Genomic DNA, 57671 nt, shown 5'->3' with positions numbered 1-57671 from the left:
AGCGGCACCTCCACCGTGAGCACCCCGTCCTTGAACCGCGCCGCGATGCCCTGATCGTCGGCCTGCTCGGGCAACGCGATGCTCCGATAGAAGCTGCTGCTGCTCTCCCGCAGCACGTACTGACGCTTCTTGTCTTCCTCGCGTTCGTGACGCTCCGCCTGGATGACGAGCGCCCCCTTGTCGACGTCGACGCTGATGTCCTTCTCCGAGAACTCCGGCAGGTGCGCCGCGACGACCAGCTTGTTGTCGTCTTCGGTCCAGACGTCGGTCGCGGGCAGCGCGCGCATGCGCAGCATGCGGGACACCCCCTCGTCGAACTGCTTGCGGATGTCGTCGAACCCGGCGAACGGGTCGAACCGAACCAGATTGCGTGCCATCAGAAACTCCTCTCAGAGGTCGGCACACACTCGTGCGCCGATCTCCACGTTCGTCCCCGCCACGGCACAGGGGAAGGGTCATAGGTCCCGCCCTCGGGGCCCCCGGCATGGCGCGATCAGGCCGCGTCGAGCACCTGCCCCAGGAGGCGATGCACGGCATCCACCCGCTCGGGGCCGAGCGGGCCCGGCGTCGCGAGCAGCGCGGCGACGCCGTCGGGCGAGGTGACTCCGACCCCCGACACGAGGTAGCCGTTGATGACGTCCCAGTCGGCGCCGACGAAACAGAGGATGCCGCGAACGGGAAGCGACGGATCGTTCAGCGCGCCTTCGACGACCCGCACCTGCCGACGCACGGCGTGCACGAGGTGCGTGTGATCGTCACGCCCGACGAACAGGCGGCGCGGGGTCGGATCGGCGCCGCCGAAGGTCTCCACCCGCGGCCGGCCCGAGTAGTTCTTCGCGTCGATCACGTAGACGCCGCTCGCGGCGACCGCGATGTGGTCGATGTTGGCGTCGCTGCCCGGCACCCGACGGTCGTGCACGGTGCGCACACCCGCGTCGGCGAGCATCCGCCCGACGATGCTCTCGCCGACCGCGCCCTGGTGCCAGTCGCGCCGCTCGCGTGAACCTGCGCGGCGCAAGCTCTCGCGGTAGGCGGAGGCGCCGGCGAACCCGCGATCCTGCGTCATGGCCGCAGGCTATCCGGAGCGACCGACGGACCCCTCGATCGCGGCGAGCACGTCGACCTCTTCGCGATGCTCGGGAACCCGCACATCCCAGCCGAGCTCGTGCTTGATGCGGCGCCGCAGCGTGTCGGCCGCCGACGGCTCCCCGTGCGTCACGAATGTCAGCCGCGGGGGCCGTTCCGCGCGGCGCAACCAGGCGAGCACCTCGTCGGCGTCGGCGTGCGCCGAGAGGGTGCCGATGTCGACGACTTCGGCCTCGATCGGAACGTCACGGCCGAAGATCCGCAACACGCGCGCCCCGGCGGCGAGATCGGCGCCGCGGGTTCCGCCCGCCTGGTAGCCGCTCAGAACGATCGCGTTGCGGCTGTCGGGCCCGAAGCGCACGACGTGGTGCAGCACGCGCCCGCCCGAGAGCATGCCGCTCGCCGACACGATGATCATCGGTCCCGAGCGACGGTTGAGCGCGATCGACTCGTCGACGGTTCGCACCGGGATCGCGAGAGTCGCCATCCGCTCCGCCTCCTCGGCCGAGTGCCGGTGCTCCTCGGGGTGGGTCCGCGCGATCGCGGTCGCCTCGAGCGCCATCGGGCTGTTGAGATATACCGGCACCTCGGGGATCTCTCCCCGGTCCCGCAGTCGGCTGAGATGGAACAGGATGCTCTCCGCCCGCCCCACGGCGAAGGCCGGGATGATGACGACTCCCCCGCGGCCGACGACCCGCCGGATCACCGCACCGAGCTCCGCCTCCGGGTCGCTCTGCGGGTGGGCGCGATCGCCATACGTCGACTCGACGACCAGCACGTCGACCGCGGGCGGCGGCTCGGGGGCACGCATCAGCGGATCCGACGGCCTCCCGAGGTCACCACTGAAGTGGAACGACACACCACCCGCCTCCAGCGTGACCTGCGCGGCACCGGTGATGTGACCAGCCGCACTGAATCGCGCCGTCACGCCCCCCGCCGGCTCGAACGGGGTGTCGAACGGTTGCGCGTGGAATGACCGCAGCGCGACGTTGGCGTCGACCTCGGTGTAGAGCGGGGTCGGGCTCTTGTGCCGCGAGAAGCGCTTCTCGCGAGCCCACCCGGCCTCCTCCTCGAGCAGCCGTCCGCTGTCGGGCAGCAAGACCCCGCACAGCGCCACGGTGCCGGGTGTCGCGTAGATGCGTCCATCGAAGCCGTCCCGCACGAGCGCCGGCAGGTACCCCGTGTGGTCCAGATGCGCGTGAGTCAGCACCACCGCATCGATGGATGCCGGGCGCACCGGGAAGGGCTCGCGATTGCGTTCGCGCAGCACCTTGTAGCCCTGAAAGAGCCCGCAATCGACGAGGATCCGCACCTCATCGGTCTCGACCAGGTAGCGCGACCCGGTGACCGTATCGGCGGCGCCGAGGAAGGTGATGCGTGGGGCGTCCATCAGACCACCACACTCGGCCGTGCGACATCACGTCGGAAGAGTCATTGGTCCCGCCCGAATCGCGTCGTCACGCCCGGGGAGAAGAGCACCGAGTCCGGGGCGCGGTCGGTCACGCCCGGGAGCCCTGCAGCCGCGACGAGTTCGTCGTCCAGCTCGAGCAGCTCGGCGGAGTGCACCGGCCACGGCTCATGTTCGTTCGGCAGGAACCGGGTGCGGCCCCGGCGGGCGGTGAACATCCCCCAGCGCGCGGTGAGGAAGTCGGCGAGAGGATCCGCCTCGACCATCTCGCCCGGTCGCGACACGACCGCGCTCGAAGCGCCCCCACCGTGCCGACGCGACCGATACCGGATCGCGTCACCCTCGGCATCCATCGTCGTACGCGACCAGAAGTACGGCAGACCGAACACCGCACGCGCGGCGAGCACCGCCGCGAGACGCGACGCCTCCAGCGACCGGAACACCACCCCGCGCCGTCCCGACGCACCGACGCCGTAGAGCCGCACGTTGATCTCGACGAAGCGGCCGACGTAGGGCACCGGCCGCCCGCCGAAGAGCGTCGCCCGATCGAGCAGGAACGGGATGAGGCCCACCCAGGTGCCGCCGTCGAACTCGTCGGGCGCCACCCCGGGCGGCAGAAGGGGTGCGACGCGGGCCGGATCGACGCGCCAGTGCAGGAAGGTGAGATCGCTCCAGCGCTGACTCGCGATCTCGCGACCGGCGAGCGGTGGAGCGGTGCGCCGGATCGGCTCGGGCGCGATCATCCGGCCTGCCGTCGCCGCAGCAGCACCCACACCGGTGCCGACACGACGGCTGCGCCGAGCGCGACCCCCACGAACGCCAGCAACGGCGTCCAGAGTACGCCGACCTGGGCGCTGAACAGGATGCCGATGGTGTCGCCCGAAATCGGTGGGGCGAGAAAGCCGACTGCCGTCGCCCCGAGCAGCGAGAGCCCCCACCGGGGAGCGACGCCGGCGGCCGCGAGCGGCTTGGCCGCATGGATGACCCCGGCGACGACTCCGGCGAGGGCACCGACGACCGCCGACCAGGGGAACGAGACCGTGACGGCACCGGATGCGGTGGCCACGATTCCGGCGAGGAATCCGAATGCGAGAGAGCGGGTGACGGTGCGGCCCGTCGCCTTGAGCTGATCGACCAGCAGCCAGCCGAGCGCTCCCGCCGCCGGACCGACCACCCCGGCGAGCAGGATGCGCGCCACATAGGGGTCGAGGGCGGCTTCGAGGCTCGCCAGCCAGATCGCGAAGGCGATCCAGAAGCCGAGCACGCCCGCGATCGCCTCACTCCCCCGCACTTGGGCGACGGCGACGGCATCCGGGGGCGACCAGGCCAGCAACACGTACGCCGCCGCCGACACGAACAGCGGCAGCGCTCCCCCGAAGTCGATGATGCCGCAGCCGTCGAAGCGGCACTGCTCGGTCAGCAGTGGCGGAATGAGCGCGGCACCCGGAAAGACGATCAGTCCCCAGGCGAGCATCAGCACCCAGCGGGCGACCCGGTCGGCTCCCGATCCGATTGCTGCCGCCTCCAGCAGCACCAGCACCGGAAGCGTGAAGGCCGAGATGCCCAGCAGGTAGTCGAGCCGGGCGGCCCCGGTGAGCGTCCCCAGCGACGTCGTCACCACCGTCGTGAGTGCGGCGGCGGCGATCGCCGGCCACACCATCCGCCCTCCGATCACCGGGCGGACGAGCTGGAAGATCGAGAGCGTCGCCAGGCCCCCTGCCGCGAAAGAGATCGCGACGAAGAGCACGGCTTCGTCGGGCGCAGTCATGGCGCAAATGTACGGGGCGCCGCCCCCGAAGGAACGGCGCCCCGCGCGGACATGTCCGCTGGACCTATCTGGTCTTACTTGGCGTCGAGGACGTAGCCCTCTTCGCCGTGCACGACCAGGTCGACACCGGCGATCTCGTCGTCGTTCTTCACGCGGAAGCCGATCGTCTTCTCGAGGATGAACCCGATGACGAAGGCGAGCACGAACGAGTAGATCATCACCGCGAGTGCGGCGATCGCCTGAACGGCGAGCTGGTTGAACGAACCGCTGTTGATGAGGCCGGTGCCGTTGGCGAAGAAGCCCAGGAACAGGGTTCCGACGAGGCCGCCGATGAGGTGGATGCCCACCACGTCGAGCGAGTCGTCGAATCCGAGCTTGAACTTCAGCTCCACGGCGAGAGCACAGATCGCACCGGCGAGCACACCGAGCACGATGGCCCAGCCGGGCGTCAGCGCGGCACAGGCCGGAGTGATCGCGACCAGACCGGCAACGGCACCCGAAGCGGCACCGACCGAGGTGGCCTTGCCGTCCTTGATCTTCTCGACGACGATCCAGGCGAGCAGGGCTGCGGCGGGGGCGATGAGGGTGTTGACGAAGGCGATCGCGGCGGTTCCGTCAGCGGCGAGCTCGGATCCGGCGTTGAAGCCGAACCAGCCGAACCACAGGAGGCCGGCGCCAAGGAGCACGAACGGCGGGTTNCGGCGGGGGCGATGAGGGTGTTGACGAAGGCGATCGCGGCGGTTCCGTCAGCGGCGAGCTCGGATCCGGCGTTGAAGCCGAACCAGCCGAACCACAGGAGGCCGGCGCCAAGGAGCACGAACGGCGGGGGGTGCGGCGTGTGCGCACCCTTCGCGAATCCGACGCGCTTGCCGAGAACCAGGGCGAGAGCGAGCGCTGCCGCACCGGCGTTGATGTGAACCGCGGTACCACCGGCGAAGTCGATCAGGCCGGTGCCGAGCGGGGACTCCTGCAGACCGTGGGTCAGCCACCCACCGTAGGAGAAGAGCAGCGTCTCAGGGTCGAGACCGAAGTTGAACACCCAGCTCGCGACCGGGAAGTAGACCACCGTGGCCCACAGGCCCGCGAAGATCATCCAGGTGCCGAACTTGGCGCGGTCGGCGATCGCTCCGGAGATCAGGGCGACGGTGATGATCGCGAAGGTCGCCTGGAAGGCGACGAAGGCGAGCGTCGGGTAGTTGGCGGCGGGAGCGGCCGCGTCGGCGTAGGCGGCGCCCAGCAGCAGGTTCGACGAGTCGAACAGCCACGGGAAGCTCGCGGTGCCTTCGACCGTCGGGAAGGCGATCGCGTAGCCGTAGATCGCCCAGAGCACGGCGATGAGGCCGATGGCTCCGAAGGACATCATCATCATGCTGATGACGCTCTTCGCCTTGACGAGGCCGCCGTAGAAGAAGGCGAGGCCCGGCGTCATGAGCAGGACGAGAGCGGCGGTCAGCAACATGAAGGCGGTATTNCGATGGCTCCGAAGGACATCATCATCATGCTGATGACGCTCTTCGCCTTGACGAGGCCGCCGTAGAAGAAGGCGAGGCCCGGCGTCATGAGCAGGACGAGAGCGGCGGTCAGCAACATGAAGGCGGTAGGGCCTTGATCCATTTCAAACCTCTCTAGGTATTTGCAGAAGGTGCACCGTTGGACCGTCGCGCTCGGCGAGGGGGTTTGCTGCCTCGGGTACGCGGACAGTCTGGCGGCGCGACGTTACCGGGGGGCGTGGTAAATGTTTCGCGAACGTTACACACGGCACGTCGATGTAAACATCGTGTTTCGGCAGCCCTCCGATTCGCCCCGAGTTCGCCCCGATAGGCTTGCCGTGGAGCGCCGGGAAGCCTGGTCGGCCGACGCGAACGCGTCGTGACTGATCGGAGACCTGTGAAGACCCTTGCCCCGTCGCTCGCGCGCAACTTCCTCGGTAACGCCCCGCGCTGGTACAAGATCACGATCCTCGCCTTCCTGGTGGCGAACCCGCTCGTGTTCCTCCTCGTCGACCCGTTCCTAGGCGGCTGGCTGCTCGTCGCGGAGTTCATCTTCACCCTCGCGATGGCGCTGAAGTGCTACCCCCTGCTGCCGGGTGGGCTGCTGGCGATCGAAGCCGTCGCGATCGGGATGGCCTCGCCCGACGACGTCTTCCACGAGACCGAGGCCAACTTCCCCGTCATCCTGCTGCTGATGTTCATGGTCGCCGGCATCTACTTCATGCGCGACCTGCTGCTGATGCTCTTCACCAAGCTGCTCGTCGCCGTGAAGTCGAAGATCCTGCTGTCGCTGACCTTCGCCGCCCTCGCCGCCGTGCTCTCGGCGTTCCTCGACGCGCTCACCGTCGCCGCCGTCGTCATCGCGGTGGCGACCGGGCTGTACACCGTGTATCACCGGTTCATCTCCGGCCGCGGGTTCGACGACGACCACGACCACGAAGACGACGGCTACGTGCAGGAGCGCCACGAGAGCGACATGGCGACCTTCCGGTCGTTCCTGCGCAGCCTCATGATGCACGCGATGGTGGGCACGGCACTCGGCGGGGTCGCGACCCTCGTCGGCGAACCGCAGAACCTGCTCATCGGCGAGACCCTCGGCTGGGGCTTCACGGAGTTCTTCGTGCGGGTCGCGCCGGTGTCGATGCCCGTGCTCGTCGTCGGCCTCGCCCTGTGCGTCCTGCTGGAACGCACCCGGCTCTTCGGCTACGGCGCCGAGCTTCCGGCGTCGGTGCGCGAGGTCATGGAGCACTGGAACGAGCGGGAGTCGGCGGGCCGCACGCCCAAGATGCGGGCCCGTCTTCTGGTGCAGGCGCTCACCGCGGTCGCGCTCGTCGTGGGGCTCGCCCTCCACGTGGCGGAGGTCGGCGTCATCGGCCTGGGCGTCATCGTGCTCGCGACCGCGTTCAACGGGGTCACCAACGAGCACGCGATCGGCAAGGCCTTCCAGGAGGCGATGCCGTTCACCGCGCTGCTCGTCACCTTCTTCGCGATCGTCGCGGTCATCCATGAGCAGGGCCTCTTCGCGCCCGTCATCGACGCGGTGCTCGCGCAGGAGGGAACCGGCCAGCTGTCGCTGATCTTCATCGCGTCGGGGTTGCTGTCGGCGATCAGCGACAACGTCTTCGTCGCGACGATCTACATCACCGAGGTCGAACAGGCGTTCCTGGCCGGCGGCATCTCACGAGAGCAGTTCGAACTGCTCTCCGTGTCGATCAACACGGGCACGAACATCCCGAGCATCGCGACGCCCAACGGACAGGCGGCGTTCCTGTTCCTGCTCACCTCGGCGCTCGCACCGCTGATCCGGCTGGGCTACCTGCGGATGCTGTGGATGGCGCTGCCGTACGCCGTCGTGCTCTCGCTCGTCGCCTACCTGGCGACGGTCCTCCTGCTCGTGTGAGCTGCTACTCCGGCGCACCCGAGGTGAGGGCGATGAGCCGCGAGATCGCCCGCAGGTACTTCTTGCGGTAGCCGCCGGCGAGCATGTCGTCGCCGAATACCTGATCGAGCGGAACGCCGGTGGAGAGCACGCGCACCTGATCGTCGTAGAGCCGGTCGACCGCGGCGACGAACCGCAGCGCGTCGGTCTGATCCTGCAGCACGTGCACCCCGCGCAGCCCGATGGCCGACAGCCCGTCGACGAGTTTCACGTAACGCGACGGGTGCACGGTCGCGAGGTGGCGCAGCACGGCGTCGAAGTCGTCGATCGTGACCGCGCCGGGAATGGCGGCCGCTGCCGCTTCGAGCGCGGCGTCGTCGTCGAACCCGACCGCGTGACCCTCGAGATCGCGGCGCCGGTAGTCGAGCCCGTCGATGCGCAGGATGTCGAAGCGGGCCGCGAGGGCGTGGATCTCGCGCAGGAAGTCGACGGCGGCGAACCGGCCCTCGCCGAGGGCGTTCGGCGGAGTGTTCGAGGTCGCCGCGATGCGCGTTCCCGACTCGGCGAGTTCGCCGAGCAGTCGCGTCATCATCATCGTGTCGCCCGGATCGTCGAGCTCGAACTCGTCGATCGCGACGAAGGTCGCGCCGGTCAGCAGCTTCACGGTGGCCTGGTACCCGAGCGCCCCCACGAGGGCGGTGTATTCGATGAACGTGCCGAAGTATTTGCGCCCCGGCGCGAGCTTCCACAGGGCCGCCAGCAGGTGGGTCTTGCCCACCCCGAAGCCGCCGTCGAGGTAGAGGCCGGGCTTGAGCTCGGGCCCCTTCTTGCGGAACAGCCCGCCCCCGCCGCCCTTCCAGGCCGCCGCGAACGCGCGCACCCGCTCGACGGCTTGCGCCTGCGAGGGGTAGTCGGGGTCGGGACGGTAGTTCTCGAGCGTGGCGTCGTCGAACTGCCGCGGGGGAACGAGCGAGGCGGCGATCTCATCGCCCGACATCGTCGGGGCACGATCGAGGAGCGACGCGAAAGAAGAGGTCATGAATGCAGGCAGGGCCTTTGATCGGGGACTTCGTGTCGAACTCTTACGGCGCCGAGCGCGCGTACTGGATCGACTGCCTACCCTGAGAGGGCACGCATCACACCCTACTTGCAGGAGCAACCGATGACCGTCGAGACCGACGCCTCCCCCGCCTTCGCCGGCTACGCCCACCCCGAGCGCCTCGTCAGCACCGAGTGGCTGGCCGAACACCTCGGAACGCCGGGCCTGGTGGTCGTCGAATCCGACGAAGACGTGCTGCTCTACGAGACCGGCCACATCGAGGGCGCCGTCAAGATCGACTGGCACACCGACCTCAACGACCCGCTCGTGCGCGACTACCTCGACGGCGCCGGCTTCGCGAAGCTGCTGTCGGCGAAGGGCATCTCACGCGACGACACCGTCGTCATCTACGGCGACAAGAACAACTGGTGGGCCGCCTACGCGCTCTGGGTGTTCTCGTTGTTCGGTCACGACGACGTGCGACTTCTCGACGGCGGCCGCGCCAAGTGGGAGGCCGAAGGCCGCCCCTACACGACCGCCGCCACGACGCGCCCCGCGACCGACTACCCGGTCGTCGAGCGCGACGACACCAAGCTCCGCGCCTTCAAGGAAGACGTGCTCGCCCACCTGGGCAACCCGCTCGTCGACGTGCGCTCCCCCGAGGAGTACTCGGGCGAACGCACCACCGCTCCCGCCTACCCGGAAGAGGGCACCCTGCGCGCAGGTCACATCCCGAGCGCGCAGAGCGTGCCGTGGGCGAAGGCGGTGGCCGACGACGGCACCTTCAAGAAGCCCGACGAGCTCAACGCGATCTACCGCGACGGTGCCGGCCTCAAGGATGGCGACAGCATCATCGCCTACTGCCGTATCGGCGAGCGGTCGAGCCACACCTGGTTCGTGCTCACCCACCTGCTGGGGTTCGAGGGCGTGCGCAACTACGACGGTTCGTGGACCGAATGGGGCAGCGCAGTACGCGTTCCGATCGTCAAGGGCACCGAGCCGGGCGCCGTCCCCGCCACCTAGAAAGTAGGCTGGGTACGTGAGCGAAACCGACCTTCCGTCAGCGCTCGCGACCATCCGCGACGACTTCCTCGCGCTCGAGCAGCACGAACGACTCGTTCTGCTGCTCGAGTTCGCGAACGAGCTGCCGGAGCTGCCGCCGGAGTACGCCGATCACCCCGATCTGCTCGAACGCGTCGAGGAGTGCCAGTCGCCGGTGTTCATCTTCGTCGACGTCGACCCCGGCGATGCGGGCGGGGGCATCGTGCACCTGCACGCGACGGCGCCGAAGGAAGCCCCGACGACCCGGGGGTTCGCGTCGATCCTGGTGCAGGGCCTCGCCGGGCTGACGGCGCAGCAGGTGCTCGACGTGCCCGACGACTACCCGCTGACGCTCGGGCTCACCGAGGCCGTGAGCCCGCTGCGCATCCGCGGGATGTCGGCCCTCCTCGGCCGCACGAAGCGCCAGGTGCGCGAGAAGACCGCGGCGTGATCCTCACCGCTCTGTCGCCGTCGGGTGACGTCATCGACACCACCGCGCCCGACGCCCGCGCCCGCATCGCCGCGCTCTACCCGCCTCCCGGCCTGCGGGTGAACCTGGTCGCCACCCTCGACGGCGGCACGATGGATGCCGGGGGGACGAGCGCCGGGATCACCTCCGGTGCCGACCGGGCGGTTCTCGGCGCGATCCGGTCGGTGAGCGACACCGTGCTGGTCGGTGCCGCGACGTTGCGGGCCGAGGGCGAACTCGTGCCTCGCTCGACTCACCTCACCGTGCTGACGACCACGGGCGACTTCACCGGGGCCGCCGTACGCGACGACATCGAACCCGGGCGCATCCTCGTCGTCGGCCCGTCGGGTGCCGAAGAGCAGGCCCGGCGCACCTTCACGGCGCCGTTCGAGTACTTCGCCGTCGACGGTGACCGCGCGGTGCCGCTGCACGTCATGCTCGACGCGCTGCGCGACCGGGGCCTGGCTCACATCGTCTGCGAGGGCGGGCCGCGGCTCGTCGGTCAGCTGCTCGCCGCCGACCTGGTCGACGAGATCTGCCTCACCACCGTTCCGCGCATCCTCGGTCGCCCGCAGCTGCTGTTCGGCGGCGCCTCGCCCGGGCCGCGCGACCTCGAGCTGGTGCAGCTGCTGGCCGACGAGACGGGGGCGCTTTACGCCCGTTGGCGGCCGACCCGCTGAGTCCCGGCGGTCGGCAGTGTCGCCAGCCAGCTGCGGATGGCCCCTTCCCATCGGGCGCGGTCGTAGTTCCACAACTTGGTGTGGCGCGCGACCTCGAACGCTTCGTAGCTGACGATGTCGGGGCGCGCGATCGCCAGCGCCCGGGACGCGGTTGACGGCACGAAGCCGTCGTCGTCGCTGTGCAGGATGAGCATCGGCCTGTCGAGTTCGTTCGCCCGGGTCACGAAGTCGAGCCGGTCGATGTCGAGCGGCTCCGCCAAACCGGTGAAGAAGCGGCCCCAGCGGCTCTTGAACAGCACGATCACGAAGGAGCGCACGAACACCGGCAGCCGGCGCAGCCGCACCTGGAAGTCGAGTGCTGCGATCCAGTCCACAACGGGCGACTCGAGCACGACCCCGGCCACCCGATCGCCGACCGATGAGCGGGTCAGCGCCTGCAGCACGGTCGCGCCGCCCATCGACCAGCCGACGAGCACGATCTGCGTCGCCCCGTTGTCGACCGCGTAGCGCATCGCCGCGTCGACATCGAGCCACTCGCGGTCGCCGAGTGCGTAGCGGAAGTCGTCGCTGCGCGGCGCCTCGTGGTCGTTGCGGTAGGACACGACGAGTGAGGTGAACCCCGCCTCGCGGAAGATCGGCACCGCCCGAAGGGTCTCGGGGCGTCGCACCGCCCTGCCGTGCACGTGAATCGCCCAGCGGTCGCGTGCGGCATCCGCGGGCGGAATCAACCACGCCGGGGCGTCGCCGAGCGGCGTCGCGATGGCGACATCCTCGAAGGGCACCTCGAGATCGGCCGGGGTGAGGTAGAACCAGCCGGTCAGCCGGCCGCGCCGCGCCGTCGCCAGATCGCCGGAGTCCACCCCGAGGATGCGACGGGTCACGGTCGTCGCGGTCGTCGCCACGATCTCGCCGATGCGGGCGTGCCCCGACTCCCGGCTGAACCAGAAGCTGTACTCCCCCGGCAACCGCGAGTCGGCCGTCGAATCGAGCACGATGAGACCCTCGTCGAGATCGACCGAGCGGATGGCGACATCCTCTTCCCGCCGAGAGGGCGGCACGAGCACCTTCCGCGCGATGATGACGCTCACCGTCGCCGTTGCCACTGCTGCGGCTCCGACGAGCGAGAGCGCCCCGATCACTCCCCCGAGCGCGATCTTGGTGCGGGTCGGCATCCGCGTCCTCCTCAGCTGCGCTCCGTCGGCGCCGGACCGGGAGACGGCGTGGCACGTGACGGGCTCCTGGTTCAAACCCTAGTGTTCAGGTGTGGCCACAGTTCGCTCCGATCCGGTCGTTCCGGCCGCGTTCGGGCGCGCGCTGACGGCGGTTCGCCGCGCGACGATCCGCCCGGAACTGCAGCTCACCGAGATCCCCGCGCCGACCGGCCTCGCCCCGCACGCGATCGCCATGGCGGCCGACGTCATCCCGGTGAAGCACGGGCTCGACTCGGTGCTCGGCACCGGGCGATTCGTGCTGCTCTTCGACCCCGAACAACCCGACGCCTGGGGCGGACCGTTCCGCGTCGTCTGCTTCGCTCAGGCGCCACTCGAGACCGACATCGGCCTCGACCCGTTCGTCGCCGAGGTCGCCTGGTCGTGGCTCACCGACTCGCTCGCCGCACGCTCGGCCGGGTACACCGCGGCGTCGGGCACCGCCACCAAGGTGCTCTCCACCGGGTTCGGCGAACTCGCCCACCAGAGCGACGGGGCGCAGCTCGAAGTGCGCGCCTCGTGGACCCCCGACGCCGATGCGATCGGCGCCTCCGTCGAAGCGTGGAGCGATCTGCTCTGCCGCCTCGCGGGACTGCCCCCGACGCCCGACGCTGTCGGGCTGCTGCCGAACCGGCGAGGGGCGCGTGACTGACGCCTCAGATGTCGACGCACCGGCTGCTCAGCCCGCACCGCACGAGCCCGTTGACGTCATCGACACCGTCGACGACTACCGCGCGGCCGTGGCCGCGCTCGCAGAGGGACACGGCCCGTTCGCGGTCGATGCGGAACGCGCCTCCGGCTTCCGGTACTCGCAGCGCGCCTACCTGATCCAGGTCTACCGGCGCGGAGCCGGCGTCTTCCTGTTCGACCCGCCCGCGATCGGCGATCTTTCCGAGCTCGCCGCCGTGATGACGGGCGAAGAGTGGATCCTGCATGCCGCGAGCCAAGACCTCGCCTGTCTGCGCGAAGTCGGGCTCGACCCCGCGGTCATCTTCGACACCGAGCTCGGGGCGCGTCTCGCCGGGCTGCCCCGCGTCGGGCTCGGCACCGTCGTGGAAGACCTGCTCGGCATCCACCTGGCGAAAGAGCACTCGGCCGCCGACTGGTCGACGAGGCCGTTGCCGCAGAGCTGGCTCGTCTACGCCGCCCTCGACGTCGAGCTGCTGCCCGACCTGCGGGACGCGATCGCGCAACTGCTCGACGACGCCGACAAGGGCGAGATCGCCCGGCAGGAGTTCGCCGCCGTGTTGCGGCGCGAGCCCGTCTCCCGGCAGGAGCCGTGGCGGCGGCTGTCCGGCATCCATGCCCTTCGTCAGCCGCGCAATCTGGCGGTCGCGCGCGAACTGTGGCAGACGCGCGACGACTACGCCCGCGAGATCGACTCGGCGCCTGGACGGCTCGTCCCCGACGCCTCTCTGCTGGCCGTGGCGCGCACGCTGCCGGCGACGAAGCGCGACCTCGCCGCGATGAAGGACTTCAACGGTCGGGCCAGCCGATCGCAGCTCGACCGGTGGTGGGGCGCCATCGAACGCGGCCTCGCGACGACCGACCTTCCCGTGAGTCGCCCGCCGGGTGACGGGATGCCGCCGCCCCGGGTGTGGGCCGACAAGAACCCCGAAGCCGACGGCAGGCTGAAGCGCGCCCGCCTCGCGGTCATCGCCCGGGCGGAGGAGCTCGACATCCCGGTCGAGAACGTGCTGACCCCCGACACCCTGCGCCGAGTCGCCTGGACTCCCCCGGCCGAGATCACTCCGGCGAGCATCGGCGAGGCCCTCGCCGCGCTGGGCGCACGCGACTGGCAGGTTGAGGCAACTGCACAGCTGATCGCCCAAGCCTTTGTGGATGTTCCCCAAGAGGCGGAAACGCTCGAAGAGCCCGAGTCGTAGGAAGAATCAAAGGATTCCGGGGCTTTCGACGCCCTGCCTAGGCTTGGTGAGTTCGCAACGCACCAGTCTGTGCCGAATCAAATGCTGGAGGGCATCGTGGCCGAGAGAGCCGACGTCGTTTTCGTGGACGGGGTTCGCACCCCGTTCGGTCGAGCGGGCGAGAAGGGCCAGTACTGGAACACCCGGGCCGACGACCTCATCGTCAAGGCCATGATCGGGCTACTGGAACGCAACCCCAACCTCCCCCCGGAGCGCGTCGACGACGTCGCCATCGCGGCCACCACGCAGACCGGCGACCAGGGCCTCACCCTGGGCCGCACCGCCGCGATCCTCGCCGGGCTGCCGCTCAGCGTTCCCGGCTTCGCCATCGACCGCATGTGCGCGGGCGCGATGACCTCGGTCGCGACGATCGGGTCGATGATCGGATTCGGTCAGTACGACGTCGGCATCGCCGGCGGGGTCGAGCACATGGGCCGCCACCCGATGGGTGCCGGCGCCGACCCGAACCCGCGCTTCCTCGCCGAGAAGCTGGTCGACCCCGAGGCCCTCAACATGGGCAACACCGCGGAACGCCTCCACGACCGGTTCCCGTCGCTGACGAAGGAGCGCGCCGACCGGTTCGGCATGCGCAGCCAGCAGAAGGTCGCCGCGGCCTACGCCGCCGGCAAGATCCAGCCCGACCTCATCCCCGTCGCGATCAAGAGCGCGTCGGGATGGGGCCTCGCCACCGAAGACGAGGGGATGCGGCCCGAGACCACGATGGAAGGCCTCGCCACCCTCAAGACCCCGTTCCGCCCGCACGGCCGGGTGACCGCCGGTAACGCGTCGCCGCTCACCGACGGCGCGACGGTGTCGCTGCTCGCCAGCGCCGACGCCGCGAAAGACCTCGGGCTCACCACGAAGATGCGCATGGTGTCGTTCGCCTTCGCCGGCGTCGAACCCGAAGTCATGGGCATCGGCCCGATCCCGTCGACCGAGAAGGCGCTGCGCAAGGCCGGGCTCACCATCGACGACATCGGCCTCTTCGAACTCAATGAGGCCTTCGCGGTGCAGGTGCTGTCGCTGCTCGACCACTTCGGCATCGACGACGACGACCCGCGGGTGAACCCCTGGGGTGGCGCGACGGCGATCGGTCACCCGCTCGCCGCGTCGGGAGTGCGGCTGATGATCCAGCTCGCCCGGCAGTTCGAGGAGCACCCTGAAGTGCGCTACGGCCTCACCGCGATGTGCGTCGGCCTCGGCCAGGGCGGCAGCATCATCTGGGAGAACCCGCACTTCTCGGCGAAGAAGGGCGGCAAGCGATGACCGACTTCAGCAAGCTGGTCGGTCTCGACCCCGACGAGGTCATCACGCACTCCTACGTGCGCGACGTGCGGATGCCGAGTGGGAAGACGATCGCACTCATCACCCTCGACAACGACCGGGATCACACCCGGCCGTCGACCCTCGGACCCGCGACGCTTCTGGAACTCTCGGGCGTACTCAACGAGTTGAAGGCGCGCGCCGCAAGCGCGGAAATCGACGGCGTCGCCGTCACCGGCAAGCCGTTCATCTTCGCCGCCGGCGCCGACCTGTCGAAGGTGGAAGACATCCCCGACCGGGAGACCGGGGTGCTCATGGCGAAGCTCGGCCACGAGACCCTGGGCAAGCTCTCCGAGCTCGGGGTGCCGTCCTTCGTCTTCTACAACGGGCTCGCCCTGGGCGGCGGCGTGGAGATCGGGCTCAACGCCGACTACCGCACCATCGACTCCTCGGTGCCGGCGTTCGCCCTGCCCGAGGTGTTCCTCGGCATCATCCCGGGCTGGGGCGGGGCGTGGCTGCTCCCCAACCTGATCGGAATCGAGAACGCGCTCGAGGTCATCATCTCGAACCCGCTCAAGAACAACCGGATGCTCAAGGGCCCCGAGGTGTTCGAACTCGGCATCGCGGATGCGATGTTCGGGCCGGCCAACTTCCTCGAGGATTCCCTGAAGTGGGCCGACAGCGTGCTGACCGGCAAGACCAAGGTCAAGCGCAAGAACGAGCCCGGCAAGATCGAGCGCGCGGTCAAGTGGGATGTCGCGATCGGCATCGCCGACAAGATGCTCGCCTCGCGCATCGGCCGGGTGGCGAAGAGCCCGTACCGCGCACTCGAACTGCTCAAGGCGGCGAAGAACACCGACAAGAAGACGGGATTCGCGGCGGAAGACGAGGCACTCGCCGACCTCATCTCGGGCGATCAGTTCCGCGCATCCATCTACGCGTTCAACCTCGTGCAGAAGCGCGCGAAGAAGCCCGCGGGAGCGCCCGACAAGGCGCTCGCCCGCCCGGTCACGAAGGTCGGGGTGATCGGCGCCGGGCTCATGGCGACGCAGTTCGCGCTGCTGTTCGTGCGGCGTCTTCAGGTGCCGGTCGTCATCACCGACCTCGATCAGGAGCGCGTCGACAAGGGCGTTGCGACGATTCACGGCGAGATCGACGAGCTGCTTCAGAAGGGCCGCATCGGATCCGACGAAGCCAACCGCCTGAAGGCGCTCATCACCGGGACGACCGACAAGGCCGACTTCGCCGACTGCGACTGGGTCATCGAGGCCGTCTTCGAAGAGCTCGGGGTCAAGCAGCAGGTCTTCGCCGATGTCGAGAAGCACATCTCGCCCGAGGCGATCCTCGCGACCAACACCTCGTCGCTCTCGGTCGAGCAGATCGGCGCGAAGCTGAAGCACCCGGAGCGGGTCGTCGGCTTCCACTTCTTCAACCCGGTCGCGGTGATGCCGCTCATCGAGGTCGTGAAGACGCCCAAGACCACCGACGAAGCCCTCAGCACGGCGATGGTGACGGCGGCGAAGCTGCGGAAGAACGCGGTCATCACCGCCGACACCCCCGGGTTCGTGGTGAACCGCATCCTGGCCAAGCTGCTCGGTGAGGCGATGCACGCGGTCGAGGTCGGAACGCCGTTCGACACCGTCGTCGAGGCCGTCAAGCCGTTCGGGCTGCCGATGGATCCGTTCGTGCTGCTCGAACTCGTCGGCCTCAAGGTCGGCGCCCACGTGCTCGACACCCACCACGCGGCCTTCCCGGAGCGGTTCTTCGAGAGCCCCGCGCTGCACGAGCTGGCCGAGTTCGGCCACCTCTTCGAGAAGGATGCCAAGGGCAAGCCGAAGGGCATCGACCCGAAGGTGCTGAAGATCGTCGAGAAGCACCGCATCGCGGGCAGCACGCCCTACACCGCCGACGAGCTGCGCACCCGGGTCGAAGACGGCCTCGCCGACGAGATCCACCGGATGCTCGACGACCATGTCGTCGGCGCTCCCGAGGACATCGACCTCTGCCTCATCCTGGGTGCGGGCTGGCCGTTCCAGATGGGGGGCGCGACCCCCTACCTCGACCGGTCCGGCGCGAGCGAGCGCGTCTTCGGAAGCACCTTCCACACCCCGCGGATCGTCGGCGTCGCATAGGCGCCGCCGACGATCCCGGGATCAGTGCGCGGCGGCTTCGGCCTCCGCCACCAGGGAGGCGTCGGAGATCTCCGGCGCGGCCGGCTTGCGCACGAACAGCGCCGTCACGACCATGCCGAGCGACACGAACGCGCCCGCCAGGAAGGCGAGTTTCGCAGCATCCGCGATGGCGGCCGGTTCCGCGAGCGGAACCTCCGTCGTGCCCGAGGCGGCGAGCGAGATGGTGAAGAGCGCGACGAACACCGCGGCCCCCGCGGCGCCGGCGACCTGCTGAATCGTCGCGACGAGCGCGCTGCCGTGCGAGTACAGGTGGCTCGGCAGCGACCCCAGGCTCGCGGCGAACAGCGGCGAGAACAGGAACGCGAAGCCCAGGAACATCACGGTGTAGATCGCCGCGACCAGCCACACCGAGCTATCGGCCGCGAGCAGGAACGCGAACGCCCAGACCGCCGCGGAGACGGCGATCGCCCCCGGGATGACGAGCGGCCGGGCGCCGAACCGGTCGTAGAGTCGGCCGACCGTCGGGCCGAGCAGGCCCATCAGGAGGCCGCCGGGCAGCACGACGAGCCCGATCACCTCGGTCGGCTGCAGCAACCCGTACTGCAGGTAGATCGGCATGATGATGACGATGCCGAACATCATCAGCATCGCGAGTGAGAACATCACGATCGCGAGCGAGAAGGTGCGTGCCCGGAACGTGCGCAGGTCGAGGAACGCCACATCCCGGCGCTGGAGCGCGAACTGTCGGAACACGAAGGCGACCAGGAAGCCGAGACCGACGGTGATCGGAAGCCACGGCGAGACGAGCGCGGCCGACTCCGCGGCGAGGCCGATGCTGCTGAGGCCGTACACGAGGGTGCTGAACCCGAGCGCCGACAGCACGACCGACGGGGCGTCGAGCGGGATGGCGCGGGTCTCGGTGACGTTCGGCACGAGCACGACGCCCAGCACGAGCATCACGATCGCGAGCGGCAGCATCACGAAGAACAGCCCGCGCCAGTAGCCGTCGAAGGCCTGCAACAGGAACCCGGCGACGGTGGGGCCGATCGCCGGCGCGAGCGACATCACCATCGAGATGCGCCCCATGATGCGACCCCGGATGCTCGGCGGAACGATCGTCATGATGGTCGTCATCATGAGCGGCATCATGATCGCGGTGCCCGTGGCCTGCACGACGCGCCCGGCGACGAGCACCTCGAAGACCGGTGCGATCGCCGCGATCAGCGTGCCGGCGGTGAAGATGCCCATCGCCATGATGAAAACCGGTCGCGTGTTCAGCCGCTGCAGCAGCCAGCCCGTGATCGGGATGACGACGGCCATGGTGAGCGCGTACCCGGTGGTCAGCCATTGCCCCTCGGCGGCGGTGATGCCGAGATCGGCGATGATCGTGGGGATCGCCACCGTCATCGTCGTCTCGTTGAGGAACACGACGAACACCGCGGCCAGCAGGAGGATGAGCACCATCCGCGACTTGGCGTCGAGACGCTCGGCCTGATCGGCCGAGGCCGCAGTGCTTTCGGACGTGCTCGAATGACTCACGATTCCTCCATCGGGGGTTCTCGGCGATTGCCGGACTTTCACGCTAGCGCGAGGCACCGACACGACGCTCCGTGCGGGTTTCGCCAAGAGTGAACAAGCCTCAGCGTGCGAGCGCTATTCCCGAATGCGCGACGATTCTTCCTGAGTGGCCTCTTCCGGGAGCGGTCGCGCCACCGGAATGCGGGTGCCGAGCACCTGAGCGACGATGTCGCGGGCGATCTGCTGATCGGACAGGCCGACTTCGGCGAGGATCTCGCCGCGCTCACCGTGATCGAGGAACTCGTCGGGCAGACCCAGCTCGTCGACCGCGGTGTCGACCCCGGCGGCACGCAGCTCCTGGCGGATGCGGGTGCCGATGCCGCCGACCCGGATGCCGTCTTCGATCGTGACGACGAGGCGGTAGTCGCGGGCGAGGTCGATGACGGATGCCGGCACCGGGATCACCCAGCGCGGGTCGACGACGGTGGCGCCGATGCCCTGGGCCGCGAGGCGTTCGGCGACCTGCAGCCCCAGCTTCGCCATCGGCCCGACGGTGACGATCAGCACGTCGCGGTGCGCCGCCTCCCGCAGCACGTCGACGCCGTCGGCGGTGCGCCGCGTGGCATCCAGTTCGCTTCCGACGCTGCCCTTCGAATACCGCAGCACCGTGGGGCCGTCCTCGATCTGCACCGCCTCGCGCAGCTGCTCCCGCAGGCTGGTCGAGTCGCGCGGGGCGGCGATGCGGATGTTCGGCACCGCTTGCAGGATCGCGAGGTCCCACATCCCGTGGTGGCTCGGTCCGTCGGGCCCGGTCACGCCGGCCCGGTCGAGCACGAAGGTGACGCCCGCACGGTGGAGCGCGACATCCATGAGCACCTGGTCGAACGCGCGGTTCACGAAGGTCGCGTAAAGGGCGACCACCGGATGCAGGCCGCCGTAGGCGAGACCGGCGGCGCTGGTGACGGCGTGCTGCTCGGCGATGCCGACGTCGAAGACCCGCTCGGGGTACTTCTCGGCGAAGCGGTGGAGCCCGGTCGGGCGCAGCATCGCGGCGGTGATGCCGACCAGCCGGGGGTTCTCGTCGGCGAGTTCGACGATCTCGTCGGCGAACACGCTCGTCCAGGAAGGCCGCGACGGCGCCTCGACCGGTTCGCCGGTCTCCGGGTCGATCTGGCCGACCGCGTGGAACTGGTCGGCGACGTCGGCGACCGCCGGGCCGTAACCGTGCCCCTTCTCGGTGATGACGTGCACGATGACGGGCGCGTCGTACTCCTTCGCCTGCCGCAGGGTCGACTCGAGCGCCGCGAGATCGTGGCCGTGCACCGGACCGAGGTACTTGATGTCGAGGTTGGAGTAGAGCGCCTGGTTGTTGGTGAACCGGGAGAGGAAGCCGTGCACCGCGCCGCGGGTTCCGCGATAGAACGCACGTCCGACGGTGCCGAACCGATCGAACACCTGCTGGCTGGTGCGGTACAGCCGGCGGTAGGAGCGGCGGGTCCGCACGTCGTTGAGGAATCGCGCCATCCCGCCGATCGTCGGCGCGTAGGAGCGGCCGTTGTCGTTGACGACGATCACGAGACGGCGGGAGTTGTCGTCGGTGATGTTGTTGAGGGCCTCCCAGGTCATCCCCCCGGTGAGCGCCCCGTCGCCGACGACGGCGACGACATACCGGTCGCCCTGCCCGGTCATCGCGAAGGCTCGCGAGATGCCGTCTGCCCAGGACAGCGACGACGACGCGTGCGAGCTCTCGACGATGTCGTGCTCGCTCTCCGAGCGCTGCGGGTAACCGGCGAGGCCGCCCTTCATCCGCAGCCGGCTGAAATCCTGCCGCCCGGTCAGCAGCTTGTGCACGTAGCTCTGGTGCCCGGTGTCGAAGACGACGGCGTCACGCGGCGAGTCGAAGACCCGGTGGATCGCCATCGTCAGTTCGACGACGCCGAGATTCGGCCCGAGGTGCCCGCCGGTCTTGGAGACCTCGGTCACCAGGAAGCGCCGGATCTCTGCTCCGAGCTCGACGAGTTGCCCCGGGCTCAGGCCATCGAGATCTCGCGGACCCTTGATGCCCTCGAGCAGACTCATGCAGCGAGCCTAACGGCCCGTCAGACCAGCGACCTGAGAACGTACTGCAGGATGCCGCCGTTGCGGTAGTAGTCGGCCTCACCGGGGGTGTCGATGCGCACGACCGCGTCGAACTCGATCGTCTGCTTGCCCGGAGCCGAGAACTCGCTCGGCGCCGCCGTCACCTTGACGGTCTTCGGCGTGACGCCTTCGTTGAGCTGCTCGAGCCCTTCGATCGAGACGATCTCGGTGCCGTCGAGCCCGAGCGAGGACCAGCTCTGCCCCGCCGGGAACTGCAGCGGCACGACGCCCATCCCGATCAGGTTGGAGCGGTGGATGCGCTCGAAGCTCTCCGTGATGACGGCCTTGACGCCGAGCAGCGACGTGCCCTTCGCCGCCCAGTCCCGCGACGAGCCCGAGCCGTACTCCTTGCCCCCGAAGATGACGAGCGGGGTGCCCGCGGCCTGGTAGTTCATGCAGGCGTCGTAGATGAATGTCTGCGGGCCGCCGGGCTGCGTGAAGTCGCGGGTGTAGCTGCCCTCCACCACGGCTCCGTCGTTGACCGCGCTGACGAGCAGGTTCTTCAGACGGATGTTCGCGAAGGTGCCGCGGATCATCACCTCGTGGTTGCCGCGCCGCGAGCCGTAGGAGTTGAAGTCGACCCGGTCGACCCCGTGGGCGGTGAGGTAGTCCGCGGCGGGCGTGCCCGGCTTGATGTTGCCGGCCGGGCTGATGTGGTCGGTGGTCACCGAATCGCCGAGGGTCGCCATGACCCGGGCGCCGTGGATGTCGGCGACGGGGGTGAGTTCCATCGTCATGCCCTCGAAGTACGGCGCCTTGCGCACGTAGGTCGAGTTCGGGTCCCACTGGAAGATCGGGTCGTTCGGCGTCGGGAGGCTGTTCCAGCGCTCGTCGCCGTCGAACACCGTGGCGTACTGCTTGATGAACTGCTCGCGCGAGATCGACGAGTCGATCGTCTGCTGCACCTCGTCGGGCGACGGCCAGATGTCTTTCAGGAACACGTCGTTTCCGTCGTGGTCCTTGCCGAGCGGGTCGGTCTCGAAGTCGAAGTGCATCGAGCCGGCGAGTGCGTAGGCGACGACGAGCGGCGGCGACGCCAGGTAGTTCATCTTGACGTCGGGGCTGATGCGGCCCTCGAAGTTGCGGTTTCCCGACAGCACCGCGGTGACCGCGAGATCGTGCGAGTTGACGGCGGCCGAGACCTCGTCGATGAGCGGGCCGGAGTTGCCGATGCAGACCGTGCAGCCGTAGCCGACGGTGTAGAAGCCGATGCTCTCCAGCGCCGCATCGAGACCCGACTTCTCGTAGTAGTCCGTGACGACCTTGGAGCCCGGGGCGAGTGTGGTCTTCACCCACGGCTTGCGCTTGAGCCCCTTGTCGACGGCGTTGCGGGCGAGCAGACCCGCCGCGATCATGACCGACGGGTTCGACGTGTTCGTGCACGACGTGATCGCCGCGAGCGTCACGGCGCCGTTGTCGAGAATGTACGACGTGCCCTCGGGCGTCGTGACCTTCACCGGCCGCGAGGCGGCGGCCGGGGCCCCCGACGAGATGTGCACCTCGCGCGTGTCCTCGGCCTCTTCGCCCGGCACCGGGCCGGGGTCGGATGCCGGGAAGGAGTGCTGCGACTCGAGGTCGACGATGTCGTGAGAGACCGTCGGCGTCATGTAGCTCAGGATGTCCTTCTCGAACTGCGCCTTCGAGTCGGCGAGCAGGATGCGGTCTTGCGGACGCTTCGGCCCGGCGATCGACGGCACGACGGTCGAGAGGTCGAGCTCGAGGTACTCGCTGAAGACGGGCTCGTGCTCGGGGTCGTGCCAGAGCTTCTGCAGCTTGGCGTAGGCCTCGACGAGGGCCACGGTCTGCTCGTCGCGCCCGGTGAGCCGCAGGTAGTCGAGGGTGACGTCGTCGATCGGGAAGATCGCCGCGGTCGAGCCGAACTCCGGGCTCATGTTGCCGATCGTGGCGCGGTTCGCCAGCGGCACGGAGGCGACGCCCTTGCCGTAGAACTCCACGAACTTGCCGACCACTCCGTGCTTGCGCAGCAGATCGGTGATGGTGAGCACGACATCGGTCGCGGTGACGCCCGCGGGGATGTCGCCGGTGAGCTTGAATCCGACGACGCGCGGGATGAGCATCGACACCGGCTGGCCGAGCATCGCGGCCTCGGCCTCGATGCCGCCCACGCCCCAGCCGAGCACGCCCAGGCCGTTCACCATGGTGGTGTGCGAGTCGGTGCCGACGCAGGTGTCGGGGTAGGCGCGCAGGACGCCATCCACCACCCGGTCGTAGACGACCTTGGCGAGGTGCTCGATGTTCACCTGGTGCACGATGCCCGTTCCGGGCGGCACGACCTTGAAGTCCTGGAACGCGGTCTGACCCCAGCGCAGGAACTGGTAGCGCTCGCCGTTGCGCTGGTACTCGATCTCCACGTTGCGCTCGAGGGCGTTCTCGGTACCGAAGAGGTCGGCGATGACCGAGTGGTCGATGACCATCTCGGCGGGAGAGAGCGGGTTGATCTTGTCGGGGTCGCCGCCGAGCGCCGTCACGGCCTCGCGCATCGTGGCGAGGTCGACGATGCAGGGCACGCCGGTGAAGTCCTGCATGATGACGCGCGCCGGGGTGAACTGGATCTCGGTGTCGGGATCGGCGTCGGGCACCCAGGCGCCGAGCGCCTCGATCTGGGCCTTGGTGACGTTGGCCCCGTCTTCGGTGCGCAGCAGGTTCTCGAGCAGCACCTTGAGGCTGAACGGCAGCTTCTCGTGCCCGGGCACCGTGTCGATGCGGAAGATCTCGTAGTCGGTGCTGCCGACCGTGAGGGTGTCCTTCGACTTGAAGCTGTTGACCTTCGACACTTTTGTCTCCTCTGACACCGCCGCCCGCCAGGCAATCCTAAGCCTGTCGAGTCGCGATTTATCTTGACGTCGAGATAATTCTAGCGCCCGTCGGCGGGTTCTTCGCGAGTGCGCCACGCGGTGCGCACGAGAAGCCAGGTGACCCAGAGCAGCGCGGCGTAGAGCGGCACGCCCATGACGAGTTTCGTGGCGGCGAGGGCCTCCGTGGACTCCGCGAGGTAGAGCGGCACCTGCACCGCGAGCCGCACCGCCGACAGCGTCGCCCACAGGATGGTCGCGACCGTCGCGACCCGCAGCTTCGCCGCGTTGCGCCGCCAGTCGTCGTCGCCGAGCAGCAGCCCCACGAGCACCCCGACGAAGGGCCGGCGCGCGATCAGGCTCACCGCCATCACGAGCACGACGCCACCGTTGATGAAGAACCCGGGCACGAAGTTGTCGTTGGCGTTGCCGGTGAAGAGCGCCAGGGCCGCGGAGATCCCGATGCCCAACGCACCGGCGATCGCAGTCGTGACGGGTTGGCGGGTGACGACCCGCACCACGATGAAGACGAGCGCCAGGCCGAGCGGCGCGAGGACCGACGGCACCAGGTTCTGCGTGATCGTGTAGGTCACGAGGAATCCCAGACCCGGGAGGATCGACTCCACGAGGCCGCGCACGCCGCCGATCGCGGCGAGCAGGGCACCCGCGGTCGGGGTCTCCCCCGGCGTCACCTTGCCGAGACCGGAGCGCCGCGCGGCCGCCGACATCGCTTCGCGGAACGTCGGGACGGCGTCATCCGCCGGTTGCTGCTCCGCCATCGTCAGACCTGGGCGGCCGGGCCGGTCGGGGTGGCACCGGGCGCGGTAGCGCCGGCCACCGAGGCCGGCACGTGCAACGGGATGAGGTCGCGCGGCGGCATCGGGGTCGTGCCGCGCACGACGACGACGCTGCGGAACAGCTCCTCCACCTTGGCGGCCGCTTCGGGGTTGACCGCAGCCTCACCGCTGATGACACCGCGCAGGAACCAGCGGGGCCCGTCGACGCCGACGAAACGGGCGATGCGCGCCCCCTTTGCGTCGGGCGCGGGGATCTCGGCACGCAACTCGGGGCCGAGCGAACCGGTGCTCGCCGCGGTGCGACCACCCTGCTTCTCGATCTGCTGCACGATCTGCTCGCGGATCTCGTGCCAGAGGCCGCTCGACCGCGGAGCCGCGAACGGCTGCAGCTGGAGCGTCGAGCCTGCGTAGTCGAGGGCGACGGCGACGACGCGCTTGTTGCCCTCCTCGACCTCGAGACGCACCGCGAGGTCGGCGCGCGGCACCAGCTTGATGCCGCCGAGGTCGACATAGGGCCGCACCGGATTGGCCTCGGAATCATCGAACGGACCGGCCGTCGCGCGGTCGGCCGGGGCGGACTTGGGGTGTTCGGTGTCGCTCACGACGGTGGTGCTCCTGGAGTGCTGGTGGCGGCGGGTTCTGGTTCAGGCGACGTGCCGTATCCGGTCGAGCCGAAGCCGCCTTCGCCGCGATCACTGCCGGGCAGCCGTTCGACTTCGATGAATCGCACGCTCGGCACGGGCATCACGATGAGTTGGGCGATCCGGTCGCCTGCGGCGATCGCGTACGACTCGCGGGCGTCGGTGTTGAGCAACGTCACGCGGATCTCTCCGCGGTAGCCGGCGTCGACGGTGCCGGGCGAGTTGACGATCGTGATGCCGTGCTTGGCTGCCAGTCCGCTGCGCGGCACGACGAATCCGACGAACCCGTTCGGCAGGGCGATTCTCAGGCCCGTGCCGACCGTCGCCCGCTCACCGGGGGCGAGCACGACATCCTCGGTCGACACCAGATCGGCACCCGCGTCGCCCGGGTGCGCATAGACCGGGAGGGCGCCTGAGAACAGCACCTCGATCGACTCGGTCACCTGACGAGGCTAGCCCATGCTCGAATAGAGGCATGCGGTATCGCGAACGACTCTGGCCCGCCTGGTGGGTGTTTCTGGCGACGGCTCTCGTCATCCCGGCCAGCCTCCTGGTCTTCCTCCCCATCTCCCAGGTGGCGGGCGTCGTGGTCGCGATCGTGCTCTACGGCGCGATCGTCGTCACGCTGCTGGCCACGACCCCGGTCATCGAGGTCGACGACGGGATGCTGCGGGTCGGCCGGGCGCAGATCGAGCGGTCGTTCGTGGGCGCGGTGACGGCGCACCACGGAGCGGATGCCGTCGCCGAGCGCGGCACCCGGCTCGACGCACGCGCCTGGCTCATGCTGCGCGGCTGGATGCCGGCGGTCGTGCGGATCGAGATCACCGACGATGCCGACCCCACGCCCTACTGGCTGGTGTCGACCCGGCGCCCCGAAGAGCTGGTCTCCGCCCTGACGTCGTAGACGACTACGCGGAGCACTCGATGCACATCGGCCCGAGCTTCGTGTCGTGGTCGAACTGCGACTGGTGCTTCACGAGGAAGCAGTTGACGCAGGTGAACTCGTCCGCCTGCGGGGGCAGCACGACGACATCCAGGTCGAGGTCGGAGAGGTCGGCGCCACCCAGCTCGAAGCCGGGGTTGTCGGCGTCGTCGACGTCGACGACACCCGACAATTTGTCGGGAACACGCTCCTGCAGGGCTTGGATCGACTCAGTGTCCTCGTCGGTCTTGCGCGGTGCGTCGTAGTCGGTTGCCATGCCCATCCATCTCGTGTCTTGCTGCCGTGGTGCTCGATTCGGCGGCGTCAGTCTGCATGATCGAGGTGGGAATCGCAAACCACCCGGAATCAGGCTTTCCTCGCGTCCGAGTCAACTTCCGGCGCGCCCGCGATATTCCCCGGAATCCCGGCCTCCCCGTGGCATCCTGAGGCCCGAGGAGGTGCCCGATGGAAGAACTGAAAGTCATCGGCGTGGAGAGCGGCTCGCTGCTCGTCGCCTCCGAAGAAGGCGCCAGGTACCGAGTCGCCATCGACGATGTGCTTCAATCGCGGCTGCGTCAGTCATCGCCGGAGCCCGGCAACGTGCGCAAGCTCTCGCCGCGTGAGATCCAAGCTCACATCCGCGCCGGCATGTCGGCGGAAGACGTCGCGGCGATCACCGGGGTGCCCCTCGACTACGTGCAGCGCTTCGAGGGCCCCGTCCTCGCGGAACGCGAGTTCGTCATCGAGTCGGCCCTCGCCGTTCCGGTGCAGCTGGCGCTCGAGACCGATCCGCTCGGCGGCGGGGTCACCTTCGGAACCGTCATCCGCCGCCGTCTCGCCGACGCGCATGCGATCGGGGAACGCTGGGCGTCGTGGAAGGAAGAGGGCGGCGGCTGGGTCGTGAAACTCACGTTCGTCGCCGAGACCATCGACCACGACGCGCGCTGGTCGTTCGACCCGAAGAAGTCGACGCTCGCCCCGCTCAACCAGGAGGCCATCACGTTGTCTCAGCAGGGTGACCAGCCGGCGAACCTCCTGCCGCGGCTCCGAGCGGTGCCGCTCGACGAGCAAGCCGACGCCGCGCGCTTCGACAGCGGCGCGTTCACGCTCACCGCGTCAGACACGACGCCCTCCGACTCGTCGTTCCCGGACGCGCAGACCGGACCGCTGCTCGAACCCGTGCCGTACGGTCGCGTCGGCGATGTCGAGCCGCTGCCCGTGAAGAAGAACCAGACGGCCGACCTGCTCGAAGCCCTGCGCAAACGCCGAGGGGAACGCGACCCGATGGATCCCGACCCCGAGGAATCGATCGCGACACAGCCGACGACGGGCGTCGTGCGCCTCATCGACGTGCCCCTCGACGGGTCCGACGACGTGCCGATCGACTCGATGCGCACCAAGCCGACCGCCCGCGACACCGGCTCCCAGGGCCGTCGCGGGGGCAAGGGCCGTGCCGCGATGCCGTCCTGGGACGAGATCGTCTTCGGCGCCCGCACCGACGACGACCTGTAACTCGGGGGTCGGGGTGAGGGACCGTTCGCAAGTCAAGAGCGGGGACCCCTACCCCGATTGACTTGCGAACGCTCCCTCACCCCTCGTTTTCTCCTTGGCTGGGCATCTCCCGAATCGGAAATGTCGCTCTGGGATGACGGTTCCTCCGGCACGCCCGCGACGCGCCGAGCGGATCGCATCGGTCCTCTGAGGGCGACATCCGCAGCCAGCGGGACTGGTCAGCCGAAGGCGCCGAACCTGAGGAGGGGGATGTGGGTCTCCTCGGGGGTGAGTGAGCCGTGCTGGCCGATCATGGTGCGGCCGCGGTCGTTCTCATCCAGGTAGTACGCGATGCGTTTGCGCGCCGCGACGAGGATGTCGCCGATGCGCGGCACGACGTCAGGATCGACCGCTCCATAGAAGCCGGCGGCGATGACCTCGTCACGGGTCGCGACCCACGAGCGCCCGCCTTCGGCCGCCTGCCAGCGCGCGAGCACCGCCCCGGCATCCGCCCCCGGCTCCAGGTGCAGCGCGAGGCATCGCGGCTCCCCCGACACGTGGCGCACGTCCTCGAGCAGTTCGGGGGCGACGATGACCTGATCGTCGCCCGGGATGTCGAGACCGCCGTGATCGCCGGTCACGAGCAGCCCGGCGGTCGGGCCGAGCGCCGCCGCGAACGCGCCGACCGCAGCATCCACGTCCTCGAGGGCGGCCGACCAGGCGTCGGAGGCGACCCCGGAGGCGTGGGCCGCGACATCCAGCTCCGGCGCGTAGACGTAGGTGAGCGAGCGCTCGTGGGAGGAATGGATGCGGCGCGCCTCCGTCAGGCGGGCTGCGATCGACTCGCCCGAACGGTAGTCGGCGCCGCGCAGCACGGCCGCGGTGAACCCCGAGGTGCGATAGCGGCCGGGCCCGACGGCGAACGCCGGGATCCCGTCGCTCACGGCGCGCTCGAACAGCGTCGGCACGCGCTGCCAGCTGCCGGGATCGAGGTCGCCGCCCCACCCGGTGAGCTGGTTGATGACGCGGTCGCCGCTCGAGTCGAACCCGAGGTAGCCGATGAGCCCGTGCGCTCCCGGCAGAACACCCGTCGTCAGCGACGCGAGGGCCGACGCGGTCGTCGACGGGAAGACCGTTTGGATGACGTCGGCCCGCGGCGCCGCGAGCAGCCGGCGCGCGTACCCGCGGTGGGCATCGAGTGCCACGGACCCGAGGCCGTCGACGAGCAGCACGACGGCGTGCCGCACGGTCGGCAGGCCCAGGCTCCCGCGCTCACCCCGCACGGCGGAAAGGCAATTCGACAGGACGTCGGTGAGGCTGAACCGGTGGGATTTGGCCGCCGGTAACATGGCCCCGATCTTATGACTCCCCCACCTCCTCCTCCCGCCTCCGGCGGCTCGACGACCTCTGACGGCACGGATCTCGACGGCACCATCCTCGACGTCGACGTCGCGACCGAGATGGAGGGCTCGTTCCTCGAGTACGCCTACTCGGTCATCTACTCCCGCGCCCTGCCCGACGCGCGCGACGGACTCAAGCCGGTGCAGCGCCGCATCCTGTTCCAGATGTCGGAGATGGGCCTGCGCCCCGACCGCGGCCACGTGAAGAGCGCGCGCGTCGTCGGCGACGTGATGGGACGCCTGCACCCGCACGGCGACACCGCGATCTACGACGCCCTCGTCCGGCTCGCGCAGGACTTCACGATGCGCGTTCCGCTCGTCGACGGGCACGGCAACTTCGGCTCCCTCGACGACGGCCCCGCCGCCGCGCGCTACACCGAAGCGCGCATGCGGGCCGCCGCCGTCGCGATGTGCGAAGGGCTCGATGAAGACGTCGTCGACTTCGTGCCGAACTACGACAACCAGCTCACCCAGCCCGAGGTGCTGCCGGCGGCCTACCCGAACCTGCTCGTCAACGGAGCGTCGGGCATCGCGGTCGGCATGGCGACCAACATGGCGCCGCACAACCTCATCGAGGTCGCCGCGGCCGCGAAGCACCTGCTCGAGAACCCCGAGGCGACCCTCGACGACCTGATGGCCTACGTGCCCGGCCCCGACCTGCCGACGGGCGGCACGATCGTCGGCCTCGACGGCATCCGGGATGCCTACGCCACCGGTCGCGGCACCTTCAAGACCCGCGCGAAGGTCACGGTCGAGCAGGTCGGACCCCGCAAGACCGCCCTCGTCGTCACCGAGCTGCCGTACCTGGTCGGCCCCGAGAAGGTCATCGAGAAGATCAAAGACGGGGTGCAGTCGAAGAAGATCACCGGCATCTCGGATGTCACCGACCTCACCGACCGCAAGAACGGCCTGCGGCTCGTCATCGGCATCAAGACCGGATTCTCGCCCGAGGGTGTGCTCGAGCAGCTCTACCGCCTCACGCCGCTCGAAGACGGCTTCGGCATCAACAACGTCTGTCTGGTCGGCGGTCAGCCGCTGACCCTCGGCCTGCGCGACCTCCTGCAGGTCTACCTCGACCACCGAATCTCGGTGGTCACCCGCCGCTCGCGCTACCGCCTCACCCGCCGCCAGGAGCGCCTGCACCTCGTGCTCGGCCTGCTCATCGCGATCCTCGACATCGACGAGGTCATCCAGGTGGTGCGCTCCTCGGATGACGCCGCCGCCGCGCGCACCCGCCTCATCGAGGTGTTCGACCTCTCGGTGCTGCAGGCCGACTACATCCTCGAGCTGCAGTTGCGCCGCCTCACCAAGTTCTCGCGCATCGAGCTCGAACGTGAGCGCGACAAGCTGCAGGAGGAGATCGCCGAACTCGAGGCGCTGCTCGGCGACCCCGCTCGGGTGCGCACGCAGGTGGGCATCGAGCTGGATGAGGTGGCCGAGCGATTCGGAACCCCGCGCCGCACACTGCTCACCGAGGCGAAGGCATCCATCGCGGCCACGCCCGCCCAGCGCCGGGCTGCGGCATCCGGTGGGCCGGCCCTCGAGATCGCCGACGGGCCCACCCTCGTCGTGCTCTCCACCACGGGTCGCACCGTGCGGGTCGAAGGCGGCGAGATCACTGCGCGGAGCGGCCGGCGCAACCGGCACGACGCCATCCTGTGCACCGTCGCCTCCACCGTGCGCGGCGAGCTCGGGGCGATCACCTCACGTGGGCGCCTGGTGCGCTTCTCCCCCGTCGACCTGCCCTCGGTGCCCGCCAACTCGGTGCAGCTCGCCGCCGGTGCGCGCATCGCCGAGTACCTCGGGCTCGCCGACAAGAAGGAGCGCGTGCTCGGGCTCGTGTCGCTCACCTCTGAGGAGCCGATCGCACTCGGCACGGCCTCGGGCGTCGTGAAGCGAGTGTCTCCCGGTGCGTGGCCGTCGAAGCCCGACTTCGAGGTCATCGCGCTGAAGCCCGGCGATGAGGTCGTCGGGGTCGCGCAGGGCGGCGACTCGCACGAGCTGGTGTTCGTCACGACCGACGCCCAGCTGCTGCACTTCGCCGCGTCGGCGGTGCGACCGCAGGGTGCTGCCGCCGGCGGCATGGCGGGCATCAACCTCTCGTCGGGCGCGAAGGTGCTGTTCTTCGGGGCGGTCGACCCCGCGGCCGAGGTCGTCGTCGCGACCATCTCGACGCCGGCGGAGACCCTCGCCGGAGCCGACCCGGGTCGTGCGAAGGTCTCGGCGTTCAGCGAGTTCCCCGGCAAGGGCCGCGCCACCGGCGGGGTGCGCGCCCACACCTTCCTCAAGGGCGAGAACTCGTTGGCGCTCGCGTGGGCCGGCCCCGCGCCCGCCCTCGCGGTCGGACCCGACGGGTCACTGCGCACACTGCCCGACGCGGGCGCGAAGCGCGACGCCTCCGGCGCCCCGATGGATGCCGTGATCGGCTCGATCGGCCGCGCGCTCTGATTCGAGGCGCGCGGGCTCGAGGCGCAGTTCAGCGCTCGACGCCCACCGCGACCATCACGGCGAGAATCGCCCACCACAGGCCGAGCCCGACGATCAGCCCGACTGCGATCTGCTTGGTCACCCTCCAGCCGAGCCAGGTGGCGACGGCGGCGATCACGGCGGGAATCGTGTCGACGAGCGAGATCTCCCCCCGCGGGGCGAGGATGCCGGGAATCGCGATCGCGCCGAGCACCGCCGGGCCCACGAGCGGCAGGTAGCGTTCGACCCGTTTCGGGGGCCGCAGCTTCCTGCTCACCAGGAAGATGGCGCGGGTCACGAACGTGACGATGCCGCCGAGGACGATCGCGAGCAGCTCAAGCATCGACGGCCTCCGTACGGCCTCGGTCGGTGACGTTGAGCACGACGACACCCGCGACCACGCCGACGACGGCGCCGACCATCAACCCGACGCCCAACGGGAGAGGGCTCGCGAGGAGCGCGGCGATGCCGGCCACCGCGAAGGTCACCAGGCCTGCACTGTTCTTGATGAGCGGCAGCGTCAGCAGCAGGAAGGTCAGCGGGATGGCGAGTTCGAAGGGAACCCACTCCGGGATGAAGCCGCCCGCGACGATGCCGACGGCGAGCAACGCGGTCCACCCGACGAGGCAGGTCAGGCCGGCGCCGAAGTAGAAGGCCCGCTTCTCGCGGGCGCCGCCCCCGCCATCCGGCGTGTCGAAGCGAGCCGCCGCCAGCGCGTACACGGGGTCGGCCAGCAGGAAGGCGGCGCCCATCCGCTGCGGCGTCGACCAGTCGGCGAGATGCGGTGCCAGCGCGGCGCTGTAGAGCAGGTGTCGGGCGTTGATGACGGCGACGGTCAGCACCACGATTCCCAAGGCTGCGCCGACGTGCAGCAATTGGACGGCGGCGATCTGCGCGGCCCCGGCGAAGATGATCGGCGAGGTGAGGATCGAGAGAATCGGGTCGACGCTGGTCGCCCCCATCGCCGCACCCGCGGCGATGCCGAACGGGATGTAGCTTCCGACGATGATGGCGGCGGCTCTGATGCCGGCCCGCCGCGCCGCGCGCACGCGGTCGTCTTCGGTGAGCAGCACGTCGCCCGCGGTCATCCACCAACCCTCGCACCGACCACCGATCACCGCCACGTCCGATCGGAAACCGGTGGCCTACCCGCTCGTGCCTTCGCTCTCCCGCAGGGTGACCGGTTCGGCGTAGATCCACAGCCGCTGCCCGTCACCGCACCTGACCTCGCGGTCGGGCTCGCCGAACCGCTCTCGAATCGCCTCGCGATCCAGGGCGTACTCGTCGCCGCGATCGTTGAGGTAGAAGAAGGTGCCCGACTCGAGCTGCGCGTAGTCGCGATTGGTGAGCCAGTGGTTCGGCGTGAGATCGGCGGTGAGGGGAATCAGTCGGATGCCGGTCGCCGACGGCAGGCCGACGCGGCGGGCATCGGAGAAGGTGGCGAACCCGACCTCCCCGGGCACGGCCCGGTCGAGGCACCGCGTCTCGGCGCTGCGATACCCGAAGTACCCGCCCGCGTTCGCGAGATTCGGTACGCCGCCGGTCGCCACCCCGACGACCAGCAGCCCACCCGCACCGGCGATCACGACGGGCAGGGCGGCGCGTGCCGGCACGGCGAACAAGGCGAGCACGAACGGGAGCACGAGCGCGGGCCAGAAGTAGTAGTAGTGGGTGATGAGGGCGATGACGGTGGCCGCGAGTCCGCCGAGTGGCACCAGCCCGAGGTAGAGGGTCGCGGAGGCGCGAGCACCCGCATCCCCGGCACGTCCGGTCAGCCGCACCCACGCCACGATGGCCGCCACGAGGCAGCCGACGGCGAGGATCGCCCCGAGCGGAAGCAACACGCGAGCTGCGGGGTCGATCATCTGGAACGACCAGTACGGCCAGAGCGCGTCGACGCGTGACCGAAAGCGCTCGAGGTCGATGTAGGTGAGCAGGCCCGTGCCCTGCAGCGGGCTGAACCCGACCCGCGCGATCACCGCGACGAGAGCGACGCTCCCGACGAGCAGCGCGGGCCGGGCCGACGACCGCCAGCCGGACCGAACCACCCGGGCGACGGCCACCGCGACGAGCCCGGGACCGGCGAACAGCACCGTCAGGGGGTTCGACGCGATGGTGAGGGCGAGCCCGACGGCGACGAGAATGCGTGACGCCCGGGTGCGCACCAGGAGCAGCAGCGGCGCCGCGAGCAGCGCGAGGTACATGCCCACGTAGTAGGTGGGCGCAAGGTGGAACGAGAACAGCCACGTGGTGCCGACGAGCGGCAGCACCAGCAGAGGCAGGATGCCGGCTCCCGCCCGCAAGACGACGGCAGCGGGGGTCGCGTCCGGCCACAGCAGCCGGGCAAGAGCCGCCAGCAGCAGGAAGAGCACGACCTGGTTGAGCACGGCGACGACCAGGTAATAGGCGTACAGATGCCCGCCGACGGTGAGGAACGCCACCCCGCTCATCGGCAGCTCGGGGAACACGAACACCTGCGGCGAGAAGCTCCAGTCGAGCGATCGGCCGGCGGCGACATCCTGCCAGAACTGGAAGAGCGTGCCGTTGTCGCTCGAGCGCAACTCCCAGGTGATCGGCCAGGTCGCGGCGTCGCCGGGATCGCCCCCCGCCCGCACGAGGAAGACGAGCGCCGTCAGCGCCGCGATGACGATCGCGGCCGTCGCAGCGGCCGGGATGAGCCGCGCGCGCGTCACGCCGCGCCCTGGTAGGCCCGTTCGAGCCATTCGCGGAACTCCGCATCCAGCTCGCCGACCTTTCGTACCTCCAGGTGATGCATCCAGACACCGACAGAGGGCTGGACGACCTCCTTGAAGCGAGAAGACCGCACGTGCGTCGGCAGCGCGAGCGAGATCACGACGGGTACGTCACTGGCCACGTATTGACCCGGCACCCACAGGTACGCGAACCCGCGGCGCCGGCGAAACGCGACCTGACTCGTGGTGGCTCGCTCTTCGGCACCGCCGAGCTTCCGCACCTCGGACCGCACGCGGCGCAGCACAGCTGCCCCGGTGCGGGATGCCGTCAGCCGCTCGCGGGCGTCCACACTCGTTCCGACCGCGCCATCGACGTCAGACGTCGATCCGGTCACGGTCGAGACCCTGCCCGGCGATGATGAAGTCTTTGCGCGGCGCCACATCGTTGCCCATGAGCAGCTCGAAGACCCGCGACGCGTTCTCGGCATCCGAAACCCGCACACGTCGCAGCGTGCGGTGCTTGCGGCTCATCGTGGTCTCGGCGAGCTGGTCGGCATCCATCTCACCCAGTCCCTTGTAGCGCTGGATCGGGTCCTGGTACTTCTTGCCGGCCTTCTCGAGATTCTTGAGCACCCCGTTCAGTTCGGCCTCGGAGTAGGTGTAGATCGTCTCGTTCGGCTTCGACCCCGGGTTCAGCACGACGACCCGGTGCAGCGGAGGAACGGCCGAGAACACCCGGCCGGAGTCGATCATCGGGCGCATGTAGCGGAAGAACAGGGTCAGCAGCAGGGTGCGGATGTGGGCGCCGTCGACGTCGGCGTCGGCCATGATGATGACCTTGCCGTAGCGGGCCTGTTCGAGATCGAACGTGCGGCCCGAGCCGGCACCGATCACCTGGATGATCGACGCACACTCGGCGTTGCTCAGCATGTCGGCGACCGAGGCCTTCTGCACGTTGAGGATCTTGCCGCGGATCGGCAGCAGCGCCTGGAACTCGCTGTCGCGCCCCAGCTTGGCTGTGCCGAGCGCCGAGTCGCCCTCGACGATGAACAGCTCAGTGCCCAGAACGTCGTTCGACCGGCAGTCGACGAGCTTCGCCGGCAGCGACGACGACTCGAGCGCGTTCTTGCGGCGCTGGGTCTCCTTGTGGGCCCGCGCGGAGATGCGGCTCTTCATCTCGGCGACGATCTTGTCGAGCACGAGCGCGGTCTGCGCCTTGTCGTCTCGCTTGCTGCTCGTGAACCGCTCGGCCAGGGCCTTCGCCACGACATTCGCCACGATGTTGCGCACCGCCGGGGTTCCGAGGATCTCCTTCGTCTGCCCCTCGAACTGCGGCTCCGGCAGGCGCACCGTCAGCACCGCGGTGAGGCCGGCGAGGATGTCTTCCTTCTCGAGCTTCTCGTTGGCGCCGACCTTGAGCCGCCGCGCGTTCTTCTCGATCTCCGACCGGAGGAACTTCATCAGCCCCTGCTCGAACCCCGACTGGTGGGTTCCGCCCTTCGGGGTGGCGATGATGTTGACGTACGAGCGGAACACCGTGTCGTACCCGGTGCCCCAGCGCAGCGCGATGTCGACCTGAGCCTCGCGAGCCACCTCGGTCGGCACCATGTGCCCGTTCTCCTGCAGCACCGGCACCGTCTCGGTGAAGTGTCCGGTGCCCTGGATGCGCCAGGTGTCGGTGAGGGCCGCATCGGGGGCGAGGTATCCGACGTACTCCGCGATGCCGCCGTCGAAGCGGTAGGTCTCGCGCGTCGTGTCGTCGCCTCGCTCGTCGACGACGTGGAGCGCCAGTCCGGGCACGAGGAACGCCGTCTGCCGGGCGCGCGCGGCGAGTTCATCCAGCTGGAACTCGGCACCCTTGGTGAAGATCTGCCGGTCGGCCCAGTAGCGGATGCGCGTGCCGGTCACGCCTTTGGCGACCTTGCCGATCTTGCGCAGTTCGCTGCCGGAGATGAACGGGGTGAACGGCGCGTCGGGGCTGGGCTCGCCGTCATCCTCGAAGATGCCGGGCTCGCCGCGGTGGAACGACATCGCCCAGGTCACGCCATCGCGATCGACCTCGACATCCAGTCGTTCCGAGAGGGCGTTGACCACGGAGGCACCCACACCGTGCAGACCACCGGATGCGGCGTACGACCCGCCGCCGAACTTGCCGCCGGCGTGAAGCTTCGTGAACACGACCTCGACCCCGGAGAGCCCGGTCTTCGGTTCGATGTCGACCGGGATGCCGCGCGCCCGGTCGCGCACCTCGACGCTCGCGTCGGGGTGGAGGGTGATCTCGATCTCGGAGCCGTAGCCGCCGAGGGCCTCGTCGACGGAGTTGTCGATGATCTCCCACACGCAGTGCATGAGGCCGCGCGAATCGGTCGACCCGATGTACATTCCGGGGCGCTTGCGCACCGCCTCGAGACCTTCGAGCACCGACAGGTGACGGGCGGAATAGTCGTCGCTCGCCACGGGTTCAGCTCCTTGTCGAGGCAATCTGGAAGTAGGCCGTCGATCAGACTAACCCCGGCCGACGGCCCACCTCGGTATCCCACCCCGCACGACCCGAGAGTGACCGCGTTTCCGAATATTCCCGGATGCGCCGTGAGCGAAATGCAACGCTCATGACACATGACTGACACAGCTGCGTGCTTGTATTGAGTCACGGAAAGCCGATCTCAACCCGAGGAGGAGCACATGTCGCAGTTCGCATCCGACAGTTCGGTCGACGAGCTCGAAGTCGGCACGCCGATGCTCACCGCCCTCGACCGTTGCGACTACTGCGGGGCGCAGGCCTACGTGAAGGCCACCCTCGCAACCGGCGAGCTCCTGTTCTGCGCCCACCACGCGGCGGAGTTCAAAGAGAAGGTGCAGCCCATCGCTCTCGACTGGCACGACGAGTCGAGCCGCCTGCTGGCACCCGTCACCGACTAGACGACTTGTTCCCGAAGGCCCCGGTTCGCCGGGGCCTTCGTCGTTCCAGGTGCTTGGATGGGCGGGTGCCTGGGATCCGCCGTCGAGCTCTCATCGACCTCGACGCGTTCGTCGCCAATGGCCCCGGCGACGTTCTGGATGCCCGCGCCGACGCGTTTGGCCACGGCCTCGAGCTGATCGCTCCCGCGGCGCTCGAAGCAGGCGTGCGCGAGATCGTCGTCAGCAACGAACGGGATGCCGGTGTCGCCATCGCGGCGGGCTTCGCTGCCGGCACGGTGCGTCTCGATCACGAGGCGTCGGGTGCGGACGCGCGCGCGTACGGTCTCGTCGGTGACGGGCAACCCGTGCTGTCGCTCATCGGCGAGGTCGTCGCGCTCAAACGGGTTCCGGTCGACGCCGGCGTCTCCTACGGGTACACCTATCGCGCCCCCCGGCCGACGACGCTCGCCCTCGTCGCACTCGGTTACGCCGACGGGGTGCCGCGGCTCGCGTCGAATCGCGCCCAGGTGAGCGTCGGAGGGGCGACCTTCCCCCTCGTCGGGCGGATCGCAATGGACCAGTTCGTGCTCGACGTCGGGGATGCTGCGATCGAACTGGGCGCCGACGCGGTGCTGTTCGGCGATCCCGCACGCGGCGAACCGTCGGCACTCCAGTGGGCCGGTTGGACCGAGCGCGACCCGCTCGCGCTCACCGCCGGAATCGCATCCCGCGTCGAACGGAGCCCCCGGTGAGCGCGCGCATCGAGATCGACCTCGAGGCGTTCCGGCAGAACGTGCGCGCTCTCGCCACGATCGCCGCCCCCGCGCGCACGATGCTCGCGGTCAAGGCCGACGGCTACGGCCACGGGATGCTGCCGATCGCCCGCGCGGCACTTCAGTCGGGCGCCGATTCGCTCGCCGTGCTCGACGCGCCCGCGGCGCTGGCCTTGCGCGACGCGGGCATCGACGCCCAGCTCTTCGCCTGGCTGCACGGCCGGGACACCGACTTCCGAGCGGCGATCGAGGCGGACGTCGACCTCGGCGTGTCATCGCTCGTCGAGTTGCGGCGCATCGGCGAAGCCGGCGCCGGCCGTCCCGCAGCGGTGCACCTCAAGATCGACACCGGGCTGCATCGCAACGGCGCGAGCCCGGAGGACTGGCCTGCCCTCGTCGGAGAGGCCCTCGCTTACCAGGAACGCGGCCAGGTGCGGCTCGCCGGGCTCTGGTCGCACCTCGCCGACGCCTCCCCCGCCGACGACGCCGCCGCCCTCGCCGAGTTCCAGGCCGCCGTCGCCGTCGCCGCGGGCATCGGAGTGCCGATGGAGGGCCCCGACCGTCCGCTGCTGCACCTCGCGGCATCCTCGGCCGGCATCCGCATGCCCGAGGCCCGATTCGACCTCGTGCGGTTCGGCATCGCCGCCTACGGGGTCTCCCCCTTCGACGATGTCGACGCCCGCGGCCTCGGGATGCGCGCCCCGATGACGATGCGTGCCTCGGTCATCGCCGCGGACGGCGGCACGGTCGCACTCGACCTGGGCAGCGCCGACGGCGTCCCGCCGAGTGTGCTCGGGCCGTCGGGATCCGGCGCGGAGGTGCTGCTCGGGGGGCGTCGCGTCAGCGTCACAGCGGTCGGGATCGACACGATCGAGGTCGCGGCCACGGCGTCGGTGGGTGACGAGGCGATCGTCTTCGGCCCCGGCGACCAGGGCGAGCCGACCGCCGAAGAATGGGCCGGCTGGGCCGGCACGATCGGGGACGAGATCCTCGCGCGGGCATCCACCCGCATCCCGCGGATCTACCTGAACGAGTAGCCCGCGGGCGTGGTTTCGACACGCCGCCTGCGGCGGCTACTCAACCACCGAGGTGGGCGGGGTGGTCAGGTAGCGCGGCGGATGATGCCGAGCGGGGTGGACTCGTGGCCCTGGCCGATCGGGTTGTCCTTGAGGATGCGCGCCACGAGCAGCTCGGTCGCGCGATCGGTCGTTGAACCGAGCACGTTGCCGCCGATGTCGTTGATGTCGACGAGGAAGACCTCGACGCGCTTGCCGTGCTGCGCCAGCATGTCGCCGACCTGCTGCGAGGTCTGCTTCGGCTTCGCGGCGGTCAGCACGACCATCTCGTCGTACGGCGGGATCGTCGGGTAGCCGGGGCCGTCGATGCCGCGCGCCTTGGTGCCGGCGATCCGGTAGAAGTCGCCGGTGCGCCCGAAGCGCTTGGTGATCACCGAGACGGCGGCGGCGAACAGGATGCGCGGCGTGCCGACCTCGCGGATCGCCCACTCCATCGTCTCGGGGATGCCGAGGCCGATGCCCCACGGGGTGCGCACGACGCGCTTGCTGAGCCACACCGCGAGGGGCCGGGCCTTCGTCTCCGCGACCGGGTAGGCGCGGCCCTGCGAGCCGGCGACCATCTTCTCGGTCATGAACAGCCAGTCGCCGTCCTGCAGCAGCTCGAGGGCGTACTTCTCGATCACCGGGTGGAGCGGCTCCCCGGGCAGCACCACGTGCGTCTTGATCGGGATGCGCTCGTACCGCACACCGTCGACTTCGACCTCACGAGGCCGCACCCGGTTCTCGTCGTAGGGGACGTCCAAACCGCGGCCTACTCGAGGTAGTCGCGCAGCGACTGCGAGCGGCTCGGGTGGCGCAGCTTCGCCATCGTCTTGGACTCGATCTGGCGGATGCGTTCCCGCGTCACGCCGAAGGTGTCACCGATCTGGTCGAGCGTCTTCGGCATCCCGTCGCCCAGACCGAACCGCATGCGGATGACGCCCGCCTCGCGCTCGGAGAGCGAATCGAGCAGCGACTCGAGCTGCTTCTGCAGCATCGTGAAGCCCACCGCGTCGGCCGGAACGACCGCTTCGGTGTCCTCGATGAGGTCGCCGAACTCGCTGTCGCCGTCTTCGCCGAGCGGGGTGTGCAGCGAGATCGGCTCCCGGCCGTACTTCTGCACCTCGATGACCTTCTCGGGGGTCATGTCGAGTTCGCGGCTGAGCTCTTCCGGAGTGGGTTCGCGGCCCAGGTCTTGCAGCATCTGGCGCTGCACGCGGGCGAGCTTGTTGATGACCTCGACCATGTGCACCGGGATGCGAATGGTGCGGGCCTGGTCGGCCATCGCGCGGGTGATCGCCTGACGGATCCACCACGTCGCGTACGTCGAGAACTTGAAGCCCTTGGTGTAGTCGAACTTCTCGACCGCACGGATGAGGCCCAGGTTGCCCTCCTGGATGAGGTCGAGGAACTGCATGCCACGACCGGTGTACCGCTTCGCGAGCGAGACGACGAGGCGCAGGTTGGCGCCGAGCAGGTGGCTCTTCGCGCGCTGGCCGTCGCGGGCGACCCAGGCGAGTTCGCGCCCCAGCTGGCTGCGCTTCTCGGTGTCGGCCATCTGCGAGAGCTTCTCTTCGGCGAACAGGCCCGCCTCGATGCGCATCGCGAGCTCGACCTCTTCGGCGGCGTTGAGCAGCGCCACCTTGCCGATCTGCTTGAGGTAGTCCTTGACCGGGTCGGCCGTCGCCCCGGTGATCGCGGCCGAGTAGACGGGGATGTCGTCCTCGTCGTCGGTCATCGACAGGCGAAGGGCCCCGGTGGGAAGCACCTCGATGGGCTTGTCGTCGTCGTCTTCGTCGTCGTCGCTCTCGGCGGCGTCGTCGTCGGCGACGACCTCGACGGCGGCCGGCTTCTCGACCTCGACCTCGTCGTCGACGACGACGTCGTCATCGATGACGATCTCTTCGACGTCGGTCGGGTCGATCTCGATGTCGTCGATGTCTTCGTCGACGTCGGTCTCACCGGCGGGTGCCGCCTTGGCGCGCGATGCCTTCGCCGTCGAAGCCTTCGCGGGCGCCTTGGTGGCGGGAGTCTTCGCAGCAGCGGACTTCGCGGCACCGGTCTTGGCGGCAGCAGTCTTGGTCGCAGCAGTCGTGGTCGCGGCGGTCTTGGCCGCCGGCTTGGCGGCAGCGGCCTTCACCGGTGCGGTGGCCGCCGTCTTCTTCGCGGCCTTCACCTCAGCGGGCGCGGCATCCTTCGCAGGCGACGTGGAGTCCGCGGTCTTCGTGGTGGATCGGGGGGCCATCCGGGTTCCCTTCCGCGACCCGTTCGGGCCGGCAATTCCGGGCATTACTAAGACCCTTGTCAAGTCCCCCGCGTTTCCTTGGAAACCTTCGGGGACCCGACCGGGTCTTGAAGGATCATTCTCGCACACTCCGGCAACTCCGGCTTGCACACCGGCGCCACCGTGGGCTACGGGAGCTCAGCGATCGTCGTCGCGGCGATTCGCGAGGAACTTCTCCAGCTCGGCGGCGATCGTGTCCGCGGTCGGCAGTTCGCCGCTGGAATCCATCAGCGGCGACGGCATCGGGTTCTCTTCCATATAGCTGTCGTGCCGCTCCTCGAGGGCCCCGACGAGGCGCTCGAGCTCCTGGTTGCCGTGCACCTGGTCATCGACCTTCGCCAGGAAGTCGCGGTTCTCCTCGCGCAGCCGGTCGGTCGGGAAGATCAGCCCGGTGGCGGCGCTGATGCTCTCGAGCGCGGTCACGGCCGCTTGCGGGAACTCGGTGTCGGAGAGGTAGTGCGGGATGAGCAGCACGAAGCCCGCGGTCGGGTGTCCGAGCTGTTGCAGCCGGTACTCCAGCAGGTGCAGCGCATTCGACGGCACCTGCGTGCGCGGCTTCCAGACCGACAGCGAATCGATCAGGTCGAGCCGGTTGCCGCTCACCGTCACCCCGATCGGGCGGGTATGCGGGGTGGGCATCGCGATCGCGTGCACCCACGTGGTGTCTTTGACGCCGTACTTCTCGACGAGCTGAACCACCGCAGCCGTGAACCGCTCCCACTGGAAGTCGGGCTCGAACCCGGTGAGGAAGAGGAACTGCTGCCCCATCTCGTCACGAGCCAGATACAGCGAGAGCTTCGCCGGCTTGTACTCGCTCAGGTGATCCTGATCGAAGAACATCATCGGGCGCCGCGCCCGGTAGTCCAGGAGCGCGTCGGTGTCGAAGGCGACCACCTCGCTCATCTCGAGGTTGTCGAGCAGGTACTGACTCACCTGGCTGACCGCGCCGCCCGCATCGGCGAAGCCGGTGAGCCCCGCGACGAGATGCAGACCGCGGGGCACCTGGCCGACCTCGACCGACAGGTCGTACAGCCCGCCCGGATCTCGCATGTCCACATTCTATTTCCGGGGTCTGCGCTCCTGCTGGAGAACCACGAGTCGCCGGTCAAGCCGTGAGCGAACACGCGGTTAGCATGGCCCGATGGCCGTACCGGTGCTTTCGATCTCCTCCTCCGATCCGACGAGCACCGCGGCGGAGGTGCTCGTGCTCGGGGTGCGCAAGACCGCCGACGGCCCTCGACTCGCGGTCGACGGCGAGGCATTCCCGGCCGTCACGCGTGCCCTCACCGAGGTCGCGGCGACCGGCGGCGTCGACGAGCTCCGCCGCCTTCCCGCGCTCGACGGCACCACCGCATCCATCGCCCTCATCGGCCTCGGTTCCGGCGAGATCACGATCGACTCGTTGCGGTATGCCGCCGGATCGGCCGCCCGCCAGCTCACCGGCATCGAACGCCTCGCGATCGCGCTGCCCGTGACGAGCGGCGCGGAAGCCCTCGCCGTGCTCGAGGGTGCCGCGATCGGCGCCTACGCCTACACCGGCTACCGGGTGACGACGATCGGCACGACCAAGACCCCCGCCGACGACATCGTCGTGCACCTGCCTGCCGACGTCGCCGACGACGCCCAGCCGCTCGTCGATCGAGCCACGACCGTCGCCACCGCCATCCACACCGTGCGCGACCTCGTGAACACCCCACCGTCCGACCTCTACCCCGAGACGCTCGCCGCCGCGGCCGTCGACGCGGCACAGGGGTTGCCGCTCGAGGTCGAGGTGCTCGACGAGACCGAGCTCGAAGCCGGCGGCTACGGCGGAATCCTGGCGGTGGGGCGCGGATCGGTGCGGCCGCCGCGACTCGTCGTCGTGCGCTACTCCCCCGCGGAGGCCACCCGCCACCTCGCCCTCGTCGGCAAGGGCATCACCTTCGACTCGGGGGGCCTGTCGCTCAAGCCCCCCGCGGGAATGGTCGGCATGAAGTACGACATGACCGGCGCGGTCACCGCGCTCGCCGTGGTCGTCGCCGCCGCGAGACTCGCCCTTCCCGTGCGGCTCACCGCCTGGCTGTGCATCGCCGAGAACATGCCCTCCGGCTCAGCCGCGCGGCCCAACGACGTGCTGCGGATGCGCGGCGGCACGACCGTCGAGGTGCTCAACACCGACGCCGAAGGGCGCCTGGTGCTCGCCGACGGGCTCGTCGCCGCGAGCGAAGAAGAACCGGATGCCATCGTCGATGTCGCGACCCTCACCGGCGCCGCGCGCGTCGCGATGGGCGAGCGGTATACCCCGGTGATGGGCGACGACGAGATGGTGCAGAAGGTCGTCGCCGCGGGGGCGGCGGTCGGCGAGGTGCTCTGGCCGATGCCGATGCCCCCCGAGCTGCGCTCGCTGCTCGACAGCGACGTCGCCGACATCGCCAACGCGAAGCCGGGCAACACCGCCGGTGGCATGCTCATCGCCGCGCACTTCCTCAGGGCCTTCGTCGGCAGCACCGGCGAAGGGGCCGAAAAGCGCAGCATCCCGTGGGCGCACCTCGATATCGCGGGCGTCGCGAACAACCCGGGCAGCCCGCACGGCGGGATCGGCAAGGGTCCGACCGGCACGACGGTGCGCACGCTGCTGCGCTTCGCGGAAGACTTTTCCGCGTCGTAGTAGGGTCTATCTGGCAAGGAACACCTTGCCCTTCTGGGCCACACGCCACCCTCTGTACTGGCCCGCAATCGCACGCATATAGGGAGTCGCCGGGTGTCCGAGCAGAACTTCGACCTTGTCGTTCTGGGTGCAGGAAGCGGTGGCTACGCCGCCGCGCTGCGCGCCAGCCAGTTGGGCCTCACGGTCGGACTGATCGAAAAGGGGAAGGTCGGCGGCACCTGTCTGCACGTCGGCTGCATCCCCACCAAGGCGTTGTTGCACGCCGCTGAGGTGGCGGATGTCACGCGCGAGTCCGCCAAGTACGGCGTGTCCGCGACGTTCGGCGGCATCGACATCGCCGGCGTCACGACCTACCGCGAAGAAGTCGTCGCGAGCAAGTGGAAGGGCCTCCAGGGCCTCATCAAGGCGCGCGGCATCACCACGATCGAAGGCGAGGGGCGCCTCACCTCCCCCACGAGCGTTCAGGTCGGCGACGTGACCGTCACCGGAAAGAACGTCATCCTCGCGACCGGGTCGTACTCGCGTTCGCTGCCCGGCCTCGAGATCGGCGGGCGCGTCATCACCTCCGAGCAGGCGCTCGCCCTCGACTTCGTGCCGAAGAAGGTCGCCGTGCTCGGCGGCGGCGTCATCGGCGTCGAGTTCTCGAGCGTGTGGCGCTCGTTCGGCACCGAGGTCACCATCATCGAGGCGCTTCCGAACCTCGTTCCCAACGAGGACATCGCGATCTCGAAGGCATTCGAGCGGGCGTTCCGCAAGCGCGGCATCGAGTTCAAGACCGGGGTGCGCTTCGCCGGCGTCACCCAGAACGAGTCGGGCGTCGTCGTCTCGCTCGAGAACGGCGAGACCGTCGAAGCCGAGCTGCTGCTCGTCGCCGTCGGTCGCGGCCCCGCCACGGCGAACCTCGGATTCGAAGAGGTCGGCGTGACGATGGATCGCGGCTTCGTCCTCACCGACGAGCGACTGCGCACCAACATCCCCGGCGTCTGGGCGGTCGGCGACATCGTTCCGGGTCTGCAGCTCGCGCACCGCGGCTTCCAGCAGGGCATCTTCGTCGCCGAGGAGATCGCGGGCCTGAACCCGATCGTCGTCGACGACGTCAACATCCCCAAGGTCACCTACTCCGACCCCGAGGTCGCGTCGATCGGCCTCACCGAGGCGAAGGCGGTCGAGAAGTTCGGCGCGGATGCCATCGCCACCTATGACTACAACCTCGCCGGCAACGGCAAGAGCCACATCATCGGCACCTCGGGCAACGTCAAGGTCGTGCGTCAGAAGGACGGCCCCGTGCTCGGCGTGCACATGATCGGTGCCCGCGTCGGGGAGCTCATCGGCGAGGCGCAGCTCGCAGTGAACTGGGAGGCGTACCCCGAAGACATCGCCCCCTACATCCACGCGCACCCGACGCAGAACGAAGCCCTCGGTGAGGCATTCCTCGCCATCGCGGGCAAGCCGCTGCACGGCATCTGACCCGCGCAAATCACGCGCAGCTAAGCTATCCACACAGGCTTCGAAGGAGCACCCCTGATGAGCGAATCGGTCACCCTCCCGGCACTCGGCGAGAGCGTCACGGAAGGCACCGTCACCCGCTGGCTGAAGAAGGTCGGCGACCGCGTCGAGGTCGACGAGCCGCTGCTCGAAGTCTCGACCGACAAGGTCGACACCGAGATCCCGTCGCCCGTCGCGGGCGTGATCGAGCAGATCCTCGTGCAGGAAGACGAGACCGTCGAGGTCGGCGCCGTCCTGGTCACGATCGGCGATGGATCGGGTGCTGCCGCTCCGGCTGAGGCTCCCGCGCCGGCAGCAGCCCCGGCTCCGGAGCCCGTCGCCGCGCCCGAGCCCGCTCCGGCACCTGAGCCCGCACCGGCACCTGAACCGGTCGCCGCGCCCGAGCCCACCCCGGCACCCGCGGCAGCTCCGGCACCTGCTCCCGAGCCGGTGCAGGCACCCGCTGCGCCGCCGGCACCCGCGGCAGCACCCGCTCCCGTGGCGACACCTGCTCCCGCGGCGGCTCCCGCTGCCGCTCCGGCACCCGTTGCCGCTCCGGCCCCCGCGACCGCACCCGTCTCGGCCGGCGCGAACGCGCACGCCGGCTACGTCACCCCGATCGTGCGCAAGCTCGCCAACGACAAGGGCATCGACCTGGCGACCGTGACCGGCACCGGTGTCGGCGGACGCATCCGCAAGCAGGATGTACTCGCCGCGGGCGCCCCCGCCGTGTCGACGGTCGCACCGACGCCGACCGCTGCACCGGTGCTCGAGGTGTCGCCGCTGCGCGGCACCACGGTTCCGATGTCGCGCCTGCGCAAGGTCGTCGCCGAGCGCGCCGTCGTGTCGATGCAGACCCTCGCCCAGCTCACGACCGTCGTCGAGGTCGACGTCACCAGGGTCGCGAACTACCGTGACGAGGTGAAGGCGGCGTTCCAGGCCAAGACCGGCCAGAAGCTCAGCTTCCTGCCGTTCTTCGTTCTCGCCGCCGCTGAGGCGCTCAAGGCGTACCCGATCATCAACGCGACGGTCGACGGAGACAACATCGTCTACCCGGATCACGAGAACGTGAGCATCGCCGTCGACACCGAGCGCGGCCTGCTCACCCCCGTGGTGCGCAACGCCAGCGATCTCAACATCGCGCAGCTCGCGGTCGAGATCGCCGACAAGGCGGATCGCACCCGCAGCAACAAGCTCACGCCCGACGAGCTCTCCGGCGGCACCTTCACGGTGACCAACACCGGATCCCGTGGCGCGCTGTTCGACACGCCCATCGTGTTCCTGCCGCAGTCCGCGATCCTCGGAACGGGCATCGTCGTGAAGAAGCCCGTCGTCGTGACGGACGAGGGGCTCGACGCGATCGCGATCCGGTCGACCGTGTACCTCGCGCTGTCGTACGACCACCGCATCGTCGACGGTGCCGACGCCGCCCGCTTCCTCGGCGCGGTCAAGGCCCGCCTCGAGAGCGGCGACTTCGCCGGCAAGCTCGGCATCTAGTCCGGCACACCGACGTCATCCGAAACGGCTGGCGCATCCAGGTACTCGTCGTTCACGTACTGCCTGATGCGCCAGCCGTTCTGCGTTCGCATCAGCAGCACCGATGCGGGTGCGCTTCCGGGTGGCAGGTCGAGCAGGGCCGCGTCACCCAGTCGCTCGACGAGCACAGGGTTACCGACGAGGATCTCCGCGTCGGGGTACTCGCCGCCCGCCTGAACGCCGCGGATGAGCGCCACATCGTCGGCGTACGCCGCCGAATCGGGTTGCACGACCTCGTCGAGGCAGAGCACCGAGAGATCGCGCAGACAGCGTTCCCGGTGCTCCAGCAGCACGACAGCGGCTTCGACCGGATCATCGGGGAGCGACGGCTCCGCTTCCGACGTCTCGAGCGGCGTGGGGGTCGGTTCCGCGACCGATGAGGCGACGGGCGCCGCCGGCACGAGCGCGAGCGCACCGACCAGGCCCAGCCCACCCGCGAACGCCCCCAGCACGACGCGTCGGCGCCGCGGGTCCCAGGCCGACCAGACCGCAAGCACGCGCGCGGCGGGCTCGGCGAGACGCTCCCGCAGCCACTCCGGCAGCAACGCCGTCAGCCAGGCCGGGAGGCCGGCAGGCGGTGCGTCGTCGACGTGCTCCGGTTGCTGCGGCTCCCCCATCCGCACCGCGACGACGTCGGCGTCGTCGGTGAACCGCACCGGTGTCGCGCTCGCGAGCGCGAAGAGCCGATCGGCGAGGTCACCCGGCGCCGTCGAGGCGAGCCCGGCGGCGAGGCCCCGCGCACCCTGAGCCCCCGGCCCGACGACCCGCCCCAGCACGACCTCCGCGATGGCGGCAAGTGAGGCGCGATCGGCGCCGACGCCCGCCACCGTCTCCCGCACGACCTCGGGCGTCTCCGCCGGAAAGAACTCCGCGCCGCCGAATCCGGTGAGAGTCGGCGCCCCGTCGTCGCGAAAGCAGATCGCGCCGAGCGAGAGGCCGCCGTGGGCGACGCCGAGGGCATGGATGCGGTCGACCGTCGCCGCGATGGGCGCGAGGATCGTCACCGCCTCTCCGGCATCCAGCCCGCTGCGTCGTTCGAGCAGCTCGGCGAGGGTGCCGTTCGGCAGCCGTTCGAGCACGAGCACCGTCTCGGCCCCGTCGGTCGCGACGTCGTCGAGGCCGACGACGTGGTCTCCCGCCGCACGAGAGAGCGCCTTGATCTCGACCGCGGTGCCGGGGTCGTCGGCGGGCGTGATCTTGAGCACGACCGTGCGGCCCTCGTCGAAGCCGAGCAGCAAAAGGGCCCGATCGCCGCGTCCGGCGGAGCGCAACACCCGGTAGCCGGCGACATCCTCCACCCGTCGATGGTCGACTCCCCGGCATGCGCCTGGCCGCCGTGCGCTCGAGTTTGTGCACGCCACGGCCGGCGACCGGCGGTGGAGGACCCGCGCGGGTAGGCTCGTGCCGTGGTCGACTACGTCGTCACGGGGCTAAGCGCCAACTCCGTGCCGTATTCCACTGCCCTTGAGATGCAGCGTGCCGTGCACGCCGACGTCGCGAGCGGCAGGGCGCCAGACACCGTCCTCCTTCTGGAGCACCCCTCGGTCTACACCGCGGGGAAGCGCACCGAAGCCCACGAACGTCCGTCCGACGGCACTCCCGTCATCGACGTCGACCGTGGCGGCAAGATCACCTGGCACGGACCCGGACAACTCGTCGGCTACGCGATCGTCAAGCTTGCCGATCCGATCGACGTCGTCGCCTACGTGCGGCGGCTCGAGGGGATGCTGATCGACGTGCTTGCCGAGTTCGGCATCCCGGGGGTGCGCGTCGAGGGTCGCAGCGGGGTGTGGCTGGTGGATGCGAACCGCCGGGCGGGCGACAAGATCGCCGCGATCGGCATCCGGGTCGCCGACGGGGTCACCATGCACGGGTTCGCCCTCAACTGCTCGAACTCGTTCGACGCCTACCGCGCGATCGTCGCCTGCGGAATCTTCGACGCCGGCGTCACGAGCATCACCCGCGAACTCGGCCGCGAAATCACCCCGGAGGACGTCGTGCCGTTGATCGAGAAGCACTTCCTCACCCACCTCGCCCCCTCGCTCGCCGCGACCCCCGTGGGAGTCTCGGCATGAGCGCCATCCAGCTCGGCACTGAGTCCTTGGGGTCGGGCGGCCGCAAGTTGCTGCGCCTCGAGGTGCGCAACGCCGAAACCCCGATCGAGCGCAAGCCCGAGTGGATCAAGACGCGCGCCAAGATGGGCCCGGAGTACACCGCGCTGCACAGCCTCGTGAAAGACGAGGGGCTGCACACGGTGTGCCAGGAGGCCGGCTGTCCGAACATCTACGAGTGCTGGGAAGACAAAGAGGCGACGTTCCTCATCGGAGGCAGCCAGTGCACCCGGCGCTGCGACTTCTGCCAGATCGACACCGGCAAGCCCGCCGACTACGACACCGACGAGCCGCGGCGCGTCGCGGAATCGGTGACCCGCATGGGCCTGCGCTACGCGACCGTCACGGGTGTCGCCCGGGATGATCTGCCGGACGAGGGCGCCTGGCTGCACGCCGAGACGGTGCGCGCCATCCATGCCGCCAACCCCGGCACCGGTGTCGAGATCCTGGCGACCGACTTCTCGGGCAACCCCGATCTGCTCGGCGAGGTGTTCTCGAGCCGCCCCGAGGTGTTCGCCCACAACGTCGAGACGGTCCCGCGCATCTTCAAGCGCATCCGTCCCGCGTTCCGCTACGAGAAGAGCCTCGACGTGCTCACCCAGGCGCGCGCGGCGGGCCTCATCACGAAGTCGAACCTCATCCTCGGAATGGGCGAGACCCGCGAGGAGGTCAGCCAGGCGCTGCACGACCTGCACGACGCCGGAACCGACATCATCACGATCACCCAGTACCTGCGGCCCTCGGCGCGGCACCTGCCGGTCGACCGCTGGGTCAACCCGGCCGAGTTCGTCGAGATGAAAGAGGAGGCCGAAGCGATCGGGTTCCTCGGGGTTCTCGCCGGGCCGCTGGTGCGCTCGTCGTACCGTGCCGGGCGCCTGTGGGCGCGTTCGATGATGGCGAAGGGGCGCGACATCCCGCAGCACCTCCAGCACCTCGCCGACGCCGAACTGGGCTTCGCGCAAGCGGTGTCGTAACTGCCTCTATCGTTGATCACATGGCACGCCCCACCCCCGCTCCGGCAAAGGAACCCGGCCGTCTGAAGCAGATGTGGCAGGTCTTCCAGATGACCCGCCGCTACGACGGCACGATCGTCCTGTACCTCCTGCTCGCCTTCCTCGCGCCCATCGGCGCGGGCATCGTGCTGGCGGTGATCTTCGGCGCCGGAAACCCGGTGCTGTGGATCCTGTACATCGTCGCCGGCGTTCTGGCGGGAGTGCTGCTCAGCCTCATCGTGCTCGGCCGGCGCGCCGAGAAGGCCGCGTTCTCGCAGATCGAAGGTCAGGCCGGAGCGGTCGGGGCGGTGCTCAAGAGCTCGCTGCGCCGCTCGTGGACGGGCAACGAGATCCCGATCAACTTCAACAAGACCCAGGATGCCGTCTACCGCGCCGTCGGCAAGGGAGGCGTCGTGCTCATCGGCGAGGGACCGCGCACCCGCACCCAGCCGATGCTCGACAAGGAGCGTGCGAACGTGCGCCGCATCCTGCCCGAGGTGCCGGTGCACCTGATCTACGTCGACGCCCACGACCCCGAGGCGACCTCGCTGCACCGCATCGTGCCGACACTCGCCAAATACAAGCGGGCGCTCAACAAGTCGGAGATCCAGGCGGTGTCGAACCGACTGCAGTCGCTCGGCAAGAACGGCCTCCCCATCCCGAAGGGCATCGACCCGCAGCGCGTGCGGGCACCGCGCCCTCGCTAGAGGTCTTCCGCTACACCCGCACCAGAAGGGTGCCGGCAGCCCGGTCGTGCAGACCGCGCTGGTCGGCATCCCAGATCACGGCGGGAACGAACAGGCACACCAGCAGGGTGCGCACGAGAGCCCGCCACGGCGCCAGGCGTCCGGGATCGAGGGGCACGACGCGCATCCCGAGCAGCAGGTGCCCGACGCCGCCATTCAGCAGGAGCAGGAACAGCAGCTGGATGCCGGCGAACAGCCCGAGGGTGACGAATCCGTTCGTCTGCCACGGGCCGGTCGAGAAGAACACGAGCGAGATGACGGATGCGAGGGCCCAGTCGATCGCCAGCGCGGCGATCCGGCGTGCCGGTCGGGCGATCGAGCGCGGGCCCGACTCGGGAAGCCCCAGGCGCTCGCCGGGCCAACGTTGATCGACCGGCGTGCTCACGGCATCCAGCCTAGGGTCGCGCACCGCCGTAACATCCCCGAAACAATTCGGTCACCCTCGGGAAATGGCCCTCCCCTAGCCTCAGACGGAGGCTGCACCCCGCAGCCCATGCGTTCCACGGCCCTCTGGAGTAACTCCTATGTCCACCCCTCTGTTCAGCGACTCGTCTGAGGTGCTGAAGTTCATCAAGGACACGGATGTCAAATTCCTCGACATCCGCTTCACCGACCTTCCTGGAATCCAGCAGCACTTCAACATCCCGGCCTCGACCGTCGATGAGGAGTTCTTCTCGGTGGGCCAGCTGTTCGACGGTTCGTCGATCCGCGGCTTCCAGTCGATTCACGAATCCGACCTGCAGCTCATCCCGGACATCTCGACGGCGTTCGTCGACCCGTTCCGTACCGAGCGCACCCTCGTCATCATCTTCGACATCTACAACCCGCGGAACGGCGAGATCTACTCGCGCGACCCGCGTCAGGTCGCCAAGAAGGCCGAGAAGTACCTCGCCTCGACCGGCATCGCCGACACCGCGTTCTTCGCCCCCGAGGCCGAGTTCTTCATCTTCGACGACGTCAAGTACGAGGTGAAGCAGAACAAGTCGTACTACGAGGTCGACTCCTCCGAAGCAGCCTGGAACTCGGGCCGCGACGAAGAGGGCGGCAACCTCGCCAACAAGACCCCGTACAAGGGCGGCTACTTCCCCGTCACCCCGGTCGACCAGCACGCCGACCTGCGCGACGACATCGTGCTGAAGCTCATCGAGGTGGGCCTCGAGGTCGAGCGCTCGCACCACGAGGTCGGCACCGCCGGTCAGGGCGAGATCAACTACAAGTTCGACACGATGGTGCACGCCGCCGACGACATCCTGAAGTTCAAGTACATCGTCAAGAACACGGCGCTCGAGTGGGGCAAGGTCGCGACCTTCATGCCGAAGCCGCTCATGGGCGACAACGGTTCGGGCATGCACACCCACCAGTCGCTGTGGAACGACGGCAAGCCGCTGTTCTACGACGAGAAGGGCTACGGCGGACTCTCCGACATCGCCCGCTGGTACATCGGCGGCATCCTCAAGCACGCCCGCGCGATCGCCGCGTTCACCAACCCGACCGTCAACTCCTACCACCGGCTCATCCCCGGCTTCGAGGCCCCGGTCAACCTGGTGTACTCGGCCGGTAACCGCTCGGCGTCGATCCGCATCCCGATCACGGGCACCAACCCGAAGGCCAAGCGCATCGAGTACCGCGCGCCCGACGCCTCCGGCAACCCGTACCTCGCCTTCGCCGCCCAGCTGATGGCCGGCCTCGACGGGATCAAGAACAAGATCGAGCCGCACGAGCCCGTCGACAAGGACCTCTACGAGCTCCCGCCCGAGGAGGCGCAGAACATCCCGCAGCTTCCGGGTTCGCTCGACGAGGCTCTCCGCGAGTTGGAGGCCGACCACGACTTCCTCCTCGAGGGTGGCGTGTTCACGCAGGACCTCATCGACACGTGGATCGACTACAAGCGCGAGAAGGAGCTTCTCCCCTTCGCGCAGCGGCCGCACCCCTTCGAGTACGAGCTGTACTTCGGGGTCTGATCCTCAGCTGTACGCACGGGCCGCGTTCCTTCGGGAGCGCGGCCCTTCGCGTTGCTCCTGGTTCGTGTTACTCCGCCATGTGCCCGTTGCTCCGCGCGAATCCGGCGGTGTAGGAAGCAAACCGCGGAGCATCCGGCGACTGATGCTCCGCGCCTCACCCGTCGCCGTAGAACCGCTTCTCGAACACCTGGCGGGCGAGCCGGGTCGTGCGCAGGTAGTCCTCTTCGAGCCGGGATGCGCTGCCGGGCGGGTACTCCAGCAGCCGCGCGACACCTTCCAGTTGCTGGCGATCGGTGGGCAGCACGTCGGTCGTCTTCGCGCTCCACAGCGTCATCGCCGAGCGGGCGCGCGACGCGATCAACCACGCGGCGCGCAGCTTCTCGGCATCCTCGGCGGGCACCAGCTTGGCGGCCACGGCGGCCGCGAGCGCCGACAACGTCGAGGTGGTCTGCAACCCCGGCACCGAGGCGCCGTGCTGCAGCTGCAGCAGTTGCACGAACCACTCGACATCCGACAGCGACCCGCGCCCGAGCTTGAGGTGCCGTGCCGGATCGGCGCCTTGCGGCAGCCGCTCGGATTCGACCCGCGCCTTGATGCGGCGCACCTCCCGCACATCCGCGGGCGAGATCTCGACCGGGTACCTGATCTCGTCGGCGAGCTGCTCGAAGGCCTCGAGCACCTGCGGGTCGCCGACGACGCCGCGCGCCCGCAGCAACGCCTGCGCCTCCCAGGTGAGCGACCAGCGTGCGTAGTAGGCCCGATACGAATCGAGCGAGCGCACGATCGCGCCGTTCTTGCCTTCGGGGCGCAGCCCGAGGTCGAGGTCGAGCGGCAGGCGCAGGTCTTCGGTGAGGCGCGCCAGTTCGTGCACGATGTGCTCGGCACGACGCTGCGCCTCGTCGTCGTCGACTCCGGCCGCCCGGTAGACGTACATCACGTCGGCGTCGCTGCCGAAGCCGAGTTCCGCCCCGCCGTAGCGACCCATCGCGACGATGCCGAACTCGATGCCGTCACCGTAGCGGTGCACGAGGGCGAGTACCCCGGTGAGCAGCGCCGTCGTGATGTCGCTGAGGCCCCGACCGAGTTCCTCGACGGTGATGACCCCGAGGATGGCGCCGAGGGCGAGTCGCAGCACCTCGCGTCGGCGGGCGGTGCGCAAGGCGACGGCGGCGGCGGCCTGGTCATCCCAGTGGCGGGCGACGGTCGCGGCCGCCTCCTCGAGCAGCAGCGCCGGCGACCGCGGAGCGAGTTCGCCGTCGGTCTCGAGCCAGACGACCGACTCGGGGATGCGCTCGAGCAGGACGCCGACGAACTTCGAGCCGGACAGCACCTCGGTGAGGCGCCGGGCGGCTCCCGACGAGTCGCGCAGCATCCGCAGGAACCAGTACGCCTCCCCCAGGTCGTCGGAGAGCCGCCGGAACGCCAGCAGCCCCCCGTCGGGGTCGGCGCCCTCCGAGAACCACTGCAGCATCACGGGCAGCAGGTTGCGCTGGATCTGCGCCCGGCGGGAGACCCCGGAGGTGAGCGCGGCGATGTGGTGCAACGCACCCCGGGGATCGCGGAAGCCGATCGCCGCGAGCCGCGCCTCGGCCTGGGCGCTGGTGAGCGCGTAGCCGTCGTCGGGCAGCGCCGCGACGGCGGAGAGCAGCGGGCGGTAGAAGAGCCGCTCGTGCAGGGTGCGCACCTCGTGCTTGACCTTCTGCCACTCCTCGACGATCCCGTCGGCCGTCGTGGCGAGCCCCGACGCGCGGGCGAGCACGCGCAGCTGCCCCTCCTCCCGCGGCATGAGGTGGGTGCGTCGCATCCGGGAGAGCTGGATGCGGTGCTCCAGCAGCCGCAGGAACCGGTAGTCGCGCGCGAATCCGGAGGCCTCGACCCGGCCGATGTAGCCGTTCTCGGCCAGAGCCAGGAGCGCGTCGAGGGTGGAGCGCTGGCGCACGGCCGGATCGGCCTGCCCGTGCACCAGCTGCAGCAGCTGGATGGTGAACTCGACGTCGCGCAGGCCGCCGGGGCCGAGCTTCAGCTGGATGTCGACCTCGTCGGGCGGGATGTGCGCGGTGACCCGCTCCCGCATCCCTTGCACCGACTCCACGAAGTTCTCGCGCGACGCGCTCGACCAGACGAGCGGCGCGACGCCCTGCACGTACCGCTCCCCCAGTTCGAGGTCGCCGGCCAGCGGGCGCGCCTTGAGCAGGGCCTGGAACTCCCACGACTTCGCCCAGCGTTCGTAGTACGCGAGGTGGGACTCGAGGGTGCGCACCAGCGCGCCGTCTTTGCCCTCGGGGCGGAGGTTGGCATCCACCTCCCACAGCGGCGGCTCGACCGCGAGTTCCGCGATGGCGCGCATCGCCTCGCGGGCGAGCGCCGTCGCGATCTCGACCTCGCGGTCGCCGCCGTCGGTGACGAAGATGACGTCGACGTCGCTCAGGTAGTTGAGTTCGCGTGCGCCCGACTTGCCCATCCCGATGATCGCGAGCGGCGTTGCCGCGGCCTCCTCGGGCGGGAAGCGAGTGGATCGGCGGGCGAGCGCGAGTGCCGCGTCGAGGGCGGCCCCGGCGAGGTCGGCGAGCCCCGCCGCAACCCGGTCGACGACCTGCGCGCCGTCGGGCTGTTCGAGATCCCAGGCCGCGAGGCGTACGAGTTCCGCGCGATACGCGGTGCGCAGCGCGTTCCAGGCCGCCTCGCCGCTCGCGCCCTCCACGGCGGCGAGGAGCGCCGCACCGACGACCTCCGGCTCGGCGGGGGCGGTGAGCGGTTCGCTGAACACCGCGAGGCACTCCGGATGCCGTTCGAGGAAGGTCGCGAGGCCCGCCGACGCCCCCAACAGCCGGATGAGCCTCTCGGTCGCCCCGGCATCGCGCAGGACGGCATCCACCGCTTTCGGCGCCGTCGACCGCAGCGCGCCCATCAACCGCAGCGCCTGATCCGGATCGGCGGCGAGGGCGAACGTCGGGGCGAGGGCGTCGGGCATGGCCGCGAGGGCTTCGTGGGCCGCCCCGAGGTCGGCGAAGCCGAGCCTCGCCAGCTCGGTCAGCGTCGTCGTCGTCCGCGTCATGGTGCTGCTTCCCCCGGAAGCGTGAGCTCTAGAGGATCTCGAGGTTGCTCTCGAGCTCGAACGGCGTGACCTGGGCGCGGTAGCCGGCCCACTCGCGTCGCTTGTTGGCGAGCACGTACTCGAACACCTGCTCGCCGAGCGTCTCGGCCACCAGCTCGCTGTCCTCCATGAGGGTGAGCGCGTGGTCGAGGGATGTCGGCAGGCTGCCGTAGCCGAGCGCCTTGCGTTCAGCGGGGGTCATGCTCCAGACATCGCCTTCTGCCTCGGCGGGCAGCTCGTAGCCGTTCTCGATGCCCTTGAGTCCGGCGGCCAGCAGCAGCGCATACGACAGGTACGGGTTCGCGGCGGAGTCGATCGCGCGGTACTCGACCCGGGCGCTCTGGCCCTTGCCGGGCTTGTAGAGCGGCACGCGCACGAGCGCCGAGCGGTTGTTGTGCCCCCAGGTGACGTAGCTGGGGGCCTCGTCGCCGCCCCAGAGCCGCTTGTACGAGTTGACGAACTGGTTGGTGACGGCGGTGATCTCGGGGGCGTGGCGCAGCAGCCCGGCGACGAACTGCTTGCCGATCGTCGAGAGCTGGTACTGCCCCGAGGCGTCGAAGAAGGCGTTCGTGTCGCCCTCGAAGAGCGACATGTGCGTGTGCATCCCCGACCCGGGGTGGGCGGTGAGCGGCTTCGGCATGAACGTCGCGTAGACGCCCTGCTCGATCGCGACCTCTTTGACGACGGTGCGGAAGGTCATGATGTTGTCGGCCGTGGTCAGCGCGTCGGCATAGCGCAGGTCGATCTCGTTCTGCCCCGGGCCCGCTTCGTGGTGGCTGAACTCGACCGAGATGCCGAGGTCCTCGAGCATCCGCACCGAGCGACGGCGGAAGTCGTTCGCGGTGCCGCCGGGCACGTTGTCGAAGTAGCCCGCCGAGTCGACGGGCACGGGCACGCCGTTCTCGACCTTGCTCGACTTGAGCAGGTAGAACTCGATCTCGGGGTGCGTGTAGAAGGTGAAGCCGCGGTCGGCTGCCGCCGCGAGGGCACGCTTGAGCACGTTGCGCGGGTCGGCGACGGCCGGCTGCCCGTCGGGCGTGGTGATGTCGCAGAACATGCGCGCCGTCGGGTCGATCTCACCGCGCCACGGGAGGATCTGGAAGGTCGACGGATCGGGATGCGCGAGCACGTCGGCCTCGTTGGTGCGGGTCAGGCCTTCGATCGCCGAGCCGTCGAATCCGACGCCTTCGTTGAAGGCGCCCTCGACCTCAGCGGGCGCGAGCGCGACCGACTTCAGGGTGCCCACCACATCCGTGAACCACAGGCGTACGAACTTGACGCTGCGCTCCTCGATGGTGCGAAGAACGAAGTCGCGCTGCTTATCCACGGTGTCCTCTCGTGAGCGGCCTCACTGTCGACGGGGAACGGCCGATCCTCGACCGTCATTAGGCTAGCAACATGCCTCGTCTGCGATTGGCGCTCGCCCAGTCCAATCCCATCGTCGGGGATTTCGCCGGCAACTCCGACAAGATCGTCGCCGCCGCGCGGGAAGCCTGGGATGCCGGTGCCGACCTGCTGCTGACCGGCGAGATGGCGCTCAGCGGCTACCCGATCGAAGACCTCGCCGCGCAGCCCAGCTTTCTGCGCGCCGCCCGAGCCGCCGTCGATGCGCTCGCCGTGCGGCTCGCCGCCGAAGGTCTGGGCGACCTCGTCGTCGTGGTCGGCCACCCCGACGGGCCGTTCGAACCGCGACTGCTCGGCACCTCGAACGCCCCGACGGCGATCGCGCAGAACTGCGCCTCCGTCATCCAGGGCGGTGCCATCCGGGCGCGTTACGCCAAGCACCACCTGCCCAACTACTCGGTCTTCGACGAGTACCGG

49 protein-coding genes and 2 pseudogenes (2 of these 51 only partly in view) are annotated in these 57671 nt (G+C 69.4%); 22 read left to right on the top strand and 29 right to left on the bottom strand.

What is annotated here, in order from left to right:
* The 7 genes and pseudogenes from IE173_RS03400 to IE173_RS03365 form a co-directional block, all read right to left on the bottom strand.
* Positions 1–377, bottom strand: the 5' portion of a protein-coding gene (locus IE173_RS03400) for an Hsp20/alpha crystallin family protein (protein ID WP_191281939.1). Its footprint begins 49 nt before the window's first position; the window shows 377 of its 426 coding nt (coding positions 1–377); its start codon is at positions 375–377; the stop codon falls past the left edge of the window.
* 116 nt (positions 378–493) lie between these two features.
* Positions 494–1066, bottom strand: a complete 573-nt coding sequence (locus IE173_RS03395) for a nuclease-related domain-containing protein (RefSeq protein ID WP_191281938.1) — start codon at positions 1064–1066, stop codon at positions 494–496.
* A 9-nt stretch (positions 1067–1075) separates the two neighbouring features.
* Positions 1076–2476 (bottom strand): MBL fold metallo-hydrolase RNA specificity domain-containing protein, encoded by a 1401-nt coding sequence (locus tag IE173_RS03390; protein WP_191281937.1) that lies wholly within the window; start codon positions 2474–2476, stop codon positions 1076–1078.
* Positions 2477–2517: 41 nt separating this feature from the next.
* Positions 2518–3237 carry a YqjF family protein gene (locus IE173_RS03385; protein WP_191281936.1) on the bottom strand — a complete coding sequence of 240 codons (720 nt, stop codon included), beginning with the start codon at positions 3235–3237 and terminating at the stop codon, positions 2518–2520.
* Positions 3234–4262, bottom strand: a complete 1029-nt coding sequence (locus IE173_RS03380) for an ammonium transporter (RefSeq protein WP_191281935.1) — start codon at positions 4260–4262, stop codon at positions 3234–3236. The genes IE173_RS03385 and IE173_RS03380 overlap by 4 nt, the downstream gene beginning before the upstream one ends.
* Positions 4263–4345: 83 nt before the next feature.
* Positions 4346–5721: pseudogene (locus IE173_RS15660) on the bottom strand (ammonium transporter); the annotation flags it as partial.
* An 8-nt stretch (positions 5722–5729) separates the two neighbouring features.
* Positions 5730–5876: pseudogene (locus IE173_RS03365) on the bottom strand (ammonium transporter); the annotation flags it as partial.
* Positions 5877–6149: 273 nt separating this feature from the next.
* Here IE173_RS03365 and nhaB point away from each other — a divergent pair.
* Positions 6150–7652 (top strand): sodium/proton antiporter NhaB, encoded by a 1503-nt coding sequence (gene nhaB, locus IE173_RS03360; RefSeq protein ID WP_229841850.1) that lies wholly within the window; start codon positions 6150–6152, stop codon positions 7650–7652.
* A 4-nt stretch (positions 7653–7656) separates the two neighbouring features.
* On the opposite strand, the gene zapE is transcribed toward nhaB, so the two are convergent.
* A complete protein-coding gene (gene zapE, locus IE173_RS03355) occupies positions 7657–8670 on the bottom strand; it encodes a cell division protein ZapE (protein WP_191281931.1) in 1014 nt (337 codons plus the stop codon).
* Between the two features lie 123 nt (positions 8671–8793).
* Between zapE and IE173_RS03350 the strand changes: the two genes are divergently transcribed.
* Genes IE173_RS03350 through IE173_RS03340 form a run of 3 tightly spaced genes read left to right on the top strand, consistent with a single transcriptional unit; the run spans position 8794 to position 10860 of the window.
* Entirely contained in the window at positions 8794–9693 is a 900-nt protein-coding gene (locus IE173_RS03350) for a sulfurtransferase (protein ID WP_191281930.1), read from the top strand.
* A 16-nt stretch (positions 9694–9709) separates the two neighbouring features.
* Positions 9710–10162, top strand: a complete 453-nt coding sequence (locus tag IE173_RS03345; protein ID WP_191281929.1) for a SufE family protein — start codon at positions 9710–9712, stop codon at positions 10160–10162.
* Positions 10159–10860, top strand: a complete 702-nt coding sequence (locus tag IE173_RS03340) for a dihydrofolate reductase family protein (protein ID WP_191281928.1) — start codon at positions 10159–10161, stop codon at positions 10858–10860. Before IE173_RS03345 ends, IE173_RS03340 begins: the two co-directional genes overlap by 4 nt.
* Here IE173_RS03340 and IE173_RS03335 read toward each other — a convergent pair.
* Positions 10833–12032, bottom strand: a complete 1200-nt coding sequence (locus IE173_RS03335; RefSeq protein ID WP_191281927.1) for an alpha/beta hydrolase family protein — start codon at positions 12030–12032, stop codon at positions 10833–10835. The two genes, IE173_RS03340 and IE173_RS03335, sit on opposite strands and share 28 nt — an antisense overlap.
* Positions 12033–12123: 91 nt before the next feature.
* Between IE173_RS03335 and IE173_RS03330 the strand changes: the two genes are divergently transcribed.
* The 4 genes from IE173_RS03330 to IE173_RS03315 all read left to right on the top strand — a co-directional run bounded on the left by IE173_RS03330 (position 12124) and on the right by IE173_RS03315 (position 17388).
* Positions 12124–12720 carry a DUF3000 domain-containing protein gene (locus tag IE173_RS03330; RefSeq protein WP_191281926.1) on the top strand — a complete coding sequence of 199 codons (597 nt, stop codon included), beginning with the start codon at positions 12124–12126 and terminating at the stop codon, positions 12718–12720.
* Positions 12713–13954, top strand: coding sequence for a ribonuclease D (locus IE173_RS03325; RefSeq protein ID WP_229841849.1), 1242 nt, complete (start codon positions 12713–12715; stop codon positions 13952–13954). The genes IE173_RS03330 and IE173_RS03325 overlap by 8 nt, the downstream gene beginning before the upstream one ends.
* 96 nt (positions 13955–14050) lie before the next feature.
* Positions 14051–15259, top strand: coding sequence for a thiolase family protein (locus IE173_RS03320; protein WP_191281924.1), 1209 nt, complete (start codon positions 14051–14053; stop codon positions 15257–15259).
* The gene (locus IE173_RS03315; RefSeq protein WP_191281923.1) at positions 15256–17388 is read left to right on the top strand and encodes a 3-hydroxyacyl-CoA dehydrogenase NAD-binding domain-containing protein; all 2133 of its coding nucleotides are present in this window, start codon (positions 15256–15258) and stop codon (positions 17386–17388) included. The genes IE173_RS03320 and IE173_RS03315 overlap by 4 nt, the downstream gene beginning before the upstream one ends.
* 21 nt (positions 17389–17409) lie before the next feature.
* Here the strand turns inward: IE173_RS03315 and IE173_RS03310 are convergent, their stop codons facing one another.
* The 6 genes from IE173_RS03310 to dut all read right to left on the bottom strand — a co-directional run bounded on the left by IE173_RS03310 (position 17410) and on the right by dut (position 25739).
* The gene (locus tag IE173_RS03310) at positions 17410–18927 is read right to left on the bottom strand and encodes a DHA2 family efflux MFS transporter permease subunit (protein ID WP_229841848.1); all 1518 of its coding nucleotides are present in this window, start codon (positions 18925–18927) and stop codon (positions 17410–17412) included.
* A 114-nt stretch (positions 18928–19041) separates the two neighbouring features.
* Complete coding sequence (dxs, locus tag IE173_RS03305) at positions 19042–20985, bottom strand: 1-deoxy-D-xylulose-5-phosphate synthase (RefSeq protein WP_191281922.1); 1944 nt, start codon at positions 20983–20985, stop codon at positions 19042–19044.
* A 20-nt stretch (positions 20986–21005) separates the two neighbouring features.
* Positions 21006–23840, bottom strand: coding sequence for an aconitate hydratase AcnA (gene acnA / locus IE173_RS03300; protein ID WP_191281921.1), 2835 nt, complete (start codon positions 23838–23840; stop codon positions 21006–21008).
* A gap of 80 nt (positions 23841–23920) precedes the next feature.
* Positions 23921–24637 carry a DUF3159 domain-containing protein gene (locus IE173_RS03295; protein WP_191281920.1) on the bottom strand — a complete coding sequence of 239 codons (717 nt, stop codon included), beginning with the start codon at positions 24635–24637 and terminating at the stop codon, positions 23921–23923.
* A 2-nt stretch (positions 24638–24639) separates the two neighbouring features.
* Positions 24640–25257, bottom strand: a complete 618-nt coding sequence (locus IE173_RS03290; protein WP_191281919.1) for a DUF3710 domain-containing protein — start codon at positions 25255–25257, stop codon at positions 24640–24642.
* On the bottom strand, positions 25254–25739 hold the full coding sequence (gene dut / locus IE173_RS03285) for a dUTP diphosphatase (protein WP_191281918.1): 486 nt from the start codon (positions 25737–25739) through the stop codon (positions 25254–25256). Before dut ends, IE173_RS03290 begins: the two co-directional genes overlap by 4 nt.
* Positions 25740–25771: 32 nt before the next feature.
* Between dut and IE173_RS03280 the strand changes: the two genes are divergently transcribed.
* Positions 25772–26200 (top strand): DUF3093 domain-containing protein, encoded by a 429-nt coding sequence (locus IE173_RS03280; RefSeq protein ID WP_191281917.1) that lies wholly within the window; start codon positions 25772–25774, stop codon positions 26198–26200.
* 4 nt (positions 26201–26204) lie between these two features.
* On the opposite strand, the gene IE173_RS03275 is transcribed toward IE173_RS03280, so the two are convergent.
* Positions 26205–26495 (bottom strand): DUF4193 domain-containing protein, encoded by a 291-nt coding sequence (locus tag IE173_RS03275; RefSeq protein ID WP_191281916.1) that lies wholly within the window; start codon positions 26493–26495, stop codon positions 26205–26207.
* A gap of 188 nt (positions 26496–26683) precedes the next feature.
* Between IE173_RS03275 and sepH the strand changes: the two genes are divergently transcribed.
* Positions 26684–27730, top strand: a complete 1047-nt coding sequence (gene sepH, locus IE173_RS03270) for a septation protein SepH (protein ID WP_191281915.1) — start codon at positions 26684–26686, stop codon at positions 27728–27730.
* A 218-nt stretch (positions 27731–27948) separates the two neighbouring features.
* On the opposite strand, the gene IE173_RS03265 is transcribed toward sepH, so the two are convergent.
* Positions 27949–29058: an alkaline phosphatase family protein gene (locus IE173_RS03265; protein ID WP_191281914.1), complete on the bottom strand. Its 1110-nt coding sequence runs from the start codon at positions 29056–29058 to the stop codon at positions 27949–27951.
* Between the two features lie 12 nt (positions 29059–29070).
* On the opposite strand from IE173_RS03265, the gene IE173_RS03260 reads away from it, so the two are divergent.
* Entirely contained in the window at positions 29071–31557 is a 2487-nt protein-coding gene (locus IE173_RS03260; RefSeq protein ID WP_191281913.1) for a DNA gyrase/topoisomerase IV subunit A, read from the top strand.
* A 28-nt stretch (positions 31558–31585) separates the two neighbouring features.
* Here IE173_RS03260 and IE173_RS03255 read toward each other — a convergent pair whose 3' ends face one another.
* From IE173_RS03255 to IE173_RS03235, 5 genes are read right to left on the bottom strand one after another with little or no spacing between them, the layout of a single operon-like run.
* Positions 31586–31918 (bottom strand): AzlD domain-containing protein, encoded by a 333-nt coding sequence (locus IE173_RS03255; protein WP_191281912.1) that lies wholly within the window; start codon positions 31916–31918, stop codon positions 31586–31588.
* Positions 31911–32663, bottom strand: coding sequence for an AzlC family ABC transporter permease (locus tag IE173_RS03250; protein WP_191281911.1), 753 nt, complete (start codon positions 32661–32663; stop codon positions 31911–31913). The genes IE173_RS03255 and IE173_RS03250 overlap by 8 nt, the downstream gene beginning before the upstream one ends.
* A 57-nt stretch (positions 32664–32720) precedes the next feature.
* Entirely contained in the window at positions 32721–34268 is a 1548-nt protein-coding gene (locus tag IE173_RS03245; RefSeq protein ID WP_191281910.1) for a hypothetical protein, read from the bottom strand.
* A complete protein-coding gene (locus IE173_RS03240; protein WP_229841847.1) occupies positions 34265–34663 on the bottom strand; it encodes a DUF5655 domain-containing protein in 399 nt (132 codons plus the stop codon). Before IE173_RS03240 ends, IE173_RS03245 begins: the two co-directional genes overlap by 4 nt.
* Positions 34644–36725, bottom strand: coding sequence for a DNA gyrase/topoisomerase IV subunit B (locus tag IE173_RS03235; RefSeq protein ID WP_191281909.1), 2082 nt, complete (start codon positions 36723–36725; stop codon positions 34644–34646). Before IE173_RS03235 ends, IE173_RS03240 begins: the two co-directional genes overlap by 20 nt.
* A gap of 225 nt (positions 36726–36950) precedes the next feature.
* Here IE173_RS03235 and IE173_RS03230 point away from each other — a divergent pair, with 225 nt between their 5' ends.
* The 3 genes from IE173_RS03230 (at position 36951) to IE173_RS03220 (ending at position 38976) form a co-directional block, all read left to right on the top strand.
* Positions 36951–37187 (top strand): DUF7455 domain-containing protein, encoded by a 237-nt coding sequence (locus IE173_RS03230; protein WP_191281908.1) that lies wholly within the window; start codon positions 36951–36953, stop codon positions 37185–37187.
* A gap of 65 nt (positions 37188–37252) precedes the next feature.
* A complete protein-coding gene (locus tag IE173_RS03225; RefSeq protein WP_229841846.1) occupies positions 37253–37918 on the top strand; it encodes an alanine racemase C-terminal domain-containing protein in 666 nt (221 codons plus the stop codon).
* A complete protein-coding gene (locus tag IE173_RS03220; protein WP_229841845.1) occupies positions 37915–38976 on the top strand; it encodes an alanine racemase in 1062 nt (353 codons plus the stop codon). The genes IE173_RS03225 and IE173_RS03220 overlap by 4 nt, the downstream gene beginning before the upstream one ends.
* A gap of 65 nt (positions 38977–39041) precedes the next feature.
* Here IE173_RS03220 and IE173_RS03215 read toward each other — a convergent pair whose 3' ends face one another.
* The 3 genes from IE173_RS03215 to IE173_RS03205 all read right to left on the bottom strand — a co-directional run bounded on the left by IE173_RS03215 (position 39042) and on the right by IE173_RS03205 (position 42328).
* Positions 39042–39731, bottom strand: coding sequence for a coenzyme F420-0:L-glutamate ligase (locus IE173_RS03215; protein ID WP_191281907.1), 690 nt, complete (start codon positions 39729–39731; stop codon positions 39042–39044).
* Between the two features lie 35 nt (positions 39732–39766).
* Positions 39767–41239: an RNA polymerase sigma factor gene (locus tag IE173_RS03210; protein ID WP_191281906.1), complete on the bottom strand. Its 1473-nt coding sequence runs from the start codon at positions 41237–41239 to the stop codon at positions 39767–39769.
* A gap of 177 nt (positions 41240–41416) precedes the next feature.
* Entirely contained in the window at positions 41417–42328 is a 912-nt protein-coding gene (locus IE173_RS03205) for a proteasome assembly chaperone family protein (protein WP_191281905.1), read from the bottom strand.
* A 91-nt stretch (positions 42329–42419) separates the two neighbouring features.
* On the opposite strand from IE173_RS03205, the gene IE173_RS03200 reads away from it, so the two are divergent.
* The 3 genes from IE173_RS03200 (at position 42420) to sucB (ending at position 46907) form a co-directional block, all read left to right on the top strand.
* Positions 42420–43925 (top strand): leucyl aminopeptidase, encoded by a 1506-nt coding sequence (locus IE173_RS03200; protein ID WP_191281904.1) that lies wholly within the window; start codon positions 42420–42422, stop codon positions 43923–43925.
* 93 nt (positions 43926–44018) lie between these two features.
* Positions 44019–45392, top strand: coding sequence for a dihydrolipoyl dehydrogenase (gene lpdA, locus IE173_RS03195; RefSeq protein ID WP_191281903.1), 1374 nt, complete (start codon positions 44019–44021; stop codon positions 45390–45392).
* Between the two features lie 57 nt (positions 45393–45449).
* Positions 45450–46907, top strand: a complete 1458-nt coding sequence (sucB, locus tag IE173_RS03190; RefSeq protein WP_191281902.1) for a 2-oxoglutarate dehydrogenase, E2 component, dihydrolipoamide succinyltransferase — start codon at positions 45450–45452, stop codon at positions 46905–46907.
* On the opposite strand, the gene IE173_RS03185 is transcribed toward sucB, so the two are convergent.
* The gene (locus tag IE173_RS03185; RefSeq protein WP_191281901.1) at positions 46904–48244 is read right to left on the bottom strand and encodes a protein kinase domain-containing protein; all 1341 of its coding nucleotides are present in this window, start codon (positions 48242–48244) and stop codon (positions 46904–46906) included. The two genes, sucB and IE173_RS03185, sit on opposite strands and share 4 nt — an antisense overlap.
* A gap of 108 nt (positions 48245–48352) precedes the next feature.
* Here IE173_RS03185 and lipB point away from each other — a divergent pair, with 108 nt between their 5' ends.
* From lipB to IE173_RS03170, 3 genes are read left to right on the top strand one after another with little or no spacing between them, the layout of a single operon-like run.
* Positions 48353–49021 carry a lipoyl(octanoyl) transferase LipB gene (gene lipB, locus IE173_RS03180; protein WP_191281900.1) on the top strand — a complete coding sequence of 223 codons (669 nt, stop codon included), beginning with the start codon at positions 48353–48355 and terminating at the stop codon, positions 49019–49021.
* A complete protein-coding gene (gene lipA, locus IE173_RS03175; protein WP_191281899.1) occupies positions 49018–50031 on the top strand; it encodes a lipoyl synthase in 1014 nt (337 codons plus the stop codon). The genes lipB and lipA overlap by 4 nt, the downstream gene beginning before the upstream one ends.
* 20 nt (positions 50032–50051) lie before the next feature.
* On the top strand, positions 50052–50756 hold the full coding sequence (locus IE173_RS03170; protein WP_191281898.1) for a DUF4191 domain-containing protein: 705 nt from the start codon (positions 50052–50054) through the stop codon (positions 50754–50756).
* Positions 50757–50766: 10 nt separating this feature from the next.
* Here the strand turns inward: IE173_RS03170 and IE173_RS03165 are convergent, their stop codons facing one another.
* On the bottom strand, positions 50767–51180 hold the full coding sequence (locus IE173_RS03165) for an RDD family protein (protein ID WP_229841844.1): 414 nt from the start codon (positions 51178–51180) through the stop codon (positions 50767–50769).
* 151 nt (positions 51181–51331) lie between these two features.
* On the opposite strand from IE173_RS03165, the gene glnA (IE173_RS03160) reads away from it, so the two are divergent.
* Positions 51332–52756, top strand: a complete 1425-nt coding sequence (gene glnA / locus IE173_RS03160; RefSeq protein WP_191282459.1) for a type I glutamate--ammonia ligase — start codon at positions 51332–51334, stop codon at positions 52754–52756.
* 154 nt (positions 52757–52910) lie between these two features.
* On the opposite strand, the gene IE173_RS03155 is transcribed toward glnA (IE173_RS03160), so the two are convergent.
* Positions 52911–55811 (bottom strand): bifunctional [glutamine synthetase] adenylyltransferase/[glutamine synthetase]-adenylyl-L-tyrosine phosphorylase, encoded by a 2901-nt coding sequence (locus IE173_RS03155; protein ID WP_191281897.1) that lies wholly within the window; start codon positions 55809–55811, stop codon positions 52911–52913.
* Positions 55812–55839: 28 nt separating this feature from the next.
* Entirely contained in the window at positions 55840–57177 is a 1338-nt protein-coding gene (glnA, locus tag IE173_RS03150; protein ID WP_191281896.1) for a type I glutamate--ammonia ligase, read from the bottom strand.
* A gap of 71 nt (positions 57178–57248) precedes the next feature.
* Between glnA (IE173_RS03150) and IE173_RS03145 the strand changes: the two genes are divergently transcribed.
* Positions 57249–57671: the beginning of an NAD+ synthase gene (locus tag IE173_RS03145; RefSeq protein ID WP_191281895.1), read on the top strand. It continues 1311 nt past the right edge of the window; 423 of the gene's 1734 nt are visible here — the first part of the coding sequence; it begins with the start codon at positions 57249–57251; its stop codon lies off the right edge, out of view.

Source organism: Pseudolysinimonas yzui (assembly GCF_014653215.1).
Lineage (GTDB): Bacteria > Actinomycetota > Actinomycetes > Actinomycetales > Microbacteriaceae > Pseudolysinimonas_A > Pseudolysinimonas_A yzui.
This window is presented reverse-complemented; position numbering and strand designations above follow the sequence as displayed.

What these genes read in the sequence shown, in the direction of transcription:
- IE173_RS03395 (WP_191281938.1), bottom strand. Translation starts at nt 1,066, where the DNA reads ATGACGCAGGATCGCGGGTTCGCCGGCGCCTCCGCCTACCGCGAGAGC.
- lipA (WP_191281899.1), top strand. Translation starts at nt 49,018, where the DNA reads ATGAGCGCCATCCAGCTCGGCACTGAGTCCTTGGGGTCGGGCGGCCGC.
- IE173_RS03255 (WP_191281912.1), bottom strand. Translation starts at nt 31,918, where the DNA reads ATGCTTGAGCTGCTCGCGATCGTCCTCGGCGGCATCGTCACGTTCGTG.
- IE173_RS03295 (WP_191281920.1), bottom strand. Translation starts at nt 24,637, where the DNA reads ATGGCGGAGCAGCAACCGGCGGATGACGCCGTCCCGACGTTCCGCGAA.
- IE173_RS03205 (WP_191281905.1), bottom strand. Translation starts at nt 42,328, where the DNA reads ATGCGAGATCCGGGCGGGCTGTACGACCTGTCGGTCGAGGTCGGCCAG.
- IE173_RS03170 (WP_191281898.1), top strand. Translation starts at nt 50,052, where the DNA reads ATGGCACGCCCCACCCCCGCTCCGGCAAAGGAACCCGGCCGTCTGAAG.
- IE173_RS03155 (WP_191281897.1), bottom strand. Translation starts at nt 55,811, where the DNA reads ATGACGCGGACGACGACGACGCTGACCGAGCTGGCGAGGCTCGGCTTC.
- IE173_RS03230 (WP_191281908.1), top strand. Translation starts at nt 36,951, where the DNA reads ATGTCGCAGTTCGCATCCGACAGTTCGGTCGACGAGCTCGAAGTCGGC.
- IE173_RS03350 (WP_191281930.1), top strand. Translation starts at nt 8,794, where the DNA reads ATGACCGTCGAGACCGACGCCTCCCCCGCCTTCGCCGGCTACGCCCAC.
- IE173_RS03390 (WP_191281937.1), bottom strand. Translation starts at nt 2,476, where the DNA reads ATGGACGCCCCACGCATCACCTTCCTCGGCGCCGCCGATACGGTCACC.
- IE173_RS03260 (WP_191281913.1), top strand. Translation starts at nt 29,071, where the DNA reads ATGACTCCCCCACCTCCTCCTCCCGCCTCCGGCGGCTCGACGACCTCT.
- sucB (WP_191281902.1), top strand. Translation starts at nt 45,450, where the DNA reads ATGAGCGAATCGGTCACCCTCCCGGCACTCGGCGAGAGCGTCACGGAA.
- IE173_RS03275 (WP_191281916.1), bottom strand. Translation starts at nt 26,495, where the DNA reads ATGGCAACCGACTACGACGCACCGCGCAAGACCGACGAGGACACTGAG.
- IE173_RS03210 (WP_191281906.1), bottom strand. Translation starts at nt 41,239, where the DNA reads ATGGCCCCCCGATCCACCACGAAGACCGCGGACTCCACGTCGCCTGCG.
- IE173_RS03250 (WP_191281911.1), bottom strand. Translation starts at nt 32,663, where the DNA reads ATGACCGCGGGCGACGTGCTGCTCACCGAAGACGACCGCGTGCGCGCG.
- IE173_RS03265 (WP_191281914.1), bottom strand. Translation starts at nt 29,058, where the DNA reads ATGTTACCGGCGGCCAAATCCCACCGGTTCAGCCTCACCGACGTCCTG.
- IE173_RS03335 (WP_191281927.1), bottom strand. Translation starts at nt 12,032, where the DNA reads ATGCCGACCCGCACCAAGATCGCGCTCGGGGGAGTGATCGGGGCGCTC.
- sepH (WP_191281915.1), top strand. Translation starts at nt 26,684, where the DNA reads ATGGAAGAACTGAAAGTCATCGGCGTGGAGAGCGGCTCGCTGCTCGTC.
- IE173_RS03200 (WP_191281904.1), top strand. Translation starts at nt 42,420, where the DNA reads ATGGCCGTACCGGTGCTTTCGATCTCCTCCTCCGATCCGACGAGCACC.
- dxs (WP_191281922.1), bottom strand. Translation starts at nt 20,985, where the DNA reads ATGAGTCTGCTCGAGGGCATCAAGGGTCCGCGAGATCTCGATGGCCTG.
- IE173_RS03385 (WP_191281936.1), bottom strand. Translation starts at nt 3,237, where the DNA reads ATGATCGCGCCCGAGCCGATCCGGCGCACCGCTCCACCGCTCGCCGGT.
- zapE (WP_191281931.1), bottom strand. Translation starts at nt 8,670, where the DNA reads ATGACCTCTTCTTTCGCGTCGCTCCTCGATCGTGCCCCGACGATGTCG.
- IE173_RS03380 (WP_191281935.1), bottom strand. Translation starts at nt 4,262, where the DNA reads ATGACTGCGCCCGACGAAGCCGTGCTCTTCGTCGCGATCTCTTTCGCG.
- IE173_RS03315 (WP_191281923.1), top strand. Translation starts at nt 15,256, where the DNA reads ATGACCGACTTCAGCAAGCTGGTCGGTCTCGACCCCGACGAGGTCATC.
- IE173_RS03280 (WP_191281917.1), top strand. Translation starts at nt 25,772, where the DNA reads ATGCGGTATCGCGAACGACTCTGGCCCGCCTGGTGGGTGTTTCTGGCG.